This window comes from Arthrobacter sp. NPDC080031, assembly GCF_040702485.1.
GTDB lineage: Bacteria > Actinomycetota > Actinomycetes > Actinomycetales > Micrococcaceae > Arthrobacter.
Genome location: NZ_JBFBLA010000014.1, coordinates 1 through 56,629, shown reverse-complemented (window position 1 = coordinate 56,629; position 56,629 = coordinate 1). Strand labels below are relative to the sequence as shown.

Sequence of the window (56,629 nt, the reverse complement as noted above, 5' to 3'; positions counted from 1 at the left end):
CTAATGGGTGGCAAGGCATAACTCACATTCGGCCCTGCTAGCGGGAATCCCCGACGAAGCATTTGCCGCTGGCCAACACTGGCAAGACCGTCACGGAAACCTGGCCGGCCCTGATCTCGCCCATGACGCAGTCCTTGTCCAGTCTCGCCGCGGCCTCGATGGCGTCGACATCCAGCCCCGTTGGCGTCTTGCTCGCCGATACCTCCACAGCAGGGGCCGGAATCCCGGCGGATACGAGTTGCGATCGCAGTTCGTCTTGTGCCGGTTTCGGAGTTGCGGCGGCAATGGTCTTCAGTACGGATTCCATGGTCTGCTTCAGGGTCGCAGTGCCCGGGCTGAGCGAAGCGGACGCCGATGCCGATGAGTTTCCAGCACTGGGGGTGACTGCGGGAGCTGCGGTGGCTGTGTTCGATGGGGCTGGCGATGAAACCGCCGTGCTTCCTGACACCACAGGAGCAGGCACCGTGCAGCCGGCCATCAGCCCGGCCATGATTAACGGTACTGCAAGCAGCAAACCCGGGCTCCCGGCCGCGTCGCGGCGTACTGATCGTTTTCGCGGCGTTCCCCTGCTCATCACCCGGCCATTCTGCCATGCGACGCACTACGCGCTGCGCCACACGGCATCCGCGGATGTCCGGGGCATCCCGGTTTCAGGCGCCAGCGTCATTTCAAACGCCCGAGTCATTTCAGTGCGTCCACGAGTTCTCCGGTGCGGGTATCAACGAGAACCGACTCATCGCCTTCTCCGGCCGGAAGGATAATTTCCCGCTCGGCTGCGGCACTGCCGTCTTCGTCGTCGTGCGGGCCGTCTTCACCATCTTCCTCGTCCGAGGGCCACGGGTTCTCCGGCTCCGCCTCAGCGGCCAGGGGCGTGCTTTGCGGGCCAGTGCTACCGGTGGTCCGGATGAAGTTCGCCGAGCCCCACATGAGGTCGTGCCCCACCGACTCGGCGACGATTTCGGCAACGTGGTAGATCCTGCCGTCGTGTTCCCATTGCCTCAACTTGAGTTTCCCGACCACGATGACCCGCTGGCCCTTCTTGACGCTGCATCCGATGTTTCCCGCGAGATGCCTGAACGCCTGGACGCTGAACCAACTGTTGGTAACATTTAGCCATGACCAAATCAGCGCTCTACCTCAGGATTTCCAAGGACAAGACCGGCGAAGGTCTGGCGGTCGAGCGTCAGGAAGCACTCATTCGGAAGATGCTAAAGGAAAAGGGGTGGGAAGCAGGAAGGGTGTACACAGACAACTCCGTCAGTGCCACATCTGCCAAGGCGGTCCGCCCCGCTTATGAGCAAATGCTGTCCGACTGGGAGGCCGGAGAATTCGAGGCGATCAGCGCCTATGACCTTGACCGCATCTACCGCCATCCGATCCAGCTTGAGGAATTGATCGACCTATCAGAGAAGCGCGGCTTGCTGCTCGCCACGTGTGGAGGTGACGCCGACCTCTTGACAGACAACGGAAGACTCTTTGCCCGGATCAAGGCGTCCGTGGCCAAGGCGGAGACCGAGCGACGCAGCGCACGCCAGAAAGCCGCGTTTGCCCAGAGCCGTGAGAAGGGCAAGCCGCACTGGTCCAAACGTCCTTTCGGCTATGAGACGGACGGCAGCATTGTCGAGCGGGAAGCCAACGCGGTCAAGACCATGGCAGGAATGCTGCTGGAAGGCCAGAGCATGGCGGAGTGTGTCCGTTGGATCAACTCCGTGGACATCACATCCACTCTCGGGAAGCCCTGGCAGAACACGACGCTTCACCGTGTCATGACCTCTCCACGCGTCGCAGGGCTGCGCATATACAAGAGTAAGAAGATCGTTGACGGCGAAGAGGTAGAGGTTTCCGAAGAGATGGAGGGCAGCTGGGAGGCCATCATCGAACCTGATACGTGGCGCGGAATCCGAGCAATCCTCAAAGATCCAAAGCGAGCCGTCACCAAGCTCAACAGCCGCGACACTCTTCTTTCCGGCCTACTGACTTGCTCTGTGTGTGGGGGGAAGTGCTACGGGACGCGCACTGCTAAAGCACGCGGCAACCGCAAGGAAATGTGGGTCTACCGATGCTCTGAATCCGCACATGTGGCCAAGACGATGGGGCGTACGGACAACTGGGTGGTACTTATGACACTCAGGGAACTTGGCTCCGTGAGCTCCGAAGAAGTGGAGACGGACAAAGCCGAACTTGAGCGCCTGCGGGCCGCTCGCGCCCTCGAAACCCAATCATGGGCCGAATGGCTGGAAGAGGCGGGAGAAGAAGGCCTTAGGCCATCCGAGTACCGCATACCTCGTGGGAAGCATGAGGCCCGGCTAACCGAGCTAGACCGTAAGCTCACCGAGATGCAGACTGTCTCACTTGTCAGAGTCGCTACGGAATCAGAGGCGGAAGAAGGCATTGAGATGGTCTTCCAGTGGGAGGAGATGAGCCTTGCCAGGCGTCGGAGAATCATTCAGAGCATCTGGCAGTCCATTACACTCGTCCGCACCGCCAGGGGTGTCCGATGGAGCCCCGAGCACGTGAAGCTAATCAGTCGAGCTACCGGCAAGGAAGTAAAGGGGGAACTCGTAAGCTTACCCGACAACGTGCACCCCTAAGAATCGGTCCCCGTCAGATTCCGCTGGCGGGGATTTTTTTGATCTCATTTCATGAAATTCGAGACCATACACCCTTGTGCACAAACGGTCAACAATCGAGGTATTTTTGTCCTGTATACTCTAGATATCGAAGAAATTCGGCATTTTACACCTAAGGATATACAGATGTCAACAAATCGACCGGGACGCAAAAAGGGATACGTCGCCTCAGATCTCACGAAGGCCCGCCAGTCTGCGGCTGTCCGACGAAACGCGATTGACGCCATGGAGCGCCGACACGGCAGAGAGTTAAACGTCGCGCTCCGCGCCCTCACAGAGGCCGAGGTCCACCTTGAGCGTCTTGAGGCTGAAGAAGTCGAGTAAAAAACAAATTCCCCGGTGTTGGTCCACCGGGGAATTCGGAAAGTAATCAACACCATTTTATCAGAAAGTAATCATGAAATTGTCTGTTTTCGAATCTCTCAAGCAACGCTTTGCTCAGGAAGATCCTTCGCTAGGATCCGTCACCCCCCAGCAGTGGGAAGAGGCTGGGTATGACATCCCGACCGTGGAGGGGAAGAACGACTTCACCCGTATGACCGCAGCGGTGGCGCTGCACAAGCAAGGCCTTCCCTGCTACTACAAGTGGAAAGGTGAGCTCCGCTTCTCTGGCGTGGATTTCGTCAAGGCATATGACCCGGAGGACGTTGCTGAAGATCAGCGCCAAATTGCGGAAATGGATTACTGGACCAAGTACCCCAACCGCCTCAAGTCCGCTGCCGACATGATCAAGACCCCCGCAATCGAATGGCTTGTTCAGGACAGGGTACACAAATCCGGGCTATTCCAGCTCTTCGGGGCTTCCTACACAGGTAAGACGCTCCTCGTCCTTGATCTGGTGATGTCGTGGTGCGCCGGCCTTCCGGAATGGCAGGGTTACCAACTCAACAACGAGGGCGAGCCCCAGGACGCGTTGTATGTCGCTGCCGAAGGCGGAGCCGCTCTGTCGGTTCACGTCGACGCTTGGCTCAAGCACCACCCAGAGGTACACCAATCCGACCTTAGCGGCCTGGTTTTCCTTGACGGTGGCGATGGTGACAGCGTCTTCCTGTCCATCGATGCCAAGCGCCGCAGGGATGATGAGCCTGACATCCAGCACGCGGATTCGTGGGACCGCCTCTTTGCGGAAGTACTGGACAAGGGGTTGTCCCCTACGCTCGTCGTTTTCGATACACAGATCGACCTGGCTCCCGGTGTGGACGAGAACTCGAACACGGACATGGTGGGGGTCCTCCGTAAGGTCAAGCGCCTTGGCGACACTTACGGCTTCATGGCAATAGTCGTCCACCACACCGGCCACGACGGGAACAAAGCTCGCGGTGCTTCCGGAATGATGGGCAAGTGCGACGCTCAGGCCAAGCTCTCCAGCATCGGCGAGAAGTCCGGTAAGGCCAAGCTCGAATGGATCAAGGTCAAAGGCGGTCCGGCGCCCCAGGACACCATCAGCTATGAGATCTCCGGCAGCGCAAAGCTGCCCGATCTCGACTCAGAGGGCGCTGTCTGTGTTCCGATTTCCAAGTTTTCAGCAGCTCATGCGGAGCTGGCCGTCAAGACTCCATCCGAGGAGACGCAGCGCCTCATTATGAATGCGCTCAATGGAGGGCAGCTCTCGACCCGCGCATTATCCGAGGCGGTCGGAATCGACAGAAATGCCAAGGTTTTCAAGGATGCCCTGGAGTGGATGACCGCCTCCAACCACCTCTCGCAGACGCAGAAAGGCCGCAGCACTATGGTTGGGCTGCATCCGCTAGCCATGGCGCCGACGGACCCCACTATTGGCTAGGACAGTATCTAACCATAGAAGCCATCATGCCTCTACTTCCGCTAGATCTCGGGGATTCTATGGTTGGCAACCATATATCCAACCATTACCCAACCATAGAACCGGGTATGTAGGTGGATGGTTGGTTTGGTTGGGGGGGCTTTAGCCCCAACCAGTAACCAATCCTTCCAACCACCGTTCGCACTAAGACATAAGACATATTGACGCAACGACGATCCAAGCAACAGCTAACAAAGGATCGCGTCATGCGAGAAGCAACGATATACAACCTGCTCGACCGCCAAAAGCTCAACGTCTACTTCCCCGACGGCGGGACGTGGGTCAGGGGCTGGCTCAAGGAGGAGCTAGGCATCAGGGCCGACTGGAAGCGTGACCCAAAGACCGGCCTTGTCTGGTGGCAGATCACCAAGACCAAGCAAGAAGCCCTCACGACCGCCCTGCGGAGCCGGTATGCCGGAGTGTGGCTCATCAGGCAGTACTCAGAAAAGGTCATCTGTACAACGGCTTGCCAGGCCGCTAAACGGGACGAATGCATCTGCTCCTGTGCGGGCGAATTCCACCGTGGCGGTGGGGATTGGCAGTACGTAACTGACCAGTTCATGGTCAACGACGAGGTCAAGCAGGTAGTCCGTCACTACAAGGCCCCACAATGATCTCCGCCGGAATTGATGTGGTCTAGCGACTCTCATCAACGGGAGGCAGCGAGCGCCGGGAGATTCAAATGTCCTACTCCGGCGAATTTTGGGACTACGCTTCCGAGCCCGTTCGAGGTCGTCCGCACTTCCTAGTTCCATGGGTTCATAGTCCCTGGGTTACTAGTACCAAGAGCCCAAATACCATAGGCGCGTCTGGCGAACGCGGGGACCTCCACCGCGACCCGCGCAATTCGTCCTAGGATTATTGCGACCGCTAACTGGCCTGGGCAATTGCGCGTGAGGCAATTGCCCAGTCCCCCTGGACCCCGATAAGTAACTCCACGGATGCCACGAGGTTGTGGCCAAGACGGAGAAGAAGGAAGTACTAGCACGATGACCAAGGCTGTCCAAGGCGAACCCACCCCGAACGCGGAAGGAACCGCACCCCAGTCCAAGAAGGTTCGGCTGAGCGCAGACATTGACCCCGACCTCTACCGCGAGCTGGCCTCGTGGTGCCAGGATGTGGCGTTCCAACTTGGACGTACGAGAGTCCAGCACGTGTGGGCGATCCGCGCACTCATTAATGAGCTTCTCGAAGACAACGCACTGGAGGTCAGGATCATTGAGCGGATCCAAGAGGATCTGGAGGTCTAGCTTGATAGCGCAATTACGTGTGAACCTCAGGCCCTTGTAGTAATCCACGCAACATCGACTAATCAGGAGAGCCAACATGCCACTTCATCTGAAGGAACTGGCGCTCAGCGTTGCCAGGTGCGGCGAGCTTTCCGGAGTTGATGACGCCCAGCTTCGAGGCATTTCTCATCCCTGCCATAAGGTAGTCAACGCCCAAGCCCGGTCAGGAGGGCAATTCCAGGTGCCTGAAGCATGGGCAGGTAACCTCGCCGGTTCCAGGGTGGTGTTCTTGTCGTCAAACCCTGCGATCAGCGCTGGCAATCCTGAAGCCAAGCGGCTCTCGAAACGCGTTGCGGAAAAGTATCCCACTGTCGAGTGGGATGATGCCGCCATTGCCGATTTCATGGTCAACCGGTTCAACCCCGACCAGGGCTGGGTCATCGACCGCAAGCACCTCAAAGTCGACGGCAGCAGGGGCTCCAAGGAGCCTTATTGGGGCTGGATCGAAAAGCAGACAAAAGCCCTATTAGGTGATGACGTGACCTGGTACGACGAGGCCGTCATGACAGAGGTTGTCCATTGCAAATCAAACAAGGAGCATGGCGTTCTGGAGGCATCGGCACATTGCGCCAGCCTCCACCTGGATAGGATTCTTTCGGCAGCCCCAGCCGGGCTCTTGGTTGTCGTAGGTAAGCCGGCATCATCGGCGTTCCGGGCCGCCTATCCGGAAGCGCTGGCCACCAAAGACAACTTTGCCGTCGACGGCGAGAATGGCTACCCCGATCCGGAGCACAACATCCTCCCAATGGTCATCGGTCGGAAAAAGCGCCTCGTGTGCTTCCTCTGGCACCGGGGCTCTTGGGGGAAAATCACTGATCTAAAGCGCCTGTATCCTAAAGATTTTCATCGCCTCCAGGAAGCCGCCGGCCAGCGCGTGTAGCCTTCCGTGCTTCCGGAGCTGATCCATCCAGATTACGGCGTAGCCCTTAGCTGCCACTCCGCTACAGGAATCGGCGAAGAGACAAATCAATACTCGCCCCTCACCCAGTCGCTCCCCATCACCGGACACATGGAGTGCCTCCCGCCTGAATCTCCATAGGTTGAATCTCCGAAGGTCCAATCTTCACGATGCCCAGGATTCACCTGCCATGGAGTCGTGTGAGACGTCGGGGACCACCTGCGAATCGATGATTCACGCCTCCCCCAGTCGGGCTCTTCCGCCCTCATTCACCGGCTCGGCCTTGGAGCTCGGCCCACAGGAGGTGCCGGAACTCCGGTGGAAGGTCCCGCGATTTTTGCAAAACTTGCAACGGCGAAGATAAAACATTTCAGAGAATGCCGATGAATTAAATGCATTTCAATAAGGCGAATTGCATTATTTGGTGATATAAATGTTTATGTGCAAATTAGATTCACTTAATCTTCTTTTTGATAAAAGGATTAAGAAATTTGCATCGCTAACATTTTGCAAATTTTACAACATCGCTTCCCGCGAAAGGCCGCACATGAGAATTCCTCAGCTCCACATCGGCGCCGGCACGCAGCTCGGCTCCCTAACCGTCTTCCCCGTATGGACCAATGCGAGCGGTCAGCTCGGCATCAGCACCGGAACCGGTAGCCATCTGGAGGTGACGGAACTCGCGTCGGGCCCGCAGGTGGGCAAGCTCAGCATCAGCAATCACGGCACCAAGCCGGCGCTTTTGCTGGAAGGCGAGCTCCTCGAAGGGGGTCACCAGCACCGGATCTGCGCACGGGACGTCATCTTGGGCGCCGGGGAAAGCCGCGAGATCGATACGTTTTGCGTCGAGCGCGGGCGATGGGGAGGAAAGAACTCACACAGTCGCACCGCCCGCCGCGCCCCACTCAGTGTGAGAGCAGAACTCCACGGTCCACAGCCTGGTAGCCGCCAGGGACGGATATGGGAGCGCGTTTCCCGACATCAGGGCGTTAGCGGATCATCCCCCACCGGCTCTCTGGTGGATCTCCTCAATGCCAGTCGAAATAGGACGATCTCGCAGCCATTCCGACTGCCACTCCCCCTCGAAGGCCAGCGTGGCGTCATCCTCGGGCTTGGCGGAGAAGCTTTGATGATCGAAGTATTCGGGACGCACTCACTCTTCTTGCGGCACTACGGTCAGTTGGCCGACGCGGTTGTCATGGATCTCCAGCTCTTCGCCACAATGCCAGAAGCTGCCACGCCAGCCCAAGATGTCCGGCAAGTGGCAGCGAGCCTGAGCAATCTCAGAGTCGCGCGATTCGGCGACGACGTTTTTACCGTCCGTGACCACGGGACTCTCAAAAGCGAGTCATTCTCGGTCCAGAACGGCTGCCAGGCGGTAACCGGAATCAGAGTCGCACTCCCGAAGCGAACGCCGCAGTTCGCTCACTTGTCCGCCTGGAACATGGAGCATCCCAGCATAGCCTCTGTCTGACGTTAGTCCGGGCTCTCGCCGCCGTGACGGCCCAGCGCACATTCGGGACCTCCGTAGAGGTCAGATAATAACGGCATTACACCGAGAAATACCTCCCTCCCGACACGAAACTCTCTGACCCGAAGTATTTGCCGAGCACCACAACGGGGCACTATCGTCAAGACTTAGCTGGGGGATCGTGTCATACGAATTGAACTGGGGTGCAGCCCAGGAGTCTTTTTCTCAGGGACAAGACCGCCGCTCGCATTCAAGAAGCAATCTAGACAGGATAAGCAATGACTGAAAACAACACTCAAATCGACAAGAAGAGTGTCAAGAGTAATGCCAAGGCCCAGGCCGCAGCGGACAAAGCCTACCGCAAAGCGTCCCGTCCGTGGTTCAAAAAGAAAAGGTTCATTTTTCCCCTGATCCTTGTGGTCATCATCATCATCAGCTCGGTTGCTGCAAACTCCGGTAAGAAGGACACCGCAGCAACGAGCCCTGCGGCCACCTCTAGCACACAAGCCGCTGGCCCCGCTGCACCAAGCGGGACCGCAGCCCAGCTTCAGGCCTTGGCCGCAGCAAAGGGCTATCTGGATTCAGGCATGGGCTTCTCGCAGGCTTCGCTTACCAAGCAGCTCACCTCAAGTGCCGGCAACGGATTCGCGCAGGCCGACGCCCAGTGGGCCGTCGATCACGCCGGTGCTGACTGGAACGGACAGGCCCTCAAAGCGGCGAAAGGCTATCTGACCTCCGGCATGGGCTTCTCGCAGGCTTCGCTTACCAAGCAGCTCACCTCAAGTGCCGGTAACGAATTCACGGCGCCGCAGGCTGAGTCCGCCGTCGCGAACTCTGGTGCGGACTGGAACGCGGAGGCCGTCAAAGCAGCAAAGGGCTACATGACCTCAGGCATGGGCTTCTCACGCCAGAGCCTGATCGCCCAGCTCACCAGCCCTGCCGGCAACCAGTTCACGGATGCGCAGGCCGGATACGCGGCTGACCAGGTGGGGCTGAAGTAACCGCCCGTCTTATCGTCGATCCGGAAAACTTGATCGAAAGAGAAAGCCCGCAGCTGATACTGCGGGCTTTCTCGTTTTCAGCCACGGTTTCGGACTAGAGACCCGTCTGACTCACTCCGTATTCGGCCTGCTCCGGGGTGTAACCCTCGTAGAGCAGCTGGTCGACCAGCCCGCTGCGGGAGAAGGAGGTGTGTTTCAGGTAATCCTTGGCCTTTTGGGCTGCCTGCACGTTCCAGTCGACTGTCACGCGGTCCACGGCCCAGGTCGCATCCTCGGTCGAATACTTCTCGTATTCCAGTTGTTTGATCAGGCCGGTCCGCGAGAAGGCGGAGTAATTGAGGTACTGAGCAGCTTTCCGCAGAGCGTTCTGCTGACTCACCGTCCCAGCCGCAGCCTTGGCGGCGGCGGCCTTATCTGCCGCAGCCTTGTCAACCGCAGCCCGTTCGGCTGCCGCTTTGTCAGCAGCCGCCTTTCCGGCGTCGGCAAACTCGGCTTCGGTTATGTTCACCGTCACCTCAACGTCGCCCGAGTCTGACAGCTGCCCCGCTGAAGGCTTGAGGGAAACGACCGTGACAGTATGGTTCGGCTTGCCCGTGGCCCATTTCTTTCCGTCTTTGCCGATAACAACGACGTTGAATCCGCTGGTCGCCAACGCGGTGAATGCGACATCCCAAGGTTTTCCGGCAACGTCGGGGACAGGATTTGCAGTTTTGCTTGGCGAAGGCGTGGATTTTTCCGTCGAAGATGCCGCTTGTTGGACTCCTCCCCCGCAAGCCGCGAGACCGCACATAAGAGTTATTGCCAAGACGGCAGAGAGGTAGCGCTTCATGTTCCCCGATTTCATTGTTCTGCGGTGCGGTGATCATTCCCCGCGATGGCGGGGAGGATTCCCTAACTATAAGGGCTAGGCCTTGGTCTACCGATCTGTCTGGGTCGGTGATCTGTATCTGGTTTCGGCAGTCTTGCATACGCCACGGGCATGGTTGGTTGCCGGCCTCGCTGCTTTTCGGTGCTCCACTGTTGATTCTGGTTGCCGTGACCATGTTCAGCCGCCCGTTCGCGCGGATTACGGGCCCCCGTCACGACCTGTTCGTTCAACGTCGACCTCTATCTTCCTCAACTTGAACCGCTCTGGGTTTGAAAGAGACTCCGGTTATGCGGTCTGCAATGACAGAATACACGCTTGTTGATGCTTGATTTTAAATTCTACTGGCGGGATATCTCCGATGCAGGAATGGATCCACTCGGCATTGTATCAATGGACCCAGCGGGCCGTTACGGACTCAACCGTCGCCACAACCCCACCTTTTCGAGGGAAATTGCGCGGCACGACTTGTGCTGTTCCGGGAAGTCACCCATAGGGGTTCCGGGTTCATTGCGGCCCCGGACCTATCGTGTATTCAAAGGGAACATTGTCTTTGCGGTACACGTAAATTCCGGCTTGGCGAAACTGAAAGCAATCTTGCAAGGAAAACAGCAAACAGCCGACTCTTCTGACGGGACTCAAATACCGTCCCGCAGCCCTTGCAGATCACTTACCCTTGATACACGGCTCTGCCGGCGGCTGAGTCGGGCGATGTCATTCCCAAGCCTGGCTCGCTCAGACACGGGCGACTGACCGCCAACATCAACGCACCCTACGGTTGCCCCCATACTTACGCCTGCACGTATCTGTAGACCGTCGCCCTGCTTAGACCAAGTAGCTGGGCTATCTCATTCGCGCTATGCCCGTCGGAGAACATCGTTCTGCAAAGCGACATCTTGGCGTCCGTTGCTTTGCGGGGTCGGCCACCGAGGCGTCCGCGTTCTCTCGCCGACGCCAACCCTGCCTTGGTCCGCTCAATAATCTGGTCACGTTCCAACTCTGCCAAGGCTCCCATGATGGTGATCATCGCTTTGCCCATGGCGCCGGTGGTATCTATTCCGTCGGTCACCGAGCGGAAGGTCACACCCAAGGCCTTGAATTCGTCTACCAGGTCAAGCAAATTCCGAGTATTTCGTGCGATTCGGTCCAGCTTCCAAACTACAACTTCATCGCCTTCGCGCACGTGCTCCAGCAACTTTCCAAGAGCTGGCCTTTCCGCCTTTGAACCACTCACTCCCTGGTCCTCAAAAATCTTAACGGCCCCAGCTCCCTTCAGCGCATCAAGCTGCAGTTGAAGATTCTGATCTTGCGTACTGACACGGGCATAACCAATAACTGCCACGATTTGCCTCACATTCTCGTCTCGAAAAGATATCACTCATAATTAGTTTATGAGACGAGTTTTGATATTGTCAATTGCCCTGAAATTGGCGACGATCTAATCAGTAAATTCGCTTAGCTGAAATTCTCAATAAACCATCGTTTATGAGACTCCGTCGACCAGCCACCCGCTCATTCGAAATTCAATGCACGATCAAACTGCTGACTGGAGACGTCAACAAACTGTTCGAAAGTTCCATCCGCCAGGTGCACGGCGTACTCCCTTAGCGACTCCATCTCGAAGTTGACCGCGAGCCCCTCCCTCACCCAGGCATAGCCTGGTAGGTCCTCCATCCAGGTCTCAAGCGAGTCAATTCGAAGCAGGATGTCTTTCACCTCACTCACGCTGATAGCAGAGCTCCAAAGCATGTACTTGTCGGTGATTTGCCCCTTAGCCGACACAACAGATCTGAAGTTCGGAAGCCACCGCACGACCAAGCCATCAGTGCTCCCTCCCCCGCCGCCATGCAAAAGCGGGTTCCGGTAAGTTTGCGATAAATGCTCCAAATGATCTAATTGCCCAACCGTCTTCTCGCTGGTCAGTCCACCGAAAGCAAACTGAAACTTCCTTCGCCAGCCAGCCCGCAACACCTCTGTGAGCGAGAAATCGAGGTTGCAAATGTCTGCCCTAAACCCGGCCATCAGCACGAATCTGTGCTCCAACATGCTGAAGTAGGCGGCGATCGTTGCGATTGTGAGATGTGAAAGCCTCTCCTCTTTGGCCCTCGTGGCGAAGAGTTTCCCGAATGCGGACATCATCATGTCGGTTGGCATGCTGGATGGTTTCTGGTCTTCGAGCTCCAACTCCGATAACTCCATTTCCCGGAGGAGATCGCGGAAATACTCGAACATTGATAGATATCGGGCGTGCTGATTGAGCACGATCGCTTCATTCGCCTGAAGCTTTAAGTCGATAAGCGGCTGAACGCCTTTCTCCATGACACTGGCGATTCCCTTCGTGAGCATTGCATCAATCTCGTCGACGAGAAGCCCAGACCGAGTTCCCACATTTTCCGCAACGATCCCACGCAGTCGAAGGCCCGTCTTTCCAAAGAATATGAGACATTCCTGCCCTTTATAGGCGAACCGGACCTGCCACAGTCGCTTGTCTGCCGGTCCGAGGTCCACGCCATGTCCTGCGGTCACAAGAATCAATCGAAGTAGATCGCTCGTCGCTACGTGGCGGTGCTCTAATGATTTCTGCTGTGTCTGCTGGGCCTCCACATCAAGTGACAGGTCAGGTGCTGAAAAGTGCCGCATCTCTCTGGGGGCAAGTCCAGCTATCCGATGTAGAAGGCCATCTACTTTTTCATCACCAGAAATGGAGTCCATCAGAGTTTCACCGTTCTGTACTGGAGGGCCTGGACGCCGTTGCGCTTGAGGTGTTGCTCGATCAGCTGTTCGAAGTAGTGACCCTCATTGGTTTCCGAGGGCACAGGCCGGAGGTACGAATCGAGAAGCTGACCAAAAGTAGTCCACACAATAGCCCCCAGCGGTGGTCGGTCGTTAGGGCCGGCTCAAAGCCAGCACCTAGATCATATGTCCCGAAGACCCCGAGCCGTAGGATGATCGCCGCCGGAGTCATGCAGCCGCAGTTGACAACTGGGCTTGTATGTTATTGGCATGGATGAATTTATCAAGCAAGGCCAGTGGTGGTGGCTTCTGATAGTTCCTTTAGCAACCTTCGTTTTTGCTCTGTTTGGAAGTTGGTGGGGAACCAATCTCGGCAAGATCACCGAGCATGAGCAGTGGCTGAGGAACCAGAAGCAAACGGCCTACCAGAAATTTGTATCACTCGCTCAGGTGAACGCACAGAACTTCTACTCTGCGTTAGAGAAATCTAAGTTCTCGGACAAACTGGAACAAGAGAATCTCCGAATGCAGGCCTACTGGGAACTCCACGTCGTGGCCAACAAAGACGTTGCTGAGGAGGCTTACCGATACATCCACGAATTCAAGGCATACATAACCCTGGTCCAAGAGTCCAACGTCGTCCGGGAAGTCGTGCGGCAACGCCTTGACCAACCCGAACCAGATGATTCGCCTGAATTCATCACGGGGTTAGGGCAGTATCTGAAAGACAAAGATCTGAAAGCCCCGCACGACATTGCCGTTAAGGGCTACGAGTTGCTCATGATGCAGGTTCACCGACTTGTAGACGTTATGCGTCATGACTTAGGCCTTCCGTCTGTGGGAACGGTCGACGGAACCAAAGACCTCCGATCGAATCCGGTCGAAAACTGGCTCAAAGAGTTTCAGCGCACTTTGCCTGAAGGAAACTTCGAAAGCGCGCTGCGTGGCCGAAGGAAGAAAGTTGAGGACGATGAAGACTAGAAGTTACATCTAAAGAGGCCCGCTTTTTGCCTTCCGTCCGCCTGCGGCGGGGCCTTCTGTGTATGTTGTGCCTATGGATCCTGAAACACTTCGAATGATAGTTCCTGCTGGCGCTGGCATCCTTGGCGCGCTACTCGGTTCGGGGGTGACGGGATGGATCAATCTCAAGAACGCCAGGGCGGCACGCGAGGCGGAGCGCGCCATGTGGGAACTCCGCAGGGCACACGACACGGACGAAGCCCGACGCGTGGAGAAGAGAGACGTTTACGGCACCTACAACACAGCCATGCACTCACTCACCACCCTGATAGGTTATGGGCATCTTTCCAACCCCCGCCGACTGGATGAAGAACCCATCTTGGAGGCCCGGAGGGTCATGGCTGAATCATCCCAAGCGATGATGCTTCTTCCCGGCACGGAACTGGTAACCGCCTCAATGACGGCGGCAATGCAAGCGCAGACAGATCTTCTTACACTCGTTGAAGAATCCATCAATAACGGTACAGAACTCAGCGACGAAGATTTTGAAACCGCCTGCGATGATCTCCGACGAAAGTCATCGGTGACAACGGTCTTGATGAAGGCGAGCCTCGAACAGAAGCTCCCTCCAACTGAACCCACGATGGCATGGATACAAGAGGCGCAGAAGTAGAGCTTGTACGTTTGACCCATGGACTTCTGGATCCCTTTACTTGGTGGCGCACTCGGTGCAGCCCTTATCAACGGCATTGTTGCTTTGTATAAGCTAAAGCGCGACAGGCAAGTAGAACACAGCCAGTGGCTAAGGGACGCCAAGCAGGAGGCGTACGCAAACTTTTTTAGAGGGGCAGACGCCCAGTTCAACAAGGTGAACCAGTGGGTGACTGGCCGGAGTCCCGAGGCCGCCGCAAACCCGGATGAGTTGGCTGTACAACGCGCGATGGTCAAGCTAATTGGTAGCCCCGAGGTGCGCCGCCTAGCAAGGGAAATAGAGGCAGGCCTCATAAATGCCGCATTCAAGCGGACCGTGGCCTTTGCCGCAGCGGCAGAGATGAGGGGGAACAACTCCGGCGAAGCAAGTGCGCTCAAAGACGGCACTTTCGCGGACTATGACGCGCAGACTAAGCGTCTCCGTGAGTATCTAATCCAATTCGTCACCGCAGCGAGACATGACCTCGACGCCGGATCTCCGGAAGACGAAGGCCTGAATGAAAACCAGAACGAGATTGTTGACCCCCGAAGCCGCATTGGGCGCTGACTTTGGTATCTAAATATCTTTGGTCACCCCACAACCACGCAGTTCCGCACCTTGCGCCTACAGCAGTTCGCGGGGACCGATCCTGCCGATGGATCACCCCGGTCGGCCAGGGTGCGGTACCGAGGACCCGAAGTAGGCTGGCTTGGTGACAAGGGATTCTTTAGAAGACAGAGAACTGACCGTATTCAAATCCAAACGCCTGACCCAGGACCTGTACCACTACACGGGGTCGGACGTGGGGATGTTTAACATTTTGGCAGAAGGGCGCCTTCGGCTGTCACCCTTTGAAGCCACCAACGACTTATGGGAGTCCAGGCCATTCATGTTCGGGTTAACGGTGCCCCGGGAGGCGTTGGATGACGAAGAACGCGCTTCTAGCGTCCGGGACGGGATAGATAGAAGTATCAGACTTCACTCCAAGGTCGCTTGTCTCACCCAGGATTGGAGCCTCCCGGAGGCCGCCGGGGACCCTAATGAGTTGAGGGGCTGGGCACATCTGTCCCTCTGGGCACACTACGGCGGGGGTCACACGGGAATGTGTTTACGCTTCGATAAGGTCCGGCTTGTAGAAGCCCTTGACCGTGTCGGCCAAGCGCACCGGGGAAGCCTTCATGGACCCGTCAGCTACCGTGGCACCACGTCCGGCACTATCTTGGCGGGAGTTCACACTGGATGGGTTGAACAGTATGGGGTGGACGCGGTAGCACATGAATTTGCCTTACTGCACCGGGAATCGGTGTTCTTTTCCAAGAATAGGGACTGGTCGAATGAAGCAGAGTACCGAATGGTACTGATGAGTGAGACGGTGTTGCCTGAATATCTGGATATCAAGAAGGCCCTTACCAGAGTATTTGTGGGCGACGCGTTTCCGAAAACTAAATTGCCTGCTCTTAGAGCCGTGTTGCAGCAGTATCCAGGAGTCGCTGTTGAAAGGGTGAAGTACAGCAAGCGCCGCCTTACTAGTGCGCCCCTCGAAATGTCTGACGAATCTGTCCTTCTACACCCCCGGGTGGGCGCACCACACGAGAGCTTCGCGGCTAGACTCAAATCATTACGGGACTCAAACGTCTTGCGTAATACAAGAGCCGGGCGCGCACTGGGCCCGGCGGACCAAGGTGCTGCAGATTCAAGCAGTTCCACGAGTGTAGGCGAATAATTGGTACTCTCTTCGATCCTGGCTATGTGGAATGCGCCGCACGGGCCTCATCGGTTCTGACATAAGTGCGCAAATGTTCACGGGCAGGGCGAGAAGGCCCCGACTTCGGGGAAGTCCAGGGCCTTCTCGCTATCACTCAAGGCTTGTCATGCAGGCCCATCCGACTTGGCTTTTAAGTTGTGTATGTCTTCAAGCGCCTTCGTCCAAGCAGCATACTTGGACTCTCGCTTCGCCTCTTTCTTGCCCACGATAGAGATTGCGACAGTGGAAACGAGAGCAAAACCGAGGGGCAAGACGATAAATTCAGCGCCAAGCGCGACTGCCGACGTCGTCAACCCTCCGAGGGCGAACGTGAGCAATGTGGTAAGTACGGGAACAACTTTCTGCCTCGACGCGTGATCGTAAGTCCTGACAATTGAGAGATGCTCAAGCCGGTCGTAGTAGGGCCAGTCGCCAAATTCACGGATCAAGCTCGTTTTTACCTCAGCGTTGACCAGCTTTTCGAGGTCCCTTGCAACAGGCCAGCTGTTGGGCAGAGGGTTCTGAACTGGAGCGGGAATAGCCACCTTCGCTGGAAGCGCTTCATCGCTACGGGGGTCGGGTGCATTTTCATTCGACATGGCCAGAGCCTATGTTGGCGATGGGGTAGAAACAAAACGAGGTAAGAATTGCTCAATAGAATTGAGACTCAGCCGATTGTCTCAAAAGTTCAGAACGCCCATGGCTGTCCGAGCGTCGCGAAGGTCGCTGCTGGAGTCGTACAACCGCAGTTGACAACTGTGTATGCTGAGTACTTTTTGCCAAAATCTGCCAAGGAGCCAGGCCACCGCCACCCGGGAACTGTCGCGCTCAATCTGAAACAACCGCAACTGCATTTGGAGCACATCGTTCAGAACCGGAGAAAGTGCTTCATCGAGCAAGCGAAATTACAGCGAACGGCCTGCCGAGCGTCTCAGGACCGCCAAGTAGCCTTCCCCAATCTCGACTAATCCCTTGGGGTCGTGGCCACTGTGTATGTTGGGCGCATGGATGAATTGATCAAACAGGGACAATGGTGGTGGTTGCTAGTCGTACCCATTGCCACTGGCAGTCTCGCTCTCCTCGGAAGCTGGCTAGGGTCTAGGTTAGGCAAGACCACAGAGCATGAGCAGTGGCTTCGCAACGAGAAAATCGAGACCTACAGCGAATACTTAGAAACCATCAGACGTGTTGACTTACTTCTGGAGCGCGTGGTTGGTGGGGTGTCGAAGCCCGTAGAGCTTATGGAAGCCACGGATGAATTAGGAGGCTCCCGACTGCGTCTGATCAGCTCGGAAGCCGTCCGGGAAGCAACGAAGAGTCATCGTGACCGTCGCCAAGCCCTCACAGAGTATCTGGAACATATCTCCCCGGCGACGGTGCAAACTCCAGAATTCAAATCCGCATCCGAAAAATTGCATCAAAGTCGAACGCATCTTGCTGAATTGATGGCTCGGGACCTAAACATCGACTGACCTTTTGGGACTGCCAGTCATCTGGCGACTTGGTGGCGCTATATACAACGGCGTGTACGTTTGGGGCCACTATTGCCGGTCTCCGAGATGCTCAGGCCCCCGGAATGGTCTTGCTCTTCACACCCCGGAGACTATCTATCTCCCGGCGCAGAACATCGAGGCGGGCCTGATACTTCTCCGCCAGGAGGACGAAACTTGGCTTGCGCTCAGCGCGCGTTAAGTCGGCTACCTCAGCGCATTTGTCAGCCGCCTGCCGGATAATCGAATCGCTCGCCGGAGAGGCGCCTAAAAGGGCGAGCGTCGTCCGAAGCTCGCCTCGGCCCAGTAAGTCGTACGGCGACTTATCCGACAGGCCGTTCTCCGTGGTCACGACGTCCCTGTAGGCCTGCGTAAATTCGTCGAGATCTTTCTGTCTGGCATCGGCTACGCTCCGCCTGCCGGCGCTGTTGGTGGCAAGGATGCTACTCAGGCGCCGCCTGAGCCACCCAAATGCCGCCGAGATTAAAGGGATTGAATGGGAACCAAACCACGCCACAAGGTGACTGAATAAAGTCGCTATCACCCCATCAGGCTAGCTGGCATCACCGTCGAAGTCGGACTAACCGGCTTTGTGGCCATCCGTGCCACAGCCCGCCCAAGAAAACCTAAGGGTGCTCACCCCTATAGGTCTTCATCGAAGAGGTGCATGCGATCGTCGCCCCCCGAGGCTCGAAGGGCCACCGTTCGATTCCACGCCGAGGTGATGTCGGCTGTCCTCAAGGCGCGCCTCCCACTCACGCAAGGCCCCAGAGTGAAGGCAAAGTGCTCAGAGCAACCCGTCAAACCGAGTTGTGCCCTCCAGCAAAAACGGCAGCAGAAATGAACTCCGACGGACCGAGTACAACTGTTGCCGATTGGGTGGGCCGCGCAGTATCCAGCGTGAGCTTCGGAAGGCTCAGCTGACCCAATAGCGCCCTCGGGGCTGTCGTTCAGGTTCAAAGTACCTAGACGCTTTCCCGCTCCCTCCAAGGGCTTTCAGCCACCAGGGCGGGATCGAGTGCTTTGGTTGGCCGAGCGCGCTTAAAGATAACCAGGTACGAAGCGACCGCCGACAGGCTTCGACTGGCGTCGTCCAGAATGAACAACTGTGTATCCTAGCGAACTTTTTTGCCTAATTTCGCGAGACGCTAGCGCGACCGGTTTCCACGCGAGCGAGCACGTATTCGAATGGACCGCAACCGCTTTGTGGCCGCCGATCAAGACGCAAATCAAGGACTAGCTGAAGACCATTCCAGCACACCAAGATCCCATCCCATTCCGGACGGGATTTTTGTTTGGGATACATACCCAACAACTGAAAAGGTCTTATTAGACTACTACTCAATTGGTGTTGCCATCCACCCAGGCATCGTTCGCGCGGTCGAACCTGCGGGCGGTGGAGCCCAGCCGGAAGGAGGCCGTCCCCGTTCCGCCCGGGGTAGTGGAACTTTTGGGTTCCGTGGCAACGAAGCCCCGGACAGTGATGATGTCGTTCATGGTCTTGTCCTAACGTGAGTTGAGCTGCCTGTCTGGCCCTTTCAGCTTCACGTGCCGCGTAGATCCGCGGCAGTATCCACTTCGCGTATGTGGATACCCAGACCCAATGGCCGCCTGTGGGGGGAGAGTCACGGTCGAAGGCGAGCTGACTGCACAGGCAGCCGCCGCAATGTAAACTCTTGGTGGCACCTCAGCCATGTGCTGTGCGTGCGTCGCCTGCCTCGGTAGCTCAGAGGATAGAGCAGGAGCCTTCTAATCTCTTGGTCGGGGGTTCGATTCCCTCCCGGGGCACTCAAAGAGCGGCTCTGACCTGCGGAAACGTAGTCCAGAGCCGCTCTTCTCTTGCCTTCGGATGCATCGCATCCCGTTTATCCGCCAGAATCGTTTCCCCCGTACCGAAAGTCCATAAAGCCTGCGGACTGGAGCCTGCTTGATTAACGACAGCAGCGCAAGAGGCTCAAAAGTCGGGTATGGACCACTCGCGACGGTGATTACGAGCCAATCTAATGTTTCGCTGAGTATCCGTTCCGAGCCGGACAGGCCGGACTGCCACGACTGAGCACAGACAATCGACGACCTGAGATTGGTGAAGAACTTGGACGGACAACAATGGATCTGGGTCATTGCGGTGCTGACGGGCGCGGCACTCGTAGCACTTGTTTTGATCTTCGGGCGGCGACCCCCCGCGCTCAAAAATCGCAAACGGTTTGCCAAACACCGCGAACGCGACGCCGGAACCGGGCGGGCGGCTAAGCCCAAGGCGGGATCACTCAGCCGACCGGATGGGCTCGGGGCCGTCCCTCCGGACGGGGTCGACCTAGTCACTGACCCCACGCGCTATTAGGTGAGACGAGGCAACGGCAAGCCGCTAACCGTCCGCCCCGGGATGGGGTTACACCCGCCACCGCAACCCGGGCGTTGGCCCTCGCTGCGTTCTAGGCTGGTTGCGTGAGCCACAACTACGCAGCCATCACCACGGGCCCCGCAAGCTGGCCGGACGTCGAAAGGCTCTTCGGCGTCCGTGGCGAGCCCTCGCGCTGTTGGTGCCGGTGGTTCGCCCTCACCGGCCAGGATTGGAAGACCACTCCCCCAGATGAGCGAAAGGAACAGCTCAAAGCCAAATTCGACGACGGCCCCGAACCCGGCGTCCTGGCATTCCGGGGCGACGAAGCGGTGGGCTGGTGCGCCGTGGAGCCGCGCCAGTGCTATCCGCGCATCGAACGATCCCAGATCCTCAAGACCGCGGGAGCAGGTGCCCAGGAAGGCACGGGAGTTTGGTCGGTGAGCTGTCTCGTGGTTTCTCCCGGCCATCGCCGGAGCGGGGTGGCCGCCGCATTGCTGGAGGCCGCCGTCGGGCATGCCTTCGCGCATGGCGCCGAAATCGTGGAAGGCTACCCCGTGGATCCCTCGCTGCGGCCCAAGGCCGGACCGGCCGATCTTTACCAAGGAACTGTGAAGTTGTTCGAGGCGGCTGGCTTCTTTACGGTTTCCACAGCGGTGTCCGGAAGGGCGGTCATGCGCCTGCGGCGCTGATTTTCCAAGCCGCGTAAGCCGGCGGAACAACCCAGCTAAGGCAGCGTCAACACAACCGGGCCCTCTGCAGTGATCGCCACGGTGTGTTCGCTGTGCGCCGCACGGCGGCCGTTGGCGGAGCGCAGGGTCCACTGGTCGTCGTCGTGGTAGTAGTCGTCGCTGCCGCCCAGGATCAACATCGGCTCGATAGCGATCACGAGGCCCTCAACGAGCTTCACGCCACGGCCCGGCCGCCCGAGGTTCGGCACGCTCGGCTCGGCGTGCATGGTCCGGCCAATGCCATGCCCGCCGTGATCTGCAAGGATCCCGTAGCCGCTGCGCTTGGCTTCTCCGCCAATGGCGTACGCGAGGTCGCCCATCTTGTTTCCAATCCTGGCGGCCTCGATTCCGCGGGCGAGGGCAGCGTCCGTGGCATCGATCAATTCCTGGTCCACCGGATCCACGGTGCCCACAATGAAACTGACTGCCGCGTCCCCGCACCAACCATCTACGAATGCCCCGCAATCGACGCTCAACAGATCGCCGTCCTGCAACACATATCCGTCCGGAATGCCGTGGACCACGGCGTCATTGACGCTCGTGCAAATGACCCCTGAAAAGGGCGTGGACGCCCACCGCGGACGGTAATTCAGGAACGCGGGCTTGGCTCCGGCGGCCCCCATGAAAGCGGCCGCCACCTCGTCGAGTTCCTTGAGGGACACGCCAACCCCGGCGTGCGCACGAACCGCCGAAAGTGTGTTGGCAACCACTCTTCCGGCTTCGCGCATGAGCGCAATCTCTTCTGGGGTCTTCACCATAGACACTGAGGCCTCCAAGCATGGGGAACCAGGGCCGGACCGGCCGCCGGACGAACTCTTCCACCCACTCTATGGGCGCCGCCATCGCAGTCAACCTGGCCGCGGGTCCGGCCTGGCGCAGAAGTGTCCTAAAGTCCCCGTATGGAACACCGACGAATCGCCATCATCCGCGAACGCCTGCAGGCAGAGGCAGATCCAGACCGTGCGAAAGCGGCACAGGCGTACATGAAATCAGCCATGCCTTACCTCGGTGTCAGGGTCCCCGCAGTCCGCCGCATGGTCCTCGCGACCGCTATGAAACACCTCGGGTGAATCCGGTTCAGGACTTCGGTTTGAGCTTGAGTTTCAAAGTTCCGCGCCGTGGGCGGAACAGCACGTGGGTTTTCTTGTCAAAGAACACCAGGTAGGCGATGAAGGAGACCGCGATGGCGATGGCCACTCCGCGCACCACCTCAATGGGGATCCACGGGAAGACACTCAATTGGTCCGTCAGGGCGATAAGGGTGAAGAACGCCGTCAAATAGAACACGGTCCGAAGCTGGGCGCCGTCCGCAATGCCCGTCACGGTAAAGAACACCAGCAGCCACACCATGTACCAAGGCTGGATCACCGGCGCCAGGACGACGACCGCGGCGAAGGCCCAAGCCATCCGGCGAAGCACGGTCTTGTTGAACTCTGTTGCGTCCTCGATGGGCTCGGGCATTCCGATTCCGCGGCCAGGCGTCCGTACGGCGAGCCACACGATGGCAAGCGCTGAGACCGCTGTTCCAATGGTCTGGATAACATCCGTCACGGGAACGCCGGGACCCCCGAAAAGCCCGACCACGAATCCCGCCATATGTCCCAGCAACCCCACCGGCGCGTACCAGATCCAGACGGCGCCGGGAGTCTGGAGGGCGCCAAGCCAGCCAAACCCCAGGCCGTTCACCAATCCTGCGGCTGCCAGCAGTCCCAGGGACAAACCCAACGTCGCCGACCAGCAGAGCATTCTGCGGCCCCAGCCGGCACGGGCACCGGCCCACAGCAGCCCGGCAAAAGGCAAGGCAATCAAAGTAATCGGCTTGATGGCGATCGAGGCCGTGATCAGCACGATTCCAAGCACGGGCCGTTTGACGGAGGCGAAGTACAATCCGGCAACAACCAGTCCCAACATCAGGGAGTCGTTGTGCGCGCTGGCGATGAAATTGATCAGGAGAACCGGGTTGAGGACCCCAAGCCAGAGCGCCCGCTCCGGGTTCACGCCGTGGAGCGCGGCCAAGCGGGGAACGTAGACCGCGAGCAGCATGACCCCGGCGAGGGCAGCCAGGCGGAAGGGAATCAGTGCAAGCTCGGGGACACTGGCGCTCACCCACACGGCGCCCTGTTCGATCCAGAGCCACAGCGGACCGTATGGCGTCGGTGCTTCGGTCCACAATTTGTCCGGTCCGAGCGAAAAGTAGTTACTCAGGGCTGAGATGCCGTTGGTGTACGGATTCAGTCCCTGCTCCATGAGACGGCCCTGGCCGATGTAGGCATATGCGTCCCTGCTGAACAACGGCAAGCTGAACATCATCGGGACTGCCCACATCCACAATGCGCGCCGAAGGACAGGGCGCGACGACGGGTTCCAACCGCCGATCCGCTGGGCAATGCGAAGCCAGGAGCGCAGGAGCAGGAGTGCCCCGAGGCAGAGCATTACGGTGCAGAGGATCACGCCAACCGGAGACGTCCTGGCCGTGATGAAGACGGGGGTCCGGATCAAGGCGCTGCTACTGGCCAGCCAGCCGACCCCGACCGACCCTGCCACCATGAGCAGCGAACCGACGAAGCCTTGCAGGATCGCCTTCCGTGCCACTTTCGCTATTACAGTGCCGTGTACCGGGGCGTTGGAATCGCCAAGCGCCTCTGGATGAGCCAACGAACTCCCCACCTCACGCTCACGAAACTTCGACGTCACCATCAAACAAATCCTGTCCGGTTCCCTGCCGCATCCGGGCCAAAGTGGCACTGCCGGCTGCCATGGATTAGTGCAACTGTAGCATCGCCGCCCCTGGCTTCCCGGGGCCAACCGGCCCGTGGGTCCGGCCGCGAAAGTGGCCTGAGATAGGATGGATGGGGCTCTTACGGCACCCTGTGACGATAACTACCTGACAAGGATCCTCCCATTTCCACGGACTCATTCTTCAGCGCGCTCACACGGTTCCGGCATCGTGTTCTTCCGTCTTCGGTGGAGGCAAGGCTCAATTCTCCCAAGGGCCTGTTTGTAGGCTTCTGCGTCGTGCACTTGGTCTTCCTCGTGTTCGCCCTGATTCTTTCGCTGCGTGGCGAGGCCTTCAGCGACACTTTCATCTATCGGGAGTGGACCTCTGCCGGTTTCCGGGATGAGAACCTCAGCAGCGGGCCCAGCCCGTGGGTCTACCCCGTCCTGGCCTTGGTGCCCATGGCCCTCGCGGGCGTGGCCGGACCCGGCCCGTTCTTCTTTCTCTGGGTGCTCATGATCACCCTGCTCAACGGAGCAGCCCTCGCCAAGCTCACGGGACGGGGCCGCCGTCGCGAGGCTATCCCGGCGGGCTGGTGGTGGCTGGTCTTCGTCTTCATCATGGGTTGGCTCGGATTCGCCCGGGTGGACGGATTGACTGCCCCCATCGTGCTGATCGCCTTGGCGTACGGGGTCTCGAACCCTTTCGTTGCCTCGACCCTCCTGAGCATTGCCACCTGGATGAAGGTCTGGCCGGCCGCCGTCATGCTCTCCCTGTTCACCGTGGTCAAGCAGAGAACCAAAGTGGTGGCTGCCGGAGTTCTCACCAGCGTCTTAGTCATCGCCCTCACGGCTGCCGTAGGTCAGCTGCCGAAGCTCTTTAACTTCCTGACCCAGCAGGGCGATCGTGGCATGCAGTTGGAAGCCACCTTCACCACTCCATGGTTGTGGCTCTCGGTCCTCCATGTGGGTGACTCGAGAATGTACATGAACACCGACATCAACTCGATGCAGGTGGATGGCCCCGGCACGGCCTTCATGTCGTTCCTTATGCAGCCCCTTCTTGTCCTGGCCGCCATCCTGGTTGCCGCCCTGACCTTCTGGGCACTGCACAACGGCAAGCGAACCGGCGGGGCGGACCGCACCGAACTCTTGCTGGCTGGATCCCTGACCATGGCCACGGCTTTCGTCGTATTCAACAAGGTCGGCTCACCCCAGTTCATGGTGTGGCTGGCGCCAGCTGTCGCCGTCGGGCTTGCCCACAGCTGGAACGAATGGCGGGTTCCTGCGGCGATGCTGATCGCCATCGGGGTGGCGACATACTTCATCTACCCCCTCTTCTATGACGCACTCAGCCACAACAACCCTTGGATGGCGCTGGTGTTGACGGTGCGCAATGTCCTGCTGGTGGTCCTGTTCTGCTGGTCCGTACGCCGCTTGTACCTTTTGGGCAAGAAGATCCCGGCCAACGAACCGGCCGCCGCTGCCAAGGAGTCCTGAGATTTCCGTTCGATTCTTTGACGGGCTGGCCCGCGTGCGCGACGCCGTCCTGCCGCCTGCCGCCGTCGCCTGGTTCGGCCGTCCCTCAAGCGTTTGGTGGGGTTTCGCCGCCATCCATGTGTACTTCCTCGGCTGGATGGCAAGTTTCTTCCTGTCCGGAAACACGTTCAGCGATACTGAGCAGTACCGCCAGTGGGCCATGGCCGGCTACAACCCCGCGGATCTCCACGGAGCCATCAGCCCCTGGGTATACCCGGTGCTCGCCCAGATTCCGATCTTCCTGGCCAACATCGCAGGCCCGGGCCCATACCTGCTGGTGTGGACGTTGATCATCACCGCGCTCAATGCCGCCGGCTTGTTCATCCTGACCCGCGGCCCGCGCAGGACAGCGGGCATTGCCCCTGCCTGGTGGTGGCTGTTCTTCACCGCTTTCATGGGCTACCTCAGCTTCGCGCGCGTGGAAGGCATCACGGCACCCATCGTGTTGGTCGCGCTGCTGTATGCCGCCACGCGGCCCGTGGCGGCGGGCATCCTCCTCAGCATCGCCACGTGGATCAAAGTCTGGCCGGCCGCCGTTCTGGTGCCTATCATCATCGCGAGCCACCGCAGGCTGCGGATCATCGCGTGCGGCGCCGCCGTAACCGCGGCCGTCGCACTGGGCACCTACCTTTCGGGCGGCCTCCCGCATATCCTCGACTTTTTGACCAACCAGGGTGAGCGCGGCATGCAACTTGAAGCGACGTTCTCGACCCCTTGGGTCTGGTTGAGCGTGCTCAACATCGGCGGTTCCAAAATCGCCGACAATGTCGCCATCAATTCCACCGAGGTATACGGGCCGGGGGCCAATGTGGCGGCATTCATGATGCAGCCGCTCCTGGTGCTTGCCGCCGTCGCCGGCTCTGCCCTTTTGCTTTGGGCGCTTCGGCGGGGTGCCGAAGCGGAAGAGCTGTTCCTCGAGGGCGCCCTCATGATGACCACCGCGTTCATCGTGTTCAACAAGGTGGGTTCGCCGCAATTCATCATCTGGCTTGCGCCGGTGGTTATCGCCGGCCTGACCCACGACTGGAATCGTTGGCGGGTTCCTGCGGCCCTCCTGATGGGGATCGCCATGACGACGTTCGTGATCTACCCGTTGTTCTACACGCCGCTGATCCATGCCAACCCCGTGATGGCAACTGTGCTCACCACCCGGAACGTGCTGCTGGTTGTCCTGCTCTGGTGGTCCGTGCAGCGGACCTTGGAACTGGGCCGCAAGTCCCGCGCAAGAACCGCTATTCAGAGCGCCTGAGCCGCCGCTCAAGCCTGCGGAGCAGTTGCGCAGGGGTGGAACGGATCAACAGTCTGCGCGTGTGAACGTCCAACACCATCAGGTAGACGGTGAATCCCAGGGCCACGAGGAAGGACAGGGAGGACACTTTCACGTTCAGTTCCACGAAGGACAGCACCGAAATCTGGTCCTGGGCGCCGAAGGCCACGAAAAACGTGACCGCGACATAGAGGGACTTGATCTGCCAGTCGTCCCTGATGCCCGTGACCGCGAGCAGCGGGATGAACCACAGGATGTACCACGGCTGGATAATCGGCGAAAGCATGACGACGGCGGCAAACGCCAGGGCCGCTCGCCGCACCAGCCGTGAATAGTCGCCCCGGAACATCAGTAACACCACCAGCCCGATTCCGGCCCACTTCATGAGGATCCGGAGCCCAGTGGCTACGGTGGATCCCGGCAGGCCGAGGAGATTGGCGATCACTTCGACCTGCTGGCCGAGGAAGCCCGAAGGCGAGTATCCCGTGTAGCCGGGTGTCGGGTCGAGGATGGCCCAGACCCATCCAAAGCCAAGGTTGTAAGGAATTCCGCTCACTGCCAGGACGGCAAAGCTGATGCCCGCCGTCGCGCCCCAGAAAAGGAACTTGCGGGCCCAAGTCGCTGCCGGACCCGCCCACATGAGGCCTATGAAAGGCAAGAGAAGTACCGTGATCGGCTTGATGCCGATGGAAGCCGTGACCAGCAGAAGCCCGGTGATGTGGCGCCCGGTTGCTGCGAAGTACATTCCGGCCACCGCCAGGCCCACCATGAGGGCATCATTGTGGGCGCTGGCGACGAAGCTGATGAGAAAGAGCGGGTTGGCCACGGCAATCCACAGAGCGCGGCCGGGATTGATCCCGTGCAATTCGGCGAGCCTGGGAACATACACCACGCAGAGCAGCACTCCCACAGTCGCAAGAACGCGAAACAGGAGAACAGAAAAATCGGGCTGGGCGTCGGTGATGCCCACTACCCACCTGGCAAGCCACAGGAAGTACGGTCCGTACGGCGTCTTGGCTTCAGCCCAGGCAGGATCAGCGCCCAGCGAAAACCAGTTGCTGAGCGAGGAAATGCCCGCGGTGTAGGGGTTCTGGCCTTCCAGCACCAGCCTGCCCTGGCCGGTGTAGGCGTACACGTCGCGCGAATAGATGGGCACGGCAAACATCAGGGGCGCCGCCCACGCCGCAACGGCGACTACCACCCACCTGAGCGAGCCAGGCCCCCAATCCTTGAGCCTTTGCCCGAGCCTCAACCATGACCTGACCAAAAGCATGGCCCCGGCCGTCAACAGGATGGTGGAGGTCGTCACGCCCCAGCCCTCCGTGCGCAGGGCGATGACAAGGGGGTGCCTGAACATGGGCGAGCCGTTGGCGATCCAGCCGGCACCGATCGAGCCGACGAAGATCATCAGGGATCCAAAAAATCCTTGCCAGATTGCCACATAGGCCTTGATCTGGCCGGGGGTGCCGCCGCCGATGCGCGCGGCGTCCGGGGAATAGAGGCCTGCGGCGGCTTTCTCCGACGGCGCCGCGGGTTCCTTTGCCTCATCCCGGCTATTTGAGGTGCCCACGCCCGTTCCGCCTGCCGTCATGATATTCCAGTCCCTACGTACATTGGTCCAGCTCATCGATGCAGGCAACAACCGCTCGACAACGGCCCAGTTTACCAGCCGCGGGTAGCAGCAGACGTGGAATGGAGCGCTCCGACACCCTTCCGACGCGCCCGAACGGTAGGCTTGGCGGGTGCCTATTACTAATGAACGCATCGTCTGGATCGACTGTGAGATGACCGGTCTCGACCTGGTAAACGACGCCCTGATCGAGGTCGCGGCCTTGGTGACCGATTCGGAGCTCAACATCCTGGGTGACGGGGTCGACGTCGTCATCAAACCCGAAGACGCCGCGCTTGAACAGATGAACGACTTCGTCCGCGACATGCACACCCGCTCGAAACTCCTGGACGAACTCCCGCACGGCAAGACCATGGCCGAAGCCGAAGCGATCGTCATGGAGTACATCGAGAAGTGGGTACCGGATCCGAAGAAGGCACCGCTGGGTGGCAACTCAGTCGGAACCGACCGGATGTTCCTCGCGCGGGACATGCCCAACATCGTCGAACACCTCCACTACCGGGTCATTGACGTCAGCACCATCAAGGAACTCTCGCGCCGATGGTTCCCCCGCGCCTATTTCCAGTCGCCCGCCAAACACGGTGGTCACCGTGCCCTGGGTGACATCAGGGACTCCATCGACGAACTGCGCTACTACCGCGAGGCCGTGTTCGTCCCGGCCCCTGGTCCGGATACGGCAACGGCACAGAAGATTTCCAAGCAGATTGCAGCCGGACCGGAGACGCCGGAAAGCACGTGATCTGCGGCACCTTTTCGGGAATTTTCAGCCAAAGGGCCAAAAGTGGCAAAACCACCCCCGAAGACGGGGTATAGTTTTTGTCGTTGCCTTCACAGCTAACGGGTCATTCCGAAAGCATAAAAGGCTCATGGTGGGCGTAGCTCAGTTGGCAGAGCGCCTGGTTGTGGTCCAGGAGGTCGCGGGTTCAACCCCCGTCGCTCACCCTCATGGGATTGGTAGCAGTTTATCGATCGCAGCCAAAGGCCGTACTGGTTATCCAGTGCGGCCTTTGTTTTGTTCCGGCCGATTTCGGCCATTCCAGACCCGAGAACCAGAGGACCACCTGACATGACCGTCCTGCCAGTCACCATCTGGGGCGAGCCCGTGCTTCACAGGCGGGCGAGCGAGGTGGAAGAGTTCGACGACGAGCTGCGCACCTTGATTGCCGACATGTTCGAGACGAACGAAGCCGCCAACGGCGTCGGGCTGGCCGCACCCCAGGTGGGGGTCGGCAAGCGGATCTTCGTCTTCAAATACGCCAACGAGGACGACGCACCGGACGAAGGCGTTCTGGTGAACCCGGTCCTCACGCTCTCCAAGATCCCCGGCGCCCTACCCGATCCGGAGGAAGACGTCGAAGGCTGCCTGTCGTTCCCCGGCGAACACTACCCCCTGCAAAGGGCCGAATGGGCCCGCGTCCAGGGCTTCGACGGCGACGGCCAACCGGTGGACTTCGTCGCGACAGGCTGGTTCGCGAGGGTCATGCAGCACGAGTTCGACCACCTTGACGGCAAGCTCTATGTGGACCGCCTTGTTGACCGCTACGCCAAGAAAGCGATGAAGCAGGCCAAGAAGAACGGCTGGGGAGTTCCCGGGCTGACTTGGATGCCTGGTGTTGACCCGGACCCCTTCGGACACTGAGCGATGAACGGCATCGCGCAGGACGAATTGTTCGAGCTTCTCGACATCCACGGCGAGGACGCTTTGGCATGTGCCTCGCTGTTGGCGTCACCTGCCGGAGACGGAACGCGACACGCCCTTGCCAGCCTTCACGCCCGAATTGGCACCTTTCCAAGCAAGTCTGCATCCGCCGATGGCTGCACGGAAACGGACTGGATCGAAGCGCTCCTGCGCGTCGCGCCGGTAGTCCACCGCCATCATCTTTCCCTCGGCATCCCGCCGGAGTCCTCCGCCGCGATCCTGGCCGACGTAGGACTGAACCTTCGTATCAACCGACGGGTCCATGGACGGTTCGGCTTGGACACGTGGGCGTGGCTGACCCTCCACATGGCCGGAAACATCTTCCGGATCGGCCGCTTGCAATTCCACCTTGTGCGCGGCGACGCGGGAGGACCAGCCGCCGTTGGAGACTCTTGGGTGCTGGGTGTCCACATCCCCGAGGATGGTGGCCTCTCCCCTGCCCTCGTGGACACAAGCTTCAGCCAGGCCAGGGAGTTCTTCGGGCGATACTTCCCGGACAAGGCGGTCACCGTGGCGAGCTGCGACTCCTGGATGTTGGATCCCTATCTGGCCCGGAAACTTCCGGACAGCAACATCGCTGCTTTTGCCCGCCGGTTCACCCTTGACCGCTGTTCAGACGCTCCGGCCGACGCCGTCTACTTCACCTTCCGGCAGCGCGGCTTGGCAAACCTCGATCGGCTCCCCCGCGAGACCTCGCTTCAGCGGGTGGTGCTGGAACGGATCGACGACGGCGGGGTCTGGCAACTTGGACACGGCCACTTGGTGCTTCCCCCGGCGCCGGGCAACCAGGCCTGACGCGGCCGCCCCCGCGCCCTCGGACGGTTACTTCGCCCTGATGGTCCGCTGACCGGGGCACGAGTCCAGGACGCGCCTTATGGCGTCTTTCTCCCCCTGGGTGACCCAGAGCCTGTACGCGGCTTTGACGGAAACCTGACGGGCTACGTAATGGCAGCGAAAGCCCTTGTTGGCAGGGAGCCAGCTCGCGGCGTCGCTCGCGCCTTTCTTCACGTTGGCGGGACCGTCAACGGCAATGAGGTTGAGGGGGTCGTTGGCGAGGCTTTGGCGCTGTTTGGCGGTGAGCTGCTGGGCGCCTTTCTGCCAGGCGTCCCCGAGAGCCACCACGTGGTCGATCTGCACGGCTGAGCTGCTTTCGGCGCCCCTGCGGAAATGGATGTCCTGCCCGACGTAGGGCTCACGTAGCTCCCCGGAAGCGATCCTGCATTTGGAGCCTGCGGTGAACTCCGACGCCGTAAGATCCCGCCTCAGGATGTCGTTCCTTGTATCGCAGCCGTTTCGGTCGACGTCGAGCCACGCCTGGCCGAATTCGTTGCGGTCGTAGTTGTCCTTGCCTGCCCGCCCCTTCACGGGAAGCGCCTCCAAGGCATCAACGGCCGAACCGACGGGCACCGGCTGAACAGCTTCCACCGGCTTCATCCAGTCCGGGTCGAAGACCGGAGCTTCCGTTGGCCCATTGACCGGGTCCTGGCCAACTGCGAACTGTCCGTCGGTGAAGAACCATCCGATGCCGGCGAGTCCACCCGCGATGATGAGAATCACCAGCACCCAGGCCTGCAGGGACTGGCGGCGGGCGCGTCGATAGGCGGCCCAGGTGGTGCTCAAGGGATTGTGTCCTTTCGGGGAGGATGACGTCCCTTGAGACTAGATGAGGGTCAGGTGGCCGATGCCGATATCCACAGTGTGGAGGGGAAGTCGGGGCGCCGGGCTTACTGCTCCTTGGTGACGCGTTTCAGGTCTTCGGCCGCCAACTCCAAAAGAGACCCCAACTGGATGACCCGGTCCTCGGAGATGTCACCCGCTGCGTGTGCGGCTTTGGCTTCGTCAAGCAGGCGCTGGGCTTCCTTAAGGTTGGCGCGCGCCACGTCCAGTGCGTGCTCCAGGGTTGTTTCATGTTCCAGAATCTTTTCGCTTTCCATGCGTCCATTCTGGTCAGGTTTCCCGGCTGATACCAGCGCATCAGCCGGGAATACCCTGTGTCTTTCCCGGCCTTGGCCAGGGCAGGCTAGACCGCTGCCGGCTCCAACGATGCCTTCGGCTCCAGGCCAACGGAGACGCTGCGTGCCGGGAACGACGGCGGGTTCACGCCGGCCATTTCCTCCATGACGCGCACTACCTGGCAGGAGTAGCCGAATTCGTTGTCGTACCAGACGTACACCACGAGGTTCTTGTCGTTGGCGATGGTGGCCAGGCCGTCCACGATGCCCGCACGGCGGGAGCCGACGAAGTCCGTGGAGACGACCTCGGGCGAGTCGATGAAGTCGATCTGCTTGCGCAGTTCCGAGTGCAGGGACATCTCGCGAAGGTAGTTGTTGACTTCATCCTTCGTGGTTCCCTTTTCAAGGTTCAGATTCAGGATGGCCATCGACACGTCCGGGGTGGGAACGCGGATCGCGTTGCCGGTCAGCTTGCCCTGCAGTTCCGGGAGGGCCTTCGCCACCGCCTTGGCCGCACCTGTTTCGGTGATCACCATGTTCAGGGCAGCCGAGCGGCCGCGGCGGTCGCCCTTGTGGAAGTTGTCGATCAGGTTCTGGTCGTTCGTGAACGAGTGGACGGTTTCCACGTGTCCGTGGATGACGCCGAACTTGTCGTTGAGTGCCTTGAGCACGGGAGTGATCGCATTGGTGGTGCAGGATGCTGCCGTAATGATCTTGTCCGTGTCCTCGATGGAGGAGTGGTTGATGCCGTGGACGATGTTCTTCAGCTCGCCCTTGCCCGGAGCCGTGAGCAGCACGCGCGCGACGCCTTTGCTCTGCAGGTGCTGGGACAGGCCCTCGGCGTCGCGCCAGCGGCCCGTGTTGTCAACCACGAGGGCATCCTTGATCCCGAAGGCCGTGTAGTCGACCGTGGAGGGGTTGTCCGAGTAGATGACCTGGATCTGGACACCGTTGGCCGTGATCGTGTTTGCGGCCTCGTCCACGCGGATGGTGCCTTCAAAGGAACCGTGCACGGAGTCGCGCCGCAGCAGGCTGGCGCGCTTGACGAGGTCGTTCTCGGCTCCCTTGCGGACCACGATGGCGCGCAGGCGCAGGCCGTGCCCGCCGCCGGCCTTTTCGATCAGGAGGCGGGCCAGCAGGCGGCCGATGCGGCCGAAACCGTAAAGCACGACGTCGGTGCTGGTCCGGTCGTCCGCGCCGCGGCGCCCCACAACCTCGGCAAGTTCGGCACGGAGGAAGTCTTCCAAGGGCGTGCCCGGGGCCTCGGCCTTGTACTTCTCGTTCAGGCGGGCGATGTCGATCGCGGCGGCCCCGAGTTCAAGTTCGGCCAGCGTGTTCAGTAGCGGCGCGGTTTCCTCGAGCCGGAGTTCGTCCTTGCTCATCCGGCGCGCAAAACGGTGGGCTTTCAGGATGTTCATCGACGACTTGTTGATGAGGCTGCGCCCGTGGATGCTCGTGACCACGTTGTTCTCACGGTACAGCCGGCCGATCACCGGAATCATGGCCTCGGCCAGCGCTTCGCGGCCCATCCACGTATCAAGACAAGAATCTGATGACTGGCTCACAGAACTACCTTCCTAGGGTCAGCTACATACGTCCTCGTACGTAGATGGCGGCCGCCCGGAGTAATCCTGCGGCACTGGCATCGGCGGGACTTCGGTCTGCCCGGACACCTCAAACGCTGCAAAGAAAAACCGCCGGCTGCGAACGCAGAACCGGCGGTGGAACTTCTACGTTCACTGTCCATTCTAAGGTCTGGCACGGGAGGCTTTGGCCGCCGGAACGCGTGAATTCACTCACACACACGGCTGAGGGATGGGTTGACCGATACGCCGGGTTCTGTGCTCCCGCGCCGTTGCCGGCGAAGGAGTGGCGACCATCCATCTACGAACGCCGTTGCCGACGCCCTCCAGCGGCCTACCCGGACACTCGAGCGAGCAGCCCTCAATCGTGTCCTGTCTGGCCTTGCTCCGGGTGGGGTTTACCTAGCCTCCCTGGTCACCCAGGGAGCTGGTGGTCTCTTACACCACCGTTTCACCCTTACCCGCTGCCTGCCTGTGCTGGCACAAGCAAACGCGGGCGGTCTGTTCTCTGTGGCACTGGCCTGCGGGTTACCCCGAGTGGGCGTTACCCACCACCCTGCCCTGTGGAGCCCGGACGTTCCTCGAGCCACTTGCGTGGCGCGCGGCCGCCTAGCCAACCCATCCGCCCTACAGTCTACCGGCGTCGGGCCCTGCACCCCGACCAGTCAACGGTCCCGGCAATGCGGCTAATATCGACTGGTGCTGATTCTGCTGCCGCCTTCCGAAGGCAAGACCCCCGCGGTGAGGGGCTCCGCCCTCGATTGGGAGTCCTTGAGCTTTCCCGAACTCAACAGTTACCGGGCCAAGGTGCTCGACGCGCTCGGCCTGGTCAGCGCGCATGAGGACGCCCTCGCCCTGTTGGGGGTGGGCGCATCCTTGAAGGACGACGTCGAACGCAATACCCGGCTCCACGCCGAACCCGCAGCCCCTGCCCATCAGGTGTATTCCGGTGTCCTATACGACGCGCTCGGCTACCAGACCCTGACAGCGGCACAGCGCCGCAAGGCGGTGGAGTCGATCCTCGTCGTATCCGCCCTGTGGGGCGCCATCGGCTTCGGCGACCGCGTGCCCGCCTACCGTTTGTCCATGGGAACGGCACTGCCCGACGTCGGGCGCCTCGCGTCGTTCTGGAAACCGCAGCTTACGCAGGCCCTCGCCTCCCGGGTGGAGGGCGAGCTGCTGGTGGACTGCCGCTCCAGCACATACGCCGCGGCGTGGGCTCCGCCCGTGGCGCAGACTGTCTCCGTCAACGTCTTTTCCGAGTCCAATGGCAAACGCACGGTCGTCAGCCACTTCGCCAAGCACACCCGCGGCGAACTGGCCCGGCACTTGCTCAGCCGTCGGGGCAAGGCACCGGGGACGCCCGAACAGCTTCTCAAGGCCGCCTCGGAAATCTGGACAGCGGAGTTGACGGAAGGCACGGCGCGCAAGCCGCACACCCTCAGCATCATCCTGCCCAACTAACTAGCAGTAGGTGTCGTTTACGGCCCTGAAAACGACATTAACTGCGTGGGCCCACGCCGCCAGGGTTCCCTGGCCGAGCTTGCGAGGCGAGGGGGGCGGTGGGGATCAGTTGGGTGGGAAACAGGCGGTTAGTTCCACTCGGCGGAGCGCACCAGGATGCAGCCGGAATCGGGGCAGAACACGATCTCGTCTTCGGCAGCGGCTTGGACCTCGGCGAGGTCGCCCGGGCTGAGCGTCATTCCCGAGCCTTCGGACTTGCCGTGGAACAGCCGGGCGGCCCCCACCCCGCGCTTGGCGAGGGTCTTTTCGTAGATGGCAAGCATCCCGGCGTCGAGCCCTTCGGCGAAGGCGGTCCGCTGAGCGCGCACATCCTCCTCTTCGGCAACAATCTCGGCGATCGCGGCGTCCAGCTCGGCACGGATCCCGGAGAAAGAACCCTGGATGTCATCGACGATCTGCTGTTGCGCGGCTTGGCGCTCCCTGAGTCCGTCCAGGCGTTCCAGGATTTCCAGTTCGACATCTTCAAGGTCAGAGCGGCGCTTGTTCAGCGACGCGATGTCGCTTTGCAGCGCAACGAGATCCTTGGACAGTCCCGTCCCGCTGTTCAGCCGCGCTTCGTCCCGCTCAATGCGGCTGGCCACTTGCTCGACGTCTGCCTCTGACTTGCGCAGCTCTGTTTCGGCGTCGTGGACGGCAAGTTTCGCGGTCCCGAGAGCCCCGTTGGCCACGCTGAGGGCGTCCTGGAGATCGGTGATGCGGGGGTCGGTCTCCAACGTGCGACGGCGGTTCGCCAAGGATTTGAGCTTCGCATCCAACCCCTGCAGTTCGAGCAATTTCAACTGTTCCGCCGGTGCTGCCTTGGCCACGCTTACCTCCGCTTGATCGTGCCGGGGTTGATGTTCAGCCCCAGCCAGGCCTTGGGCCTGCTTGTCTCGACTCTAGCGCCTGGGGTGCTCCCCTGCCTCGCTTAGCCGGGAGTCAGAATGAAGTCCCAGGGATCGCTGTTGGTGGAAGCTACCCGGATCTCGACGTCATGGCCCTGGTCAGCGAGCACATTGCCGAGCGCTTCGGCCGCCGCGGGCAGCCACAGCCACTCGCTCGCGAAATGCGACACGTCAACGAGGTACGGCCTGCCGTCAACGGCAGCTTCGCGGGCCTCGGATGCCGGGTGGTGCCGCATATCCGCGGTGACGTAGATGTCTGCCTCGCTGGCGCGGACGGCGTCGAAGAGACTGTCTCCCGCTCCCCCGCAGACGGCCACACGGCGCACGAGTCCATCCTTGTCCCCGGCGACGCGCACGCCGCCGGCCACTGAGGGCAGGATCTCGAATACCCGCGCGGCGAAATCTCCCAGGGTCATGACCTCGGGCAGGTCGCCGACCCGGCCGATGCCCTCTTCCGGCAGGCCGTGGGCCGCAGGAGCCAGGGGCACAACGTTGTCCAGTCCAAACGCGTCAGCGAGGACATCGGAAACGCCGCCGACGGCGGAGTCCCCGTTGGTGTGCACGGTCAACAACCCGGTACCGGACTCAATGAGCCGGTGGACAGCAAGGCCCTTGGCACTCGTGGCGGCAACGGAGGTGACGCCCTTGAGCAGCAAAGGATGGTGCGTAACGAGGAGCTCGGCACCCCATTCAATGGCTTCTTCAATGGCGGCGAGTGTCGGATCCACAGCGAACATGACCTTGGTGACGGTGGCGGTTGGCCGTCCGACTACCAGTCCTACCTCGTCCCATTCCTCGGCGAGCGATTCCGGCCAGAGCTCCTCCGCTGCCAAGAGGACCTGACCGAGCGTAGGGGTGCTGGCTTTCGGAGTTCCGGCTGCGCCATTCTCCGGTTCTTCGCCGGATCCTGTATCTGCAACCGAGGTGTTCACAGCTTCCATGCATTACATTCTTGCGCATCCGGCGGCCAAGTCGCGCTTGCCGCAACCGGACGGTTCGAGATTCCTGCCACTGGGCCGGTCCGCGCCGTCACAGTCCCGTAAGGTTGTGCGGGAATCATCCGTGACTCCCGGCCATTGAAGAGATCATGAAAACTTTTGTACTTGGCGGAGGCTGCTTCTGGTGCCTCGACGCTGTCTACCAGAAGACCAAGGGAGTCAGTTCCGTGGTTTCCGGCTACACGGGCGGGCATATCCGCAATCCTGACTATTACGATGTGTGCTCCGGAATGACGGGCCACGCGGAGGTCGTCGCCGTGACTTTCGACGAGGACATCATTCCGGCGGACATTATCCTTGACATGTTCTTTGCACTGCACGATCCCACCACGCTCAACCGCCAGGGCTACGACGTCGGAACCCAGTACCGTTCCTCGATGTTCTACACCACCACGGAAGAAAAGATCCTTTTCGAGGAAGCCATCCTGCGGAACCAGAAACTGTGGTCCAAGCCGATTGTGACCGAGGTCAGCAGGCTGCCGGAATTCTACGAGGCCGAATCCATCCACCAGGACTACTACGCCAAGTTCCCGGAGCAAGGCTATTGCCAGGTGATCATTAACCCCAAGCTCGCCAAGGCCAGGAAATATTACTCTTCGTGGCTCCGCGCGTAGCAGCGTGTAGCACCGCTCGTTAGGCTGACCTCAGCAGTAGCTATTTCAGCGAATTCAGAGAATAGGCATGATTACATGGCACGGATCTACGACGACGTCACCCAGCTGATCGGCGGAACCCCCCTGGTCCGCTTGAACAGGCTCACCGAAGGCTTGGATGCCACGGTTGCCGTGAAGCTGGAGTTCTACAACCCCGCCAATAGCGTCAAGGACCGCATCGGCGTCGCGATCGTCGATGCTGCCGAGAAGTCCGGTGCGCTGAAGCCCGGTGGCACGATCGTCGAGGGAACCTCCGGCAACACCGGCATCGCGCTGGCCCTGGTCGGCGCGGCGCGCGGTTACAAGGTCATCCTGACCATGCCGGAGACCATGTCCACCGAGCGCCGTGTCATGCTGCGCGCTTACGGCGCTGAGATTGTCCTGACTCCCGGCTCCGAAGGCATGCGCGGTGCCGTCGAAAAGGCCCAGGAAATTGTCGCCAACACGGAAAACTCCGTCTGGGCCCAGCAGTTCGCCAACGAGGCAAATCCGGAGATCCACCGCACAACTACTGCCGAGGAAATCTGGGCGGACACCGAGGGCGGCGTGGACATCTTCGTCGGCGGAGTCGGCACGGGCGGCACCATCACCGGCGTCGGGCAGGTCCTGAAGGAGCGCAAGCCGGAGATCCAGATCGTGGCCGTCGAGCCCAAGGACTCCCCCATCCTGAATGGCGGCGCCCCCGGCCCGCACAAGATCCAGGGCCTGGGTGCGAACTTCATCCCGGAAATCCTGGACACCAACGTCTATGACGAGGTTCTCGACGCAACCCTCGAGGATTCGGTGGCCACCGCACGCGCCCTTGGCACCAAGGAGGGCATCCTGGGCGGCATCTCTGCCGGCGCAGCCGTCTGGGGTGCACTGCAGCTCGCGAAGCGTCCGGAGAACAAGGACAAGCTCATCGTGGCAATCGTTCCCGACTTCGGCGAACGTTACATCTCCACCGTGCTTTTTGACGATATTCGCGGCTGATTGCGGACCCCGCGCAACCGCTTTCTTTCATTTCCTGTAGAAAGGTCTTTGTGAGCTTCTTCGCAAGACTTATGGAGGACCTCGAGGCCGCCCGGTCACATGACCCGGCGGCCCGAGGCTCCTTTGAGAACTTTTTTGCCTACTCCGGCCTGCATGCCATCTGGGCACACCGCGTGACGCACAAATTGTGGCAACACCCTGAGCTGCGCTTCCCTGCACGGCTCATTTCCCAGCTTGCCCGGTTCCTGACCGGGATCGAGATCCACCCCGGGGCGACTATCGGCCGCAGGTTCTTCATTGACCACGGCATGGGCGTGGTGATCGGCGAGACCGCCGAGATCGGCGAAGACGTCATGATCTACCACGGAGTGACGCTGGGTGGCCGGTCCTTGGCCAAGGTCAAGCGCCATCCCACCATCGGGGATCGGGTCACCATCGGAGCCGGAGCCAAGGTCCTTGGTCCCATCACCATAGGCGCCGACAGTGCGATCGGCGCCAACGCCGTCGTGGTCAAGGACGCACCGCCTGAGTCGATCATCACCGGCGTTCCTGCGACGTGGCGGCACCGTGATGCCAAGAGCGAAACGAAACCCGCCGTCGACCCCGCCGAGTACTACATCGAGTACCGGATCTAACCGGAAAAGCGTTTGTAGGCATTCCAGAAAACCGTGTCGAAGGCCCGGTCGGGAAGCACCCTCCGCAGGGCCAGAATGGTCCAGGCACCCCTGCCCACCGGGTAGCGGGTCCTGGGCCTTCGCGAAGTCGCCGCATGGACTATGGCGCCCGCCACGGTGCGCGGGTGCGTCGAAAGAGCGGTTCCCGACGTCGATGCCAGGGCGGCCGCCACGATCCTGGCCTGCTCGCGATAGGGTCCATGTCCGGAGACCGTCAGCAGGCTCTCCCCGGCGATGGTTCCCCATTCCGTGTCCGTGCCGGCAGGTTCGATGATTGCCACGTCGATGCCGTGCGGCTTCAGTTCCAGGCGGAGCGAGTCGCTGAGGCCTTCGACGGCGAATTTGGTTCCGTGGTACCACGCTCCCAGGGGCTCATACATTTTGCCGCCGATCGAGGACACGTTGATGATCCTGCCCGAAGCCGCAGCCCGCATCACCGGAATCACCAGCTGGGACATCCGGGCGAGACCGAAGACGTTGACCTCGAACTGGCGCCGGCCCTCGTCCAGCGGCACCTCTTCCAAGGAACCATAGGAACCGTATCCGGCGTTGTTGACCAGTACGTCGAGCCGCCCCTGCTCGGCCAGGATAAGGTCCACGGCGGCTTTCATCGAGTCATCCTCAGTGACGTCCAGGGGCAACACCTTGATTCCGTGGGCTTTGAGCGGCTCCATCTTTTCGACCCGCCGCGCCCCTGCGTACACGATCATCCCTGTTTTGCTGAGCTTGATGGCGGCTTCGAAACCGATTCCGGTTGACGCACCTGTGACAAATGCGACGCGTTGCGGCATGGACTACTCCCTCGTGCGGCGGATGGTGTTTCCTTCAGGACGTACCTACGGCAAAGGCCGGCGCCTCCACAGTAACGCGGAAGTGCCGGCCTTTGCCGTGAACCGAGTGGGGCGGCAGGGTCCCTAGTGGGTGTCGACTGCCGAGATCTCGGACTTGTCTTCGCCCCAGAGGGTGTGGAAGGTTCCTTCGGCGTCGACGCGGCCGTAGGTGTGTGCGCCGAAGAGGTCGCGCTGTCCCTGGATGACCGCTGCGGCGAGGCGCTTACGGCGAAGTCCGTCGTAGTAGGCCAGCGAGGAGGAGAACACGGGGACCGGGATGCCCAGCTGCACTGCCGTTGCCACGACGCGGCGCCATGCCGGCAGGGCGCCGGCGATCGCCTTGGTGAAGGCCGGGGCGAACAGCAGGTTGGCCGGCTTCTCCTCGGCTGCGTAGGCGTTGGTGATTTCCTTGAGCAGCTCGGCGCGGATGATGCAGCCACCGCGCCACAGCGAAGCGATTTCATCGAGCTTGAGGTCCCAGCCGTATTCCTTCGCGGCGGAGGTCAGCATGTCCAGGCCCTGGGCGTAGGAAACGAGCTTGGAAGCGTAGAGCGCCTGGCGGACGTCCTCGACGAAGTTTTCGGGGACCTCGACGGCGATTTCCTCGCCCGCGAGCAGCTCCTGGCCCAGCTTGCGCTGTTCCGCCTGGGAAGACAGGGCCCGGGCGAAGACGGACTCCGCGATGCCCGAAACCGGGGAGCCGAGCTCGAGTGCGGAGATGACCGTCCAGCGGCCGGTGCCCTTCTGCCCGGCAGCATCGACGACCACATCGACGAACGGCTTGCCCGTCTTGGCGTCGACGTGGCCCAGGACCTCCGCGGAGATTTCGATCAGGAAGGAAGCGAGTTCGCCCTTGTTCCATTCGGCGAAGATCTTGGACTGCTCGGCCGGTTCGATGCCGGCGCCGGAGCGCAGGAGATCGAAGGCTTCGCCGATGACCTGCATGTCGGCGTATTCGATGCCGTTGTGGACCATCTTGACGAAGTGTCCGGCGCCGTCGGTGCCGATCCACGCGCAGCAGGGCTTGCCGTCAACCTTGGCGGAGATCTTTTCGAGCAGCGGGCCCAGAGCCTCGTAGGACTCCTTGGAACCGCCGGGCATGATGGAGGGGCCGTTGAGGGCGCCCTCTTCGCCGCCGGAAACGCCGACGCCCACGAAGTGCAGGTCTTTCTCGGCCAGCGCGGATTCGCGGCGGCGGGTGTCCTCGTAGTGCGAGTTGCCGGCGTCGATCACGATGTCACCGGGTTCCAGCAAGGGAACGAGCTGGTCGATGACGGCGTCGACCGGCTTGCCGGCCTTCACCATGATCAGGACGCGGCGGGGCTTCTCGAGGGAGTCCACGAGTTCCTGGAGGGTTTCCGTTCGGATGAAGTCGCCGTCCGTGCCGTGCTTGGCCAGCAGGGCGTCGGTCTTCTCGACGGAGCGGTTGTGGAGGGCAACGGTGAAGCCGTTGCGGGCCAGGTTGCGGGCCAGATTGGCGCCCATCACCGCGAGGCCGGTGACACCGATGTGTGCTGACATCAAAACTCCAATTCATTCTTGTGCATCGAGTCCTGCTAGGAGCGAGGAAACGCTTTCTAGAGCAGTAGCTGGAATAAACCATACGTATTCGGACCACGTCTGGGAAAGTTGCGCCCACGTTTTGGAAACGTCCGCGTCACAAAAGAGTCTATGTTGCGAGCTCGTCCTCTGGGGAGTTCGCCGGCGCCCGGGCTTCCAGTGGCGGGGCGGTCAACGCCACTATGCTTACGACTATGTCAACCAGTCTCCACTACCGCGCGGTCGAGCACCTCGGTACCCGGATCGTCGGCGGTAAGCTCCCCACCGGTCACGTCATGTTGGCTGAGCACCTTGAGGAGGAACTCAAAGTGTCGCGGTCGGTGGTACGTGAGGCCGTCAGGGTATTGCAGTCTCTGGGACTGGTGGAAACCATCAAGCGTGTTGGCATCCGGGTCCTCCCCGCGCATCGCTGGAATCCCTTCGATCCGCTTGTCATCCGCTGGCGGTTGGCTGGAGAAGGCCGCGGCGCACAGTTGCGCTCCCTCGCCGAACTCCGCTCCGCCGTCGAGCCCGTAGCCGCGGAACTGGCCGCGGAAAACGCTCCGGAGTCGCTGCGAAGCGAGCTGGTGGACATCTCCCTGGCCATGCGGGAAGCAGGCCGTGCGGGCGACATGCCCACCTTCCTGGACCTCGATATCCGCTTTCACGCGCTGGTCCTCTCCGGTTCCGGCAATGAAATGTTCGCAAACCTGATCGGGCAGGTCGCGGAGACACTCACCGGCCGGACAGTTCACGGCCTTATGCCGGAACATCCGAAGGAAGCTGCCCTGCAATGGCATCTGGATGTAGCCCAGGGCATCAGGGACGGAGACGGCGACAAGGCCCGCGAGGCCTCGTCCAACATCATGCGGGAGACCATCGCGGACCTGTCGCCGGGCTGGGAAGGCCAGCCCCGGGTATTTGTTCCAGTCGAACGGCCGGGGGCTTAGGCCACCGGCTGGAAGTTCAGCAGGACCTTCCCGGATTCGGCGGAGTTCCTGGCCACCTCGAAGGCCTCCAGGCCGCGGTCCAGCGTGAATTCGTGGGTCACCACCGGATCCACATAAAGCGAACCGTCCGCGAGCGCCGCAATGACCTCGTCAATCTCGTTGTTGAAACGGAAGGAACCGAGCAGTTCGAGCTCGCGGGTGATGGCCAGCGAGATGAAGACCGGCTGCGGTCCCGAGGGCAGCAGCCCGACCATGACCACCTTCCCGCCGCGTACTGCGCCCTTGATGGCCGATGCCAGTCCGAAGTGGCTGCCGGAGGACTCAATGACGACGTCGGCTTCCACGGCGGCAATTGCCTCTGCGTCATCGCCCTTGAGAACTTCGTCGGCGCCCACTGCCCGCGCGATCTCAAGAGGCTTGTCATGCATGTCGACTGCCACGATCCGGGTTGCCCCCGCGCGCTTGAGGACGGCTACTGCCAGCGCGCCGATCGGACCGCTTCCGATCACCAGCGCCGTCTTTCCGGCCACGTCACCGGCGCGGGAGACGGCGTGCCAGGCAACGCTGGCCGGCTCCACAAGCGCCGCCGTGCGCAAGTCCAGCGTGGCCGGAAGGGCCCGGAGCATGCGGGACGGCAGGGTGGCGTAGCGGCTGAAGGCGCCGTCCGTGTGCGGGTACCGCGCTGCACTGCCGAGGTAGGTGCACCCCGGCGAGAGGTTGGGCCGGTCTTCCGGATACCTGGCGGCACCCGGCGCCGGGGTTGCCGGATGAACTGCGACGGCGGTTCCAGCTGCCGGGCCGCTGCCGTCGGCGGCCTGCTGGACGACGGTGCCGACGATTTCGTGGCCGAGCACCATGGGCGCCTTGAGGATCGATTCCCCCGCCGCGCCATGGAGCCAGTAGTGCAGGTCCGAGCCGCAGATGCCACCGTACGCGATCTCGACGACGGCCTGGTCAGGGGTGGGAACAACGAGGGCTATGTCCTCGATGCGAAGGTCGCCGGCGGCGTGGGCCACCACCGCGGGTGAGGACTGGGGAAGCTGAAAGCCAGTGTGCTGGATATCGCTCATTAGACGACCACCGTCATTCCGCCGTCGACGAAGATCGTCTGGCCGTTGACGAAGTTCGAAGCCTCGGAGGCAAGCCATACCGCCGGGCCGGCGAGATCCGCCACGGTGCCCCATCGGTGGGCCGGCGTCCGGCCGAGGATCCAGGAGTTGAAGTCGGGATCGTCCACGAGGTTCTGGGTCATCTCAGTGTGGATGTAACCCGGAGCAATGCCGTTGATCTGGAGTCCGGAGGCCGCCCATTCGGCGGTCATGGCGCGGGTCAGGTTGCGCAGTCCACCCTTGGCGGCGACATAGGGTGCAATAGTGGGGCGCGCCAGATCAGTCTGCACGGAGCAGATGTTGATGATCTTGCCACGGCCCCGGGGGATCATGTGGCGGGCTGCTTCACGTCCTACGAGGAAGGCGCTTGTCAGGTCAGTGGTGATGACCCGGTCCCAGTCCTTCACGTCCAGGTCCAGCATCGGGACGCGGTGCTGGATTCCGGCATTGTTGACGAGGATATCGAGGGGGCCGACGTTCTCCTCGACCCAGGCAACACCGCGGGAGGCCTCGGTATCACTGGTGACGTCGAACGCACAGCTGTGGATGCGGCCGGGCCCGAAGTCCGCCGCCATGGCCGCTTCCGCGTCCTTGAGCCGCTCGGCGTTGATCCCGTTGAGGACAACGGTCGCACCGGCGTCGGCCAATCCGCGGGCCAGCGCGTTGCCGATGCCGCGGCTGGATCCGGTAACGAGCGCAACGCGCCCGGTGAGATCAAAGAGTCCACTCATGGTTGATTCCTTACTTAGTTCAAGGGGCTTAGGGAAGAGTCGCTGAGGTTGGCGATGGCCTGGCGGACAACTGCGAGGTCCTGGTCGCCAAGGCCCTGATCAATCAGTTCGCGGTAGAGTTCGACGCCGGCAGTCGCCATCGGGACAGCGGCACCGGCCGCTTCGGCGCTTTCGAGCACGAAATTGAGGTCCTTGTGCATGAACTTCGCGGGACCCGTGGGCGCGTAGTCCTTGGCTGCCAGGCGTGGGCCGACGATCTCCAGGACCCGGCTTCCGGCGAGTCCACCGGCCAGGACATCGAAGAGGGCAGAAGCATCCATGCCAGAGCGCTCGGCGAGTTCGGCTGCTTCCGCGAGCGCCGCCGTCGTGGTCCCGACGATCAGCTGGTTGCAGGCCTTCGCCAGCGAACCGGCACCGAGGTTGCCCATGCGGCGGACCGTGGTGCCCATGGATTGGAGCACGGGAAGCGAGCGCTGGAAGTCTTCTTCGCTGGCTCCCACCATGATGGCCAGCGTGCCGGCCTGCGCCCCCTTGGTGCCCCCGCTGACCGGGGCATCGACGACGACGGCGTTCCCGCCGCTGGCGTCCTGGACCGTCCTTCCGAATTCCTGGACGGCCGTGGGAGACACGCTGCTCATGATGAGGATCGTAGTTCCCGGAACCGGCGCGCTGGAACGCCAGGAGTCGAGCAGCGGCGCGGCTGCGTCCTGGATATAGGAGAGATCCGGGAGCATGAAAATGATCACGGCTTGGTCCCGGAGCCCGGCAACCGATTCCGAACGTTTCCCGCCGAGCTTCTCCAGTTCGGCCAGCGCCTCGGCCGAACGGTTCCAGGCGGTCACTTCCCAGCCGCCGGCAAGTAGATTGGCGGCCATGGGGAATCCCATGAGCCCGAGTCCCACAAAACCTACGGTCTTGGCAGTCATGTCCCGTTAGCACCTCACTTCTTTGTGGTTCATATTCTCAAAAACTGTTCAATATCCTAGCCGCAATTCAGTATGATGAACACTATGACGACTGATGAACTTACCATCGCGATCGCGGTCCCGCTCGAAGCTGAGCATGTGGAGCGTATCCGCGCAGTGGATCCCGGCATTACTGTCCTTTACGAACCCGAACTTCTTCCCCCGGAACGCTTTCCGGCCGACCATTCCGGCGATCCGGATTTCAAACGCACTCCGGAACAAGAGGAGCGCTACTGGTCCATGCTGAACAAGGCACAGGTCCTTTACGGCTTCCCTAATGAGAACCCGGCCGGGCTGGCCCGCATCGCCTTGAGCAACCCGCACCTGCAGTGGATCCACGCCATGGCAGCGGGCGCCGGTGGCGCCGTCAAGGCTTCCGGCCTCGACAGCGAGACTCTGCAGAAGTTCAAGGTGACCACCTCCGCAGGCGTGCACGCCCTTCCGCTTGCCGAGTTTGCCGCCCTTGGCATCCTCAACGGCTTCAAGCGGAGCGCGGAACTCGCGCAGGACCAGGCTGCGAAGGTCTGGCCGGAGCTGCGGACCCCCACCAAACTTGTCAACGGCTCCAAGCTGGTCGTCACGGGCCTCGGCGAAATCGGCCTTGAGACCGCCCGCATCGCCCGCGCACTCGGCATGAAGGTCAGCGGAACCAAGCGGAACGTCGAAGCGATCGAAGGAATCGATGAGGTCTCGGACAACGATGGCCTGGCGGGACTCCTGGCTACGGCCGATGCCGTCGTCAACACCCTGCCCGGTACGCCGTACACGGAGAAGCTCTTCAACCGCGACGTTTTCTCGGCCATGAAGCCCGGAACGGTCTTTGTCAACGTGGGCCGTGGAACAGTGGTTGACGAGGCGGCCCTCCTCGAAGCCCTGGACAACGGCCAGGTGTCCTACGCCTGCCTGGACGTCTTCGCCGTCGAGCCGCTCCCCCAGGACAGCCCGTTGTGGAACCATCCCAAGGTCATGGTCTCTCCGCACACCTCGGCACTCAGCGCGGCTGAGAACCGCCTCATTGCCGAGCGTTTCGTCAGCAACCTGCGTACGTTCCTCGACGGCGGGGAGCTCCCCCACCTCGTGGATACGGTGCACTTCTACTAAACCGCGAACAACCAGCGCGTCCTGGCGGCCCCTCCGGTATTTCCGGAGGGGCCGCTTTGCTGTGTGGGGCTTACTGTGTGGGGCGGCGCAACAAAGCGACAGCCCCCTCCGAATTTCGGAAGGGGCCGTCGCTGCTTGCGTACCTCGGGGTACGGGACTAGCTACTTCGCGTCTTCCAGGGAAAGGAGGTCGCGGCCAGCCGTTTCCGGTGTGAAGAAGGTGGTGATGTACGAAATCAGCGCCAGGACCAGCGAGTAGACCGCCAGGACCACCCAGGAGTTGCCCGTAGCGGCAAGGAGTGCGACGCCAACGAGGGGCACGAGTCCGCCGGCAAGGACCGCAGACAGTTCCCGGCTCAGGGCGACGCCGGTGAAGCGGTACTGCGAGCCGAAGAGCTCGGGCAGAAGCGGGCACTGCGGGCCAAGCATGGACTGCACGCCGAGGGCGATGCCGACCACCATGACGGCCCACACGAGGGTCACGTTGCCGAGGGTCACCAGGTAGAAGGCGGGAATCGCGAAGATTGCCTGGAACAGGGCTCCATAGCGGTAGACCTTGACGCGACCGATTCGGTCAGACAAGGCACCGAACGTAACCACCATGACAGCGGCAAATCCGGCGGCGATCAACAGACCGACCGGGCCGATGAACTTGTCGCCCGGGAAGACGCCTTCCTTGACGGACATGAATGAGATGAGCAGTGCCGAGTAGATCGAGGAGTTGCCGTTCTCGCCCATGCGGAGCCCGATCCCCACCAGCACATTCTTTTTGGAGTGCTTCCAGAGCTCACCAACGGGGTTCTTCACCACATTCTTGTGCTTCTCCAACTCCTGGAACACCGGGGTTTCCTTCAGCCTGAGACGGATGAAGATTGCGACGACGATCAGCAGGAAGCTGGCGAGGAAAGGCACACGCCACAGCCAGCCTTCAAGCACGCTCTTGTTGGCCATGCCAATCAGGGCGAAGGTGCCGGCGCCGAGGAGGGTTCCAAGCTGGATGCCAACGAACGGAAGTGAAGCGAAGTAGCCGCGGCGCTTGGGCGGAGCGACTTCGGAAATCAGCGTGGTCGCGCCCGCCTGTTCCGCACCGGCACCGAGGCCCTGGATAATACGGAGCGTCACCAGGAGGACAGCGCCGAGCATGCCCGCCTGGTCGAACGTCGGCAGCAAGCCAATGGCGAAGCTGGCGAGGCCCATCATTCCAATGGTCATCAGAAGGACCATCTTGCGGCCGAAGCGGTCACCGATGAATCCGAAGAAGATACCGCCGAACGGCCGCGCCGCGAATCCGACGCCATAGGTGGCGAACGACGCGATCAATGCGCCGCTTTCACCCAAGGGCTTGAAGAACAGCGGTCCGAAGATCAGGGCCGAAGCCAGGCCGTAAATGTAGAAGTCGTAGTACTCCAGGGCGGATCCTACGGAGCTGGCAAGAGTTGCCCTTCGCAGCTGTTCCGGCTCAACTACTGCGCCGTCCGTCTCAGCAAGCTTTGTCTTAGTACGAGTTGTCACAAGCACTCCCTCAAGAACACCCCAGACCCCCGTTGGCCTGGCGAGATAGTGTCAGCCGCCATGGCGTGAATCACTATAGTGAACAGCGTACAGCACGTTGGACAAGTTTCAAGTGGTGTAATCAGATTTATTTATGACCCCGCCGGGCGGCGGGATCTGTTACCCCATCGGGTTGCCCAGCGAGTGGGCGAGCTCCTTGAGTTCCTTCACCATCAGGGCAGCCTGCTCCTCGGAAAAAGTGGCCTTCAGGGCTGTCACCGAGAGACCGAGACTGGGGCCATGTGCCCCGTGGGTCGGCACGGGCACGGCAAGGCAAACCACGCCGAGCGTGGATTCCTCGTCCTCAAGGGCATAGCCCTGCTTGCGGATGGCGGCGACCTGGGCTTTGAGCTCGGCGGCACTCCGGAGGGACTTCGGGGTCATGACAGGGAGTTCCACATCGTCCGGGAACATCGCCTCGATGTCATGGTCGTGAAGTTGGGCCAGGAGAACCTTTCCGACGGCGCTCAGGGAAAGCGGCATTTTGTCGCCGATGTTCGACGTGAGCCGGACGGCCGGGTGCCCTTCGTAGCGCGCCAAGTAGATGATGTGGTCGCCGTCGATCATTGCGATCCGCACGGTTTCGCCGGAGAGCGTTGGTGCCTGCTCGCAGAACTTGTAGAACTCCTGGACTTCATCGAGCCTGCTGAGATAGGCGGCGCCAAGCTCAACCAGCTTCCGGCCCAGTGAAAAGTCGGCACCTTCGCGGGTAATGAGCCGGGCCTCCTCAAGGGCGAGCAGCAGGTTCGACGTGGAAGACTTCGGAATCCCGAGCTCCCTCGAAAGGTCGCTCAGCGTCAGCCGGCCCGAAGGTGCCTCCGCCAAGGCATCCAAGACTGCGGCTGCGCGGGTCACGGCAGGCGCCGGCGAGGAGCTCCCCAATCCCTCGGCGGAACGGGGGGTGCGGGAATCGGCCATGATTCTCCTTCGCAATCGTGCGTCTGGCGCAGAGTGGGCGCGTGCCAGGCAGAATCGCTACCCGGGGGCAGCGGAACTCCGGTCCGCGGCAATCGCGCTTGTTCAATCCACTGAACAACCACCATCATAGTGGCTCGTTGCCGGGATGGGACGCGCCGGACGGAGAACGGCTTCCTTTCCATATCCAAAAATTCTCTGTATATTCATCTATGAGCTCTCCACCGCGGCATCCCCCAATAGTCGCGGTGGAGAGCTCTTCCAATTCCCCGGCCCGAATCAGGTACGCCACTGGCCCTGCTGCCGCCAAGGTGTGAGCCGTGGCAGCCAGCGCGGAACATTGGCACGGTAGTCCTCATACTCGGCGCCGAACCTCCTCGCCAGCGTCGGCTCCTCATACAGCCTGACGAAAGCCACCACGGGAATTGCGCCCAGCGCGGCAAGGCCAAAAAGCTTAGGCTGTCCCAGCAGGAGGCCCTGTCCGGTGATCGCAGCGCCAACGCCTACGTAGATGGGGTTCCGCACGAACTGGTAGAAGCCGCTGACCACGAGGTTCTTCGGCGGCGCAAAGGGTGCGGGCGTGCCCATTCCCTCCAGGGCGAACCGTGCAAACGAATTGGTGATCACGGCCGCGCCTGCGCCGATCAGGAGAACACCTGCGCACTGGGCCGCCAGTCCGCCGGGCACGGGCTGTCGCACTTTCCAGCGGGTCACAACCCACGGCAACAGACCGGCGGCGGTAGCCGGAGCTGCGGCGAACACCGCCGTACCTATTTTCGCCAGCCTCTTCTCACGCGCTGCATCTCCGGATGCCGTCATGCTGCCATTCTGAACCGCCAAACGATTGGCGGCAACCATCAGGCCACGAACGTACCGGAACAAAAGAAAAGAGCCCCTGAGCTGCGTTTTCGCAGATCAGGGGCTCTTCTCCCTTGCTCGGCAGTCTCCTAGCCGTTCGCTCGCTTGCGGCGAATCACCAGGGCCGAGCCGAGTGCAATAGCGGCGAGAGCCGTGAGCGTCAGGGAGAACACCATTGGGGCCATGCCGGTATCGGCCAGTCCGCTCGTAGCCTTAACGTTTCCGGCGGTTGGGGGAACCACGGTAACCCCGGCGTCGACGGGCGGATTGACCGGCAGGACGACGGGCGGAGTGACCGGTGGTGTGACCGGTGGGTCGACGGGTGCGGCGCCGACCACAACCGTGAGGTTGGCCGACGTCGGCTCGAACAGCGTTGGCGAGAACCTCGGTGTGTTCGAGGCACTGGCGATGCTCACCACGCCCCTCACGGTTCCGGCAACTGGGAACGTCGAGGTGGAACTGATCACCCAGGCGCCGTTGTCCTCGGTCACAGTTGCCGCGACCGGGTCTTTCCCTGCCCACGACACCGTTGCGGTGATGGGTTCAGCAGCACCGGCGAATGTGACCCGCGCGACCTCGACGGTCTTCTCCCGACCGGCGATCGCGGTCAAGTCCGCACCCGGCACGATCACCGGAGTGGCCTTGCGCGGAGCGGAGACACTCGGGATCCAGTCTTTCCGGGCCGTGGCCCAGTTGAGGCCTGCCTTGCTGCCGGACAGCGCGAAGTCGAGCCGACCACCCTTCCGCAGCTCGTCCACGTCGACCCAGGCAGCCGTGTGCTCTTTGCCGTTCACAGTCACACCGGCGATGTAGCTCGGGAGCAACTCGTTCGCGCCTGCAGCAGTGATCCGCAGTTTTTCACCGCCCTCAAGGGTGATGGTGGCCGCCTGTACCTTGGGGGCGTTGAGCGCCATGATCCCGGAGCCGGGCGCCACCGGCTGGATGCCGAGCGAGGCCATCACATACCAGGAGGCGAGGGTGCCGAGGTCATCATTGCCGACTCCGCCGCCGGGGGTGTTCGGGAAGCGATTGAGGTTCGCCGCGAGCACATCGTTCGTCTTGGCCGGCTCACCGACGAAGCCGTACAGCCAGGGGTTCATCATCATCGGCTCGTTGCCCGGGTTGTACCCGATGCTCGTGTAGTACGTGCTGCCACCAGCGGCCCAGCTACTCGGCGAGACCCCCGGAGCAGATTGGAGGGCAGGCTGGTTGAAGTAGTAGTCGAGTCGCTTGACGAATTCGTCGCGACCACCCATCTTCTGCTGCAGACCGACCACATCCTGCGTCGCCATCCACTGGTAGTGCCAGGGGGTCCCCTCGTGGAAACCGGACCGGGTCACATCCGAGAGCTCGGGAGTGGAGACAAACGTACCGTCGGGAGTCACGGCGTTGACGATGCCTTTGAAACCGCCGCTGAGTGTGACATCCGGGTTCCAGAGCTTCGACCAGTTGGTGCCGCGGGCCAGGAACTCCGCGGCCTGCGCGGTCTTGCCCAGGCGCTGTGCGGCCGAGCCGATGCTGGCGTCCGCGGCGGCGAACTCCATCGTGGCCGAGCCGCCGTGCCGGTACTCTTCGAACTGGCCGCCGAGGCCGCCGCCCGACTCCGGGTAGAAGGGGATGTGCCCCTTGGCCAGGTAGAACGGGGCGCTCTGCCGGCCGACGGATGCGACGCCGGCGGGAGGCGCCGTCGTGGCGTTCTCGACGAGATAGTCCCACATCCGGTCGGAGATATCGGCGGGCACGGTGCCGAGCGTGAAGTTCTCGGCGATCCACGGCGAGACCGGGTCGCCGGCCATGATGTTCGTCTCGACTGAGCCGAGCGACCAGCGCGGGAACCAGCCGCCCTCGACCCGGGCCTGGTACATCGACCGGACGATGTCGGCAGTGCGGTTCTTTGCGAACAGAGCGTGGAACGTCGCCTGCGTGCGGTAGGTGTCCCATAGCGAGAACGTCTGGTAGTAGTTCCATCCGTCCGCGATATGAGTCTTGGCGTCCATTCCCGTGTACCGGCCGTCGACGTCGCTGCCGATGGTCGGTGACAGCAGCGCCTTGTACAGCTGGGTGTAGAAGATCCTGCGCTGCTCGGCGGACGCAGTGATTTCGAACCGGCCGAGTTCGGCGTTCCAGGCGTCGCGGGCTTTCGCGCGGATCTGGTCAAACGGCACCCGCGTGCCGCTTGAGGTCGCCTCCGCGATCCGGTTACCGCGGGCGCCTTCGATGCTCACGTATGAGACCCCGACGCTCACCTCGACATCGCGGTCGGTCGTGGTATCGAAGGTTGCGACGAAACCGTTGTTGCCGTTGGTAACCTCGCTGGAGTTCCGGCCGACGACGAACTGGGCGTTGGTGCCCCACGTGCCCGTCGAAAGCGGAGCGCGGTCGAAGGTGGCGCTGAAGTAGTAGCGGGACTTCTTCTCGTTGCCGCTGCAGAATCCGCCGTTGTCGATCCAGCCCTCGAGGGTGGTCCCATCGACCCAGGACACCGAACTCGCGCCGGCGGTGCGCAGCGTCTGACCCGTGTTGAACGAGAGGTTGGAGGTCGTGCCGGCCGGGAAGGTGTACTTGTGCGCGCCCACTCTGGTGGTGGCCGAGAGATCGACCTTGACGGAGTTGTCCAGAGTGACACCGTAGTAACCGGCTGTGGCGGACTCGCTCCGGGATTGGATGCCCGTCGACCGTCGCGAGGTTGTGGGGGTGGCGGTGGTGCTGGGCGAGACCAGGAGCTCACCGGCGGCCGGGCAACCAGCGCTGTTGACGTGCCGGTGGCTGAACCCCCACACGCGACCGGCATCGTGGCTGTAGGACGTGGAACCGTAGGTGTTGGTGTTGTCAGGACTGAGCTGCACCATTCCGAACGGGACCGTCGCCCCCGGATAGGCGTTGCCCTCGCTCTCGGTGCCGACGAACGGGTTGACCTCCTTGGAAAGGTCGGGGACGGCGGGAGCTGCGGTTGCCTCGATCGGAGTTCCGATCGCGAGCGCGGCCGCGACCGCCATCGCCGGCGCGATCCGCGAGCGACGTGGCCCCCTCCGGCTCCTTGGGCGTAACGCCGGACTGTCGTGTGGGCTTGACATCGTGGGGTGTCCTCCTTGACCTGGCTCACGGGTATCGAGCATCGACGCTCATCACCGGCGTCCGCCGTCGAGCGGTGGCGGATAACAGTGCGTGGAAACGTTTCCACGCGGCCGAGTCTACTGAGCGTACCTCGGCCCCGTCAACGGTGGAGACGTAGCGACCGGGATGAGTACCGGTCAAAGGGGGATTTACAGGGGCTTCCGAACTGGCGTCAGCGCGCGGCGAGCACTGCGTCGCGGCTCAGCTCTCCCGAGCCCCGCACAATAAGACGGGTGTCCAGCGTGATCCTCTGCGAGGGCGAGACATCGCCGTCCAGGCGCTTGTAGAGCATCCCCACCGCGATCTGCCCCATCGCCTTCGGGTCCTGCGCCACCACTGTGATCCCGGGCACGACGACGTCGGCAAGTTCGAAGTCGTCAAAACCCACGATCGCCAGCGAAGTGTTGCGGATGCGCAGCGCGCCGATCACGTTGATGCTCGTGCGGTTGTTGCCGGCGAAAACCGCGGTCGGCGGGTCATCCGACGCCAGCATCCGCCCGAGCGGCTCGTCCACCGGTTCCCGTGTCGTCGCGCTGGAATAGACGAGTTCAGGGTCGAACGGGATGCCCGCTTCCTCGAGGGCAGCCCGGTAGCCGGCGATGCGCTCGCTCGCGGTATAGAGGTCCGGCCGATCGGTGAAGCACGCGATCCGCCTATGCCCGTAGCCGATGAGATGCGCGACGCCGGTGCGCGCGCCGCCGCGGTTGTCCACGATCACGGAGTCGACATCGAGCACGCGCGGCGGGCGGTCGACGAAGACCATGCTCGTACCGGCGTCGAGCTCGGCACGCAGGTATTCCTCGTCGCCGCCTTCGGGGAGAGTGATCACCAGGCCGTCGACCCGGCGGGCGCAGAAGGTGAGGATCATCTTGCGGGCGCGCTCCGGGTCCTTGTCCGAGGAGGCTGTCAGGAGCACTGAATCGCGGCGGAGGACCTCCTCCTCCACGGAGCGGTTCAGCAGGGAGAAGAACGGGTCCGCGACATCTTCGACCAGCAGCCCGATGCTGGCCGTCGCCCCGGTTCTAAGCATCCTGGCGCTGTCGTTGCGACGGAATCCGAGGCTCTCGATCGCAGCGTTGACCGAGGCGATGCTCTCCTCGCTCACGTTCGACTTGCCGTTGACGACCCGGGAGACTGTGCCGACGCCGACTCCGGCGACCCGTGCGACGTCTTTCATCGTGGCACGGGCGTTTGGACGCTCGGTAGCCGCTCTCACCCCGTCACCTGCGTCCTTTTCTGAAACCATTCCGCGTTGCATATTAGCATCGCGATCCGCTTCATCGCGATCCGCTTCATCGCGGTGCGCGGCCCGGCGCGGACCCGTATCCGGAGATGGAAGTAGAAGCACGTCAACCGTAGCCATCAGGAAGGAGCATCTGGATGGAGCACCTCAGACACATGGCGGGGAACAGCGGGCAAGGCCGCGTCCGTCCCGTAGCCCAACCACATGATCCCGTGGTCGTCCACACGCGCGGTGCTCATGAGCGCACCAGGAGGCTCCGCCATGTTGATGGCCTGGTCAGCGGGTCAGCGTCGCTCGCAGGCACATCGTTCTCCCTCATTCAGGCAAGAATACGGGGACGGGCAATGTTCGGCTATACGCCCTGTAAGCTCACCGTCCGTCGTGTTAATGGGCAAAGGAAAAGAGCCCCCGAGCTGCGTATTCGCAGTTCAGGGGCTCTTCTTTCCTGGTGGGTCCTACCGGGATCGAACCGATGACATCCACGGTGTAAACGTGGCGCTCTACCAGCTGAGCTAAAGACCCAAACACTGATTTCAGCGCCCTCAGCGCTTCAACCAACGAACATGTACTCTACCGGATCATTCGCCTGGAACACCAATCGGCTGCCCGAGAGGCAGCAAGTCGGGAAGCTCGGCGGCAAGCCAGGCCAGCGCGCCGCTGACTCCGGCTTCCACTTTGAGGTTCGCGAACCCGTCCCCGCGGGTCGGCCCACGGTTGATGATCACTACCGGCTTGCCGAGTTTGGCTGCGTGCCGCACGAACCTCAGCCCGCTCATGACCGTCAACGAAGAACCTGCCACCAGCAACGCCCCGGCTTCGTCCACCATGGAATAGGCGCGCTGCACCCGGTCCCTCGGCACATTTTCACCGAAGTACACGAAGTCGGGTTTGAGGGTTCCCCCGCACACGGGACAAACAGCGACGACGAACGACCGGATGAGCTCGGGATCCTCCACCGAGGCGTCCGCGTCGGGTGCCATCTCCACGACGCCGGAAGCCTGCGCGGCTTCGAGGAAGCCGGGATTGATTTCCTCAAGAATCGACGCCACGAGCCGCCGGGTGAAGACGTGTCCCCCGTCAAGGCAGATCACGCGATCGTAGCGGCCGTGCAGGTCCACCACATTGATGCTGCCCGCGTCCTCGTGCAGACGGTCCACGTTCTGCGTGATGAGCCCCGTGATCAGCCCGCGCCGCTCAAGGAGGGCGACGGCGGCGTGCCCGGCATTGGGGTCCGCATGCCGGAGGTGCGACCAGCCAAGGTGGTTCCTCGCCCAATACCGGCGCCGGTTGGCGGCGCTTCCGATGAACTCCTGGAAGGTCATCGGATTCCGCGGCGCGGCTCCGGGGCCGCGGTAGTCCGGGATTCCGGAGTCAGTGCTGAGGCCGGCTCCTGTCAGGACAGCAAACCGCTTGCCGCCGAGGATCCCGGCGGCTTGGCGCAGAACGTCCAACTCGCCTGCATCCAACTCAACTGTGGGTGCTGGCGGATGTATGGCGAAGCCGGTCATTCCGACGCCGGGCCGTTGGGCGCTCATCCGCGCTAGGCCTGGCCAAGTGCGGACAAAGCCTCGCGATATTCCGCTAAGTCGCGTGCCTGGCCGCGCGGATTGACCACGACATAGCGGATGATGCCCGCGGCATCGATGATGAAAGTGCCCCGCAACGACATGCCGGTAGCTGTATCAAACACGCCATACTTTTGGGCTACTTCCCCGTGCGGCCAGAAGTCCGCCAAGAGATCGAACTCATAGCCTTCCTTGTCCGCGTAAGCCCGCAAAGCGAACTTGCTGTCCACGGACACCCCGAGAACTGTGGCGTTGGCGTGTTCGAAAATACCCAGATTGTCGCGGATCTCGCACAACTCCCCGGTGCAGATTCCAGAGAAGGCGAAGGGATAGAAGACCACTACCACGTTGCGGCCGCGAAGCTCGGACAGGCGAACCGGCTCCCCAAACTGGTTCACAAGCTCAAAATCCGGGGCTTCCTGGCCCACAACGGGAACTCCCGGACGCAGTCCGGGAGGGGTCAACCTGGTGTGAGTCACTTGTTCTTCTTGCGCGCCACAAGCCGCGTGGCGCTCCAGTCCTTGGAGACGCCTGCGGAGGTAGTGTAATGCAGGCCGGCGGTGGGAGCAGCGTCCTGAATCTCCGAGGGAGAAACGTAGTTGTCGCGGCCCGACTTAGGGGTCAGTACCCAGACCACGCCGCCTTCACCCAAGGTGGTCAGTGAATCAACTAGTGCGTCGACAAGGTCTCCATCACCATCGCGCCACCAGAAAATGACCGCATCCACTACCTCGTGATCGTCTTCGTCAAGCAGCTCGGAACCCGTGAGTTCCTCAATGTCATCACGCAAATCGAAATCGACATCATCGTCGTAACCGAGTTCCTGAATTAGATCCCCATCTTTGAAACCCAATCTTTCCGCCACATTTACCGATGTGGCGGCGTCGGCCTCGCTCACGTTTCCTCCTCTTGAAGTGATTTCGATTACTACAAGCCAACACCCTTTGGGCGTGTGCTTCAAGCCATTGTCCCGCGTTCCACCATAATCCGCGCCCTAGCCGCGGCTAAAGCCACGGTGACATTCAGGGCCGTAGCCATGGCCGCAGCGACAACTGCCTTCGATGTAACAGCTTGAGTGTGACATACAACGCCTTCACGACCGCGCGGCTACGCATCGCGGCTCGTACAAAGCTACAGTGGCCAGTGAAGACTTTGGCTGCAGGGCAACCGCCCGCCGCGAATAGCGCAGCTCGAGCTCAACAGAACCTGCCCGGCGCACATGACCGGGCTGTTGTAACCGATATGTCGCACACGCCGCGTTCATGACGGGCAGTTACCCTGCCGGACCTGAGGCGACGATGAATGCGCCAAAAGAGAGGTTGGACGTGGCTGCAGGAGAAGAGACCTCACACATCCTTAGCGGGTTGACTTCCCAGCTGCCTGATCGTGATCCGGAAGAGACTGCC

53 protein-coding genes, 3 tRNA genes, 1 other RNA gene and 1 pseudogene are annotated in these 56,629 nt (G+C 61.4%); 28 read left to right on the top strand and 30 right to left on the bottom strand.

Annotated elements, in window-relative coordinates:
• Window positions 1-37: 37 nt before the first annotated feature.
• The gene (locus tag AB0323_RS13415; protein WP_366177760.1) at window positions 38-307 is read right to left on the bottom strand and encodes a hypothetical protein; all 270 of its coding nucleotides are present in this window, start codon (window positions 305-307) and stop codon (window positions 38-40) included.
• A gap of 374 nt (window positions 308-681) precedes the next feature.
• Window positions 682-1,125, bottom strand: a complete 444-nt coding sequence (locus AB0323_RS13410) for a single-stranded DNA-binding protein (RefSeq protein ID WP_366177804.1) — start codon at window positions 1,123-1,125, stop codon at window positions 682-684.
• On the opposite strand from AB0323_RS13410, the gene AB0323_RS13405 reads away from it, so the two are divergent.
• The 8 genes from AB0323_RS13405 (at window position 1,116) to AB0323_RS13370 (ending at window position 9,111) form a co-directional block, all read left to right on the top strand.
• Complete coding sequence (locus AB0323_RS13405; RefSeq protein WP_366177759.1) at window positions 1,116-2,591, top strand: recombinase family protein; 1,476 nt, start codon at window positions 1,116-1,118, stop codon at window positions 2,589-2,591. The genes AB0323_RS13410 and AB0323_RS13405 overlap by 10 nt on opposite strands.
• Window positions 2,592-2,756: 165 nt before the next feature.
• Entirely contained in the window at window positions 2,757-2,954 is a 198-nt protein-coding gene (locus tag AB0323_RS13400; protein WP_366177758.1) for a hypothetical protein, read from the top strand.
• Between the two features lie 73 nt (window positions 2,955-3,027).
• Window positions 3,028-4,413: an AAA family ATPase gene (locus tag AB0323_RS13395; protein WP_366177757.1), complete on the top strand. Its 1,386-nt coding sequence runs from the start codon at window positions 3,028-3,030 to the stop codon at window positions 4,411-4,413.
• A 245-nt stretch (window positions 4,414-4,658) separates the two neighbouring features.
• Window positions 4,659-5,066: a hypothetical protein gene (locus tag AB0323_RS13390; protein WP_366177756.1), complete on the top strand. Its 408-nt coding sequence runs from the start codon at window positions 4,659-4,661 to the stop codon at window positions 5,064-5,066.
• Between the two features lie 375 nt (window positions 5,067-5,441).
• Window positions 5,442-5,702, top strand: a complete 261-nt coding sequence (locus AB0323_RS13385; RefSeq protein ID WP_366177755.1) for a hypothetical protein — start codon at window positions 5,442-5,444, stop codon at window positions 5,700-5,702.
• 76 nt (window positions 5,703-5,778) lie between these two features.
• A complete protein-coding gene (locus AB0323_RS13380; protein ID WP_366177754.1) occupies window positions 5,779-6,621 on the top strand; it encodes a hypothetical protein in 843 nt (280 codons plus the stop codon).
• 451 nt (window positions 6,622-7,072) lie between these two features.
• Entirely contained in the window at window positions 7,073-8,113 is a 1,041-nt protein-coding gene (locus tag AB0323_RS13375) for a DUF6569 family protein (protein ID WP_366177753.1), read from the top strand.
• A gap of 275 nt (window positions 8,114-8,388) precedes the next feature.
• On the top strand, window positions 8,389-9,111 hold the full coding sequence (locus tag AB0323_RS13370; protein WP_366177752.1) for an Ltp family lipoprotein: 723 nt from the start codon (window positions 8,389-8,391) through the stop codon (window positions 9,109-9,111).
• Between the two features lie 94 nt (window positions 9,112-9,205).
• Here the strand turns inward: AB0323_RS13370 and AB0323_RS13365 are convergent, their stop codons facing one another.
• The 3 genes from AB0323_RS13365 to AB0323_RS13355 all read right to left on the bottom strand — a co-directional run bounded on the left by AB0323_RS13365 (window position 9,206) and on the right by AB0323_RS13355 (window position 12,688).
• Window positions 9,206-9,763: an Ltp family lipoprotein gene (locus tag AB0323_RS13365; protein ID WP_366177751.1), complete on the bottom strand. Its 558-nt coding sequence runs from the start codon at window positions 9,761-9,763 to the stop codon at window positions 9,206-9,208.
• A 1,003-nt stretch (window positions 9,764-10,766) separates the two neighbouring features.
• A complete protein-coding gene (locus AB0323_RS13360; protein WP_366177750.1) occupies window positions 10,767-11,318 on the bottom strand; it encodes a recombinase family protein in 552 nt (183 codons plus the stop codon).
• A 170-nt stretch (window positions 11,319-11,488) separates the two neighbouring features.
• Window positions 11,489-12,688 carry a hypothetical protein gene (locus tag AB0323_RS13355; protein ID WP_366177749.1) on the bottom strand — a complete coding sequence of 400 codons (1,200 nt, stop codon included), beginning with the start codon at window positions 12,686-12,688 and terminating at the stop codon, window positions 11,489-11,491.
• Between the two features lie 291 nt (window positions 12,689-12,979).
• On the opposite strand from AB0323_RS13355, the gene AB0323_RS13350 reads away from it, so the two are divergent.
• The 4 genes from AB0323_RS13350 (at window position 12,980) to AB0323_RS13335 (ending at window position 16,083) form a co-directional block, all read left to right on the top strand.
• Window positions 12,980-13,690, top strand: coding sequence for a hypothetical protein (locus AB0323_RS13350; RefSeq protein WP_366177748.1), 711 nt, complete (start codon window positions 12,980-12,982; stop codon window positions 13,688-13,690).
• 73 nt (window positions 13,691-13,763) lie between these two features.
• On the top strand, window positions 13,764-14,342 hold the full coding sequence (locus AB0323_RS13345; protein ID WP_366177747.1) for a hypothetical protein: 579 nt from the start codon (window positions 13,764-13,766) through the stop codon (window positions 14,340-14,342).
• 18 nt (window positions 14,343-14,360) lie between these two features.
• The gene (locus AB0323_RS13340) at window positions 14,361-14,927 is read left to right on the top strand and encodes a hypothetical protein (RefSeq protein ID WP_366177746.1); all 567 of its coding nucleotides are present in this window, start codon (window positions 14,361-14,363) and stop codon (window positions 14,925-14,927) included.
• A 241-nt stretch (window positions 14,928-15,168) separates the two neighbouring features.
• Window positions 15,169-16,083, top strand: coding sequence for a DUF2971 domain-containing protein (locus AB0323_RS13335; protein WP_366177803.1), 915 nt, complete (start codon window positions 15,169-15,171; stop codon window positions 16,081-16,083).
• Between the two features lie 146 nt (window positions 16,084-16,229).
• Here the strand turns inward: AB0323_RS13335 and AB0323_RS13330 are convergent, their stop codons facing one another.
• Complete coding sequence (locus AB0323_RS13330; RefSeq protein ID WP_366177745.1) at window positions 16,230-16,703, bottom strand: hypothetical protein; 474 nt, start codon at window positions 16,701-16,703, stop codon at window positions 16,230-16,232.
• Between the two features lie 405 nt (window positions 16,704-17,108).
• Between AB0323_RS13330 and AB0323_RS13325 the strand changes: the two genes are divergently transcribed.
• A complete protein-coding gene (locus tag AB0323_RS13325; RefSeq protein WP_366177744.1) occupies window positions 17,109-17,576 on the top strand; it encodes a hypothetical protein in 468 nt (155 codons plus the stop codon).
• A 1,362-nt stretch (window positions 17,577-18,938) separates the two neighbouring features.
• Here AB0323_RS13325 and AB0323_RS13320 read toward each other — a convergent pair.
• Window positions 18,939-19,091, bottom strand: a pseudogene (locus AB0323_RS13320) (single-stranded DNA-binding protein); the annotation flags it as partial.
• Between the two features lie 218 nt (window positions 19,092-19,309).
• Here AB0323_RS13320 and AB0323_RS13315 point away from each other — a divergent pair.
• A tRNA-Arg gene (locus AB0323_RS13315) sits at window positions 19,310-19,382 on the top strand.
• Window positions 19,383-20,039: 657 nt separating this feature from the next.
• Window positions 20,040-20,624, top strand: coding sequence for a GNAT family N-acetyltransferase (locus AB0323_RS13310; protein ID WP_366177743.1), 585 nt, complete (start codon window positions 20,040-20,042; stop codon window positions 20,622-20,624).
• 35 nt (window positions 20,625-20,659) lie between these two features.
• On the opposite strand, the gene map is transcribed toward AB0323_RS13310, so the two are convergent.
• Window positions 20,660-21,427, bottom strand: a complete 768-nt coding sequence (gene map, locus AB0323_RS13305; RefSeq protein WP_366177742.1) for a type I methionyl aminopeptidase — start codon at window positions 21,425-21,427, stop codon at window positions 20,660-20,662.
• A gap of 135 nt (window positions 21,428-21,562) precedes the next feature.
• Here map and AB0323_RS13300 point away from each other — a divergent pair, with 135 nt between their 5' ends.
• Window positions 21,563-21,733, top strand: coding sequence for a DNA alkylation repair protein (locus AB0323_RS13300; protein ID WP_366177741.1), 171 nt, complete (start codon window positions 21,563-21,565; stop codon window positions 21,731-21,733).
• A 7-nt stretch (window positions 21,734-21,740) separates the two neighbouring features.
• Here AB0323_RS13300 and mptB (AB0323_RS13295) read toward each other — a convergent pair whose 3' ends face one another.
• Window positions 21,741-23,255, bottom strand: a complete 1,515-nt coding sequence (mptB, locus tag AB0323_RS13295; RefSeq protein WP_366177740.1) for a polyprenol phosphomannose-dependent alpha 1,6 mannosyltransferase MptB — start codon at window positions 23,253-23,255, stop codon at window positions 21,741-21,743.
• A gap of 309 nt (window positions 23,256-23,564) precedes the next feature.
• Between mptB (AB0323_RS13295) and AB0323_RS13290 the strand changes: the two genes are divergently transcribed.
• Complete coding sequence (locus tag AB0323_RS13290; protein WP_366177802.1) at window positions 23,565-24,878, top strand: glycosyltransferase family 87 protein; 1,314 nt, start codon at window positions 23,565-23,567, stop codon at window positions 24,876-24,878.
• Window positions 24,879-24,912: 34 nt separating this feature from the next.
• Window positions 24,913-26,166: a glycosyltransferase 87 family protein gene (locus AB0323_RS13285; RefSeq protein WP_366177739.1), complete on the top strand. Its 1,254-nt coding sequence runs from the start codon at window positions 24,913-24,915 to the stop codon at window positions 26,164-26,166.
• On the opposite strand, the gene mptB (AB0323_RS13280) is transcribed toward AB0323_RS13285, so the two are convergent.
• Complete coding sequence (mptB, locus tag AB0323_RS13280; protein WP_366177738.1) at window positions 26,150-27,811, bottom strand: polyprenol phosphomannose-dependent alpha 1,6 mannosyltransferase MptB; 1,662 nt, start codon at window positions 27,809-27,811, stop codon at window positions 26,150-26,152. The genes AB0323_RS13285 and mptB (AB0323_RS13280) overlap by 17 nt on opposite strands.
• Window positions 27,812-27,926: 115 nt before the next feature.
• Between mptB (AB0323_RS13280) and orn the strand changes: the two genes are divergently transcribed.
• The 4 genes from orn to AB0323_RS13260 all read left to right on the top strand — a co-directional run bounded on the left by orn (window position 27,927) and on the right by AB0323_RS13260 (window position 30,308).
• A complete protein-coding gene (gene orn, locus AB0323_RS13275) occupies window positions 27,927-28,553 on the top strand; it encodes an oligoribonuclease (RefSeq protein ID WP_366177737.1) in 627 nt (208 codons plus the stop codon).
• Window positions 28,554-28,683: 130 nt separating this feature from the next.
• Window positions 28,684-28,756 (top strand) — tRNA-His (locus AB0323_RS13270).
• A gap of 124 nt (window positions 28,757-28,880) precedes the next feature.
• Window positions 28,881-29,453 carry a peptide deformylase gene (def, locus tag AB0323_RS13265; RefSeq protein ID WP_364537891.1) on the top strand — a complete coding sequence of 191 codons (573 nt, stop codon included), beginning with the start codon at window positions 28,881-28,883 and terminating at the stop codon, window positions 29,451-29,453.
• A 3-nt stretch (window positions 29,454-29,456) separates the two neighbouring features.
• A complete protein-coding gene (locus AB0323_RS13260; protein ID WP_366177736.1) occupies window positions 29,457-30,308 on the top strand; it encodes an acyltransferase domain-containing protein in 852 nt (283 codons plus the stop codon).
• Window positions 30,309-30,335: 27 nt separating this feature from the next.
• Here AB0323_RS13260 and AB0323_RS13255 read toward each other — a convergent pair whose 3' ends face one another.
• The 4 genes from AB0323_RS13255 to rnpB all read right to left on the bottom strand — a co-directional run bounded on the left by AB0323_RS13255 (window position 30,336) and on the right by rnpB (window position 33,669).
• The gene (locus AB0323_RS13255) at window positions 30,336-31,133 is read right to left on the bottom strand and encodes an HNH endonuclease family protein (protein WP_366177735.1); all 798 of its coding nucleotides are present in this window, start codon (window positions 31,131-31,133) and stop codon (window positions 30,336-30,338) included.
• A gap of 104 nt (window positions 31,134-31,237) precedes the next feature.
• Complete coding sequence (locus tag AB0323_RS13250; RefSeq protein WP_364537897.1) at window positions 31,238-31,447, bottom strand: hypothetical protein; 210 nt, start codon at window positions 31,445-31,447, stop codon at window positions 31,238-31,240.
• An 86-nt stretch (window positions 31,448-31,533) separates the two neighbouring features.
• Window positions 31,534-33,030, bottom strand: a complete 1,497-nt coding sequence (locus AB0323_RS13245) for a glyceraldehyde-3-phosphate dehydrogenase (RefSeq protein ID WP_366177734.1) — start codon at window positions 33,028-33,030, stop codon at window positions 31,534-31,536.
• 247 nt (window positions 33,031-33,277) lie between these two features.
• Window positions 33,278-33,669, bottom strand: an RNA gene (gene rnpB / locus AB0323_RS13240) — RNase P RNA component class A.
• A 78-nt stretch (window positions 33,670-33,747) separates the two neighbouring features.
• Between rnpB and AB0323_RS13235 the strand changes: the two genes are divergently transcribed.
• Window positions 33,748-34,512, top strand: a complete 765-nt coding sequence (locus AB0323_RS13235; protein WP_366177733.1) for a peroxide stress protein YaaA — start codon at window positions 33,748-33,750, stop codon at window positions 34,510-34,512.
• Between the two features lie 128 nt (window positions 34,513-34,640).
• Here AB0323_RS13235 and AB0323_RS13230 read toward each other — a convergent pair whose 3' ends face one another.
• Together AB0323_RS13230 and AB0323_RS13225 are read right to left on the bottom strand one after the other, a co-directional pair.
• Window positions 34,641-35,378 (bottom strand): C4-type zinc ribbon domain-containing protein, encoded by a 738-nt coding sequence (locus tag AB0323_RS13230; protein ID WP_366177732.1) that lies wholly within the window; start codon window positions 35,376-35,378, stop codon window positions 34,641-34,643.
• Window positions 35,379-35,479: 101 nt separating this feature from the next.
• A complete protein-coding gene (locus AB0323_RS13225; protein WP_366177731.1) occupies window positions 35,480-36,397 on the bottom strand; it encodes a Nif3-like dinuclear metal center hexameric protein in 918 nt (305 codons plus the stop codon).
• A 146-nt stretch (window positions 36,398-36,543) separates the two neighbouring features.
• Here AB0323_RS13225 and msrA point away from each other — a divergent pair, with 146 nt between their 5' ends.
• The 3 genes from msrA to epsC all read left to right on the top strand — a co-directional run bounded on the left by msrA (window position 36,544) and on the right by epsC (window position 38,714).
• A complete protein-coding gene (gene msrA, locus AB0323_RS13220) occupies window positions 36,544-37,068 on the top strand; it encodes a peptide-methionine (S)-S-oxide reductase MsrA (protein ID WP_366177730.1) in 525 nt (174 codons plus the stop codon).
• A gap of 75 nt (window positions 37,069-37,143) precedes the next feature.
• Window positions 37,144-38,079, top strand: coding sequence for a cysteine synthase A (gene cysK, locus AB0323_RS13215; protein WP_364537909.1), 936 nt, complete (start codon window positions 37,144-37,146; stop codon window positions 38,077-38,079).
• Between the two features lie 50 nt (window positions 38,080-38,129).
• Window positions 38,130-38,714 (top strand): serine O-acetyltransferase EpsC, encoded by a 585-nt coding sequence (gene epsC / locus AB0323_RS13210; RefSeq protein ID WP_284984325.1) that lies wholly within the window; start codon window positions 38,130-38,132, stop codon window positions 38,712-38,714.
• Here epsC and AB0323_RS13205 read toward each other — a convergent pair.
• Both AB0323_RS13205 and gndA read right to left on the bottom strand, forming a co-directional pair.
• A complete protein-coding gene (locus AB0323_RS13205) occupies window positions 38,711-39,544 on the bottom strand; it encodes an oxidoreductase (protein WP_366177729.1) in 834 nt (277 codons plus the stop codon). The genes epsC and AB0323_RS13205 overlap by 4 nt on opposite strands.
• A gap of 123 nt (window positions 39,545-39,667) precedes the next feature.
• On the bottom strand, window positions 39,668-41,104 hold the full coding sequence (gene gndA / locus AB0323_RS13200; RefSeq protein ID WP_366177728.1) for an NADP-dependent phosphogluconate dehydrogenase: 1,437 nt from the start codon (window positions 41,102-41,104) through the stop codon (window positions 39,668-39,670).
• 233 nt (window positions 41,105-41,337) lie between these two features.
• Between gndA and AB0323_RS13195 the strand changes: the two genes are divergently transcribed.
• The gene (locus AB0323_RS13195; RefSeq protein ID WP_366177727.1) at window positions 41,338-42,072 is read left to right on the top strand and encodes an FCD domain-containing protein; all 735 of its coding nucleotides are present in this window, start codon (window positions 41,338-41,340) and stop codon (window positions 42,070-42,072) included.
• Here AB0323_RS13195 and AB0323_RS13190 read toward each other — a convergent pair.
• Genes AB0323_RS13190 through AB0323_RS13180 form a run of 3 tightly spaced genes read right to left on the bottom strand, consistent with a single transcriptional unit; the run spans window position 42,069 to window position 44,838 of the window.
• A complete protein-coding gene (locus AB0323_RS13190; RefSeq protein ID WP_366177726.1) occupies window positions 42,069-43,142 on the bottom strand; it encodes an L-idonate 5-dehydrogenase in 1,074 nt (357 codons plus the stop codon). The two genes, AB0323_RS13195 and AB0323_RS13190, sit on opposite strands and share 4 nt — an antisense overlap.
• Window positions 43,142-43,912 (bottom strand): SDR family oxidoreductase, encoded by a 771-nt coding sequence (locus AB0323_RS13185; protein WP_364537919.1) that lies wholly within the window; start codon window positions 43,910-43,912, stop codon window positions 43,142-43,144. The genes AB0323_RS13190 and AB0323_RS13185 overlap by 1 nt, the downstream gene beginning before the upstream one ends.
• 14 nt (window positions 43,913-43,926) lie before the next feature.
• Entirely contained in the window at window positions 43,927-44,838 is a 912-nt protein-coding gene (locus tag AB0323_RS13180) for an NAD(P)-dependent oxidoreductase (protein WP_366177725.1), read from the bottom strand.
• A gap of 72 nt (window positions 44,839-44,910) precedes the next feature.
• Here AB0323_RS13180 and AB0323_RS13175 point away from each other — a divergent pair, with 72 nt between their 5' ends.
• Window positions 44,911-45,978: a D-2-hydroxyacid dehydrogenase gene (locus AB0323_RS13175; protein WP_366177724.1), complete on the top strand. Its 1,068-nt coding sequence runs from the start codon at window positions 44,911-44,913 to the stop codon at window positions 45,976-45,978.
• A gap of 161 nt (window positions 45,979-46,139) precedes the next feature.
• Here AB0323_RS13175 and AB0323_RS13170 read toward each other — a convergent pair whose 3' ends face one another.
• The 9 genes from AB0323_RS13170 to AB0323_RS13130 form a co-directional block, all read right to left on the bottom strand.
• Window positions 46,140-47,495 carry an MFS transporter gene (locus AB0323_RS13170; protein ID WP_364537925.1) on the bottom strand — a complete coding sequence of 452 codons (1,356 nt, stop codon included), beginning with the start codon at window positions 47,493-47,495 and terminating at the stop codon, window positions 46,140-46,142.
• Between the two features lie 153 nt (window positions 47,496-47,648).
• Window positions 47,649-48,446 (bottom strand): IclR family transcriptional regulator, encoded by a 798-nt coding sequence (locus AB0323_RS13165; RefSeq protein ID WP_284751978.1) that lies wholly within the window; start codon window positions 48,444-48,446, stop codon window positions 47,649-47,651.
• 276 nt (window positions 48,447-48,722) lie between these two features.
• The gene (locus AB0323_RS13160; RefSeq protein ID WP_366177723.1) at window positions 48,723-49,262 is read right to left on the bottom strand and encodes an isoprenylcysteine carboxylmethyltransferase family protein; all 540 of its coding nucleotides are present in this window, start codon (window positions 49,260-49,262) and stop codon (window positions 48,723-48,725) included.
• A gap of 128 nt (window positions 49,263-49,390) precedes the next feature.
• Entirely contained in the window at window positions 49,391-52,297 is a 2,907-nt protein-coding gene (locus AB0323_RS13155) for a GH92 family glycosyl hydrolase (RefSeq protein WP_366177722.1), read from the bottom strand.
• Window positions 52,298-52,587: 290 nt separating this feature from the next.
• A complete protein-coding gene (locus AB0323_RS13150; RefSeq protein ID WP_366177721.1) occupies window positions 52,588-53,661 on the bottom strand; it encodes a LacI family DNA-binding transcriptional regulator in 1,074 nt (357 codons plus the stop codon).
• A 443-nt stretch (window positions 53,662-54,104) separates the two neighbouring features.
• A tRNA-Val gene (locus AB0323_RS13145) sits at window positions 54,105-54,180 on the bottom strand.
• A 56-nt stretch (window positions 54,181-54,236) separates the two neighbouring features.
• Window positions 54,237-55,193 carry an NAD-dependent protein deacetylase gene (locus tag AB0323_RS13140; RefSeq protein ID WP_366177720.1) on the bottom strand — a complete coding sequence of 319 codons (957 nt, stop codon included), beginning with the start codon at window positions 55,191-55,193 and terminating at the stop codon, window positions 54,237-54,239.
• A gap of 5 nt (window positions 55,194-55,198) precedes the next feature.
• Window positions 55,199-55,687, bottom strand: a complete 489-nt coding sequence (locus tag AB0323_RS13135) for a peroxiredoxin (RefSeq protein ID WP_364538055.1) — start codon at window positions 55,685-55,687, stop codon at window positions 55,199-55,201.
• 11 nt (window positions 55,688-55,698) lie between these two features.
• Window positions 55,699-56,121, bottom strand: a complete 423-nt coding sequence (locus tag AB0323_RS13130; protein WP_364537936.1) for a DUF3052 domain-containing protein — start codon at window positions 56,119-56,121, stop codon at window positions 55,699-55,701.
• Window positions 56,122-56,629: the final 508 nt, after the last annotated feature.

Excerpts from the sequence above, each read along its gene's own strand:
- AB0323_RS13415 (WP_366177760.1), bottom strand. The coding sequence starts at position 307 with ATGGAATCCGTACTGAAGACCATTGCCGCCGCAACTCCGAAACCGGCA.
- AB0323_RS13405 (WP_366177759.1), top strand. The coding sequence starts at position 1,116 with ATGACCAAATCAGCGCTCTACCTCAGGATTTCCAAGGACAAGACCGGC.
- AB0323_RS13400 (WP_366177758.1), top strand. The coding sequence starts at position 2,757 with ATGTCAACAAATCGACCGGGACGCAAAAAGGGATACGTCGCCTCAGAT.
- AB0323_RS13395 (WP_366177757.1), top strand. The coding sequence starts at position 3,028 with ATGAAATTGTCTGTTTTCGAATCTCTCAAGCAACGCTTTGCTCAGGAA.
- AB0323_RS13390 (WP_366177756.1), top strand. The coding sequence starts at position 4,659 with ATGCGAGAAGCAACGATATACAACCTGCTCGACCGCCAAAAGCTCAAC.
- AB0323_RS13385 (WP_366177755.1), top strand. The coding sequence starts at position 5,442 with ATGACCAAGGCTGTCCAAGGCGAACCCACCCCGAACGCGGAAGGAACC.
- AB0323_RS13380 (WP_366177754.1), top strand. The coding sequence starts at position 5,779 with ATGCCACTTCATCTGAAGGAACTGGCGCTCAGCGTTGCCAGGTGCGGC.
- AB0323_RS13375 (WP_366177753.1), top strand. The coding sequence starts at position 7,073 with ATGTTTATGTGCAAATTAGATTCACTTAATCTTCTTTTTGATAAAAGG.
- AB0323_RS13370 (WP_366177752.1), top strand. The coding sequence starts at position 8,389 with ATGACTGAAAACAACACTCAAATCGACAAGAAGAGTGTCAAGAGTAAT.
- AB0323_RS13355 (WP_366177749.1), bottom strand. The coding sequence starts at position 12,688 with ATGGACTCCATTTCTGGTGATGAAAAAGTAGATGGCCTTCTACATCGG.
- AB0323_RS13350 (WP_366177748.1), top strand. The coding sequence starts at position 12,980 with ATGGATGAATTTATCAAGCAAGGCCAGTGGTGGTGGCTTCTGATAGTT.
- AB0323_RS13345 (WP_366177747.1), top strand. The coding sequence starts at position 13,764 with ATGGATCCTGAAACACTTCGAATGATAGTTCCTGCTGGCGCTGGCATC.
- AB0323_RS13340 (WP_366177746.1), top strand. The coding sequence starts at position 14,361 with ATGGACTTCTGGATCCCTTTACTTGGTGGCGCACTCGGTGCAGCCCTT.
- AB0323_RS13335 (WP_366177803.1), top strand. The coding sequence starts at position 15,169 with ATGTTTAACATTTTGGCAGAAGGGCGCCTTCGGCTGTCACCCTTTGAA.
- AB0323_RS13330 (WP_366177745.1), bottom strand. The coding sequence starts at position 16,703 with ATGTCGAATGAAAATGCACCCGACCCCCGTAGCGATGAAGCGCTTCCA.
- AB0323_RS13325 (WP_366177744.1), top strand. The coding sequence starts at position 17,109 with ATGGATGAATTGATCAAACAGGGACAATGGTGGTGGTTGCTAGTCGTA.
- AB0323_RS13300 (WP_366177741.1), top strand. The coding sequence starts at position 21,563 with ATGGAACACCGACGAATCGCCATCATCCGCGAACGCCTGCAGGCAGAG.
- mptB (WP_366177738.1), bottom strand. The coding sequence starts at position 27,811 with ATGAGCTGGACCAATGTACGTAGGGACTGGAATATCATGACGGCAGGC.
- def (WP_364537891.1), top strand. The coding sequence starts at position 28,881 with ATGACCGTCCTGCCAGTCACCATCTGGGGCGAGCCCGTGCTTCACAGG.
- AB0323_RS13260 (WP_366177736.1), top strand. The coding sequence starts at position 29,457 with ATGAACGGCATCGCGCAGGACGAATTGTTCGAGCTTCTCGACATCCAC.
- AB0323_RS13250 (WP_364537897.1), bottom strand. The coding sequence starts at position 31,447 with ATGGAAAGCGAAAAGATTCTGGAACATGAAACAACCCTGGAGCACGCA.
- AB0323_RS13225 (WP_366177731.1), bottom strand. The coding sequence starts at position 36,397 with ATGGAAGCTGTGAACACCTCGGTTGCAGATACAGGATCCGGCGAAGAA.
- msrA (WP_366177730.1), top strand. The coding sequence starts at position 36,544 with ATGAAAACTTTTGTACTTGGCGGAGGCTGCTTCTGGTGCCTCGACGCT.
- cysK (WP_364537909.1), top strand. The coding sequence starts at position 37,144 with ATGGCACGGATCTACGACGACGTCACCCAGCTGATCGGCGGAACCCCC.
- AB0323_RS13205 (WP_366177729.1), bottom strand. The coding sequence starts at position 39,544 with ATGCCGCAACGCGTCGCATTTGTCACAGGTGCGTCAACCGGAATCGGT.
- gndA (WP_366177728.1), bottom strand. The coding sequence starts at position 41,104 with ATGTCAGCACACATCGGTGTCACCGGCCTCGCGGTGATGGGCGCCAAT.
- AB0323_RS13195 (WP_366177727.1), top strand. The coding sequence starts at position 41,338 with ATGTCAACCAGTCTCCACTACCGCGCGGTCGAGCACCTCGGTACCCGG.
- AB0323_RS13190 (WP_366177726.1), bottom strand. The coding sequence starts at position 43,142 with ATGAGCGATATCCAGCACACTGGCTTTCAGCTTCCCCAGTCCTCACCC.
- AB0323_RS13185 (WP_364537919.1), bottom strand. The coding sequence starts at position 43,912 with ATGAGTGGACTCTTTGATCTCACCGGGCGCGTTGCGCTCGTTACCGGA.
- AB0323_RS13180 (WP_366177725.1), bottom strand. The coding sequence starts at position 44,838 with ATGACTGCCAAGACCGTAGGTTTTGTGGGACTCGGGCTCATGGGATTC.
- AB0323_RS13175 (WP_366177724.1), top strand. The coding sequence starts at position 44,911 with ATGATGAACACTATGACGACTGATGAACTTACCATCGCGATCGCGGTC.
- AB0323_RS13165 (WP_284751978.1), bottom strand. The coding sequence starts at position 48,446 with ATGGCCGATTCCCGCACCCCCCGTTCCGCCGAGGGATTGGGGAGCTCC.
- AB0323_RS13160 (WP_366177723.1), bottom strand. The coding sequence starts at position 49,262 with ATGACGGCATCCGGAGATGCAGCGCGTGAGAAGAGGCTGGCGAAAATA.
- AB0323_RS13155 (WP_366177722.1), bottom strand. The coding sequence starts at position 52,297 with ATGGCGGTCGCGGCCGCGCTCGCGATCGGAACTCCGATCGAGGCAACC.
- AB0323_RS13150 (WP_366177721.1), bottom strand. The coding sequence starts at position 53,661 with ATGGTTTCAGAAAAGGACGCAGGTGACGGGGTGAGAGCGGCTACCGAG.
- AB0323_RS13140 (WP_366177720.1), bottom strand. The coding sequence starts at position 55,193 with ATGAGCGCCCAACGGCCCGGCGTCGGAATGACCGGCTTCGCCATACAT.